This window comes from Consotaella salsifontis, from assembly GCF_900167365.1.
GTDB classification, from domain to species: domain Bacteria; phylum Pseudomonadota; class Alphaproteobacteria; order Rhizobiales; family Rhizobiaceae; genus Consotaella; species Consotaella salsifontis.
This window is the reverse complement of sequence record NZ_FUXL01000002.1, coordinates 111,278-168,351: the sequence shown is the minus strand read 5'-3', so window position 1 is coordinate 168,351 and position 57,074 is coordinate 111,278. Positions and strand designations below refer to the sequence as shown.

Here is a 57,074-nt window from a genome sequence, read left to right as displayed (position 1 = left end):
CCGCATCACTCCTTCGCTGCTCGCGCCAGGAACCACGATTTCGGCCTCCATCGCCAATGAGTTCACCGAGGCGACGGGCGATCTCTACACGTCCTCGCTGATCGCCCTCGGCCTGGTCCTGTTCGTCATCACATTCATCGTGCTCGCCATCGCCCGGCTCATGCTGGCGCAGATGAAGAAGAAGGCCGGAGGCTGATCATGGCGTCCTTTGCCGCTCGCAAGGCCAAGAACACCATCATGCTGTCGCTGTGTGTGCTGGCGGCTTTGATCGGTCTCGCCTGGCTGTTCGTGATCCTCATGGATCTCCTGATCGAAGGCATCGGCGGGCTCTCGTTCGCCGTCTTCACCGAGATGACGCCGCCTCCGGGAGAGGCGGGAGGGCTTCTCAACCCCATCATGGGCAGCCTTCTCATGACGTTCATCGCCGTCATGGTCGGAACGCCCATCGGCGTCCTCGCCGGGACGTACATGGCCGAGTATGGACGCCACGACAAACTGACCCACGTCATCCGCTTCATCAACGACATCCTGCTCTCGGCGCCGTCGATCATCGTCGGACTGTTCATCTATGAGCTGATGGTTCGCACCATGGGCCACTTCTCCGGCATCGCCGGGGCCATCGCGCTCGCCATCATCGTGCTGCCCGTCGTGGTGCGCACCACCGAGGACATGCTGCTGCTGGTCCCCGATTCCCTTCGCGAGGCGGGAACAGCCATCGGCGCGCCGCGCTGGGTCGTCATCCGTTCTGTCGCCTACAAGGCCGCGAGCGCGGGTATGATCACCGGCGTCCTTCTGGCCGTGGCGCGCATCTCTGGCGAAACCGCGCCGCTGCTCTTCACCGCGCTGAACAACCAGTTCTGGAGCCTCAACCTCAACGCCCCGATGGCCAGCCTTCCCGTGACCATCTTCCAGTTCGCGTTGAGCCCCTACGAGGATTGGCAGAGCCTGGCCTGGGCCGGAGCCCTGATCACCACTTTGGCCGTGCTGACGCTTTCCATCGTCGCCCGGCTTCTCACGGCCCGCAAGGAGGACCGATGACCGTCCAGTCCCTCGTCCCGCCCACGGCGGCGCGCGATGAAAATGCATCGCGTCTGGCGAACCAGCCGAAGATCGAACTCAAGGACGTCTCGTTCTTCTATGGCAAGTCCAAGGCTCTGAAGGACATTTCGCTCACCCTGCCCGAGCGCGCGGTGACGGCCTTCATCGGGCCGTCGGGATGCGGTAAGTCGACCTTGCTGCGCATGTTCAACCGCATCTACGAGATGTATCCGAACCAGCGCGCCGAGGGGCAGATTCTCCTTGATGGAGAGAATATCCTCGACCGCTCGCAGGACCTCAATCTCTTGCGCGCCCGCGTCGGCATGGTGTTCCAGAAGCCGACGCCCTTTCCCATGTCGATCTATGAGAACATAGCCTTCGGTATCCGGCTCTACGAGAAGCTCAGCCGCTCCGAGCTGGACGGGCGGGTCGAACAGGCGCTGCGCCGCGCGGCTCTATGGGAAGAGGTCAAGGACAAGCTCTCGTCCAGCGGTCTCGGCCTTTCGGGCGGTCAGCAGCAGCGCCTCTGCATCGCGCGCACGGTGGCGGTGCAGCCCGAAGTGATCCTGCTCGACGAGCCGGCCTCGGCTCTCGACCCGATCTCGACGGCGAAGATCGAGGAGCTGATCGACGAGCTGAAGTCCGACTACACGATCGCCATCGTCACGCATAACATGCAGCAGGCGGCGCGCGTCTCGGACCTCACGGCCTTCATGTATCTGGGTGAGCTGATCGAATTCGATCACACCGAGAAGGTCTTCACCTCGCCCTCGAACCCCAAGACCCACGAATACATCACCGGACGCTTCGGCTAGAATTGCGGACTTCCGGCCCGTCCGCAGCAATGGAAGGCGCGCCGGCTCGCCGCGAACATCTGGACCCCGCCATTCGGTCATGAGGAGACCTCCGATGGACGAACATATCGTCAAGTCCTACGACGAAGAGCTGAAGTTCATCGTCCGCCGCATCTGCGAGATGGGCGGTCAGGCCGAGCACCTGGTCGAGCGCGCCGTGAACGCCATGGTCAAGAGCGACCTTGCCATGGCCGAGGCGGTCATCACCGACGACGCATTGCTCGACGCCGCCCAGCGCGAATTGGACGAGCGCGCCATCATGACGATCGCCAAGCGTCAGCCCATGGCGCGGGATCTGCGCGAGATCGTTGGCGCTATCCGCATTTCCAACGACCTCGAGCGGATTGGCGACCTCGGCAAGAACATCGCCAAGCGTGTTATCGCCGTCCACGATCATCCGCAGCCGATGCAGCTCGTGCGCGGTATCGAGCACCTTTCCGAGCTGACGCTTCAGCAGCTCAAGGAAGTTCTCGACGCCTATGTGGAGCGCGATCACCAGCGCGCCGAGCGGATTCGCGACAAGGACGAGGCGATCGACGCGGTCTATACGTCGATCTTCCGCGAGCTTCTCACCTACATGATGGAAGACCCGCGCAATATCTCGGCCTGCACGCACCTGCTCTTCAGCGCCAAGAACATCGAGCGCATCGGCGATCACGCAACCAACATCGCCGAGACGATCTACTACATTCGCACGGGCGCGCAGATGGGGCCGGAGCGTCCCAAGAGCGACCGGACCACGTCCATCGTGGTGCCGCCGGAAGCCGCTGGCAGCGCGCCGGCCTCGGAGGCTTGAGAATGGCGCCTCGCATCGTGGTGGTGGAGGACGAGGAGGCGCTCGCCCTCATCCTGCGCTACAATCTGGAAGCGGAGGGCTATAGCGTCGAGACCATCGCGCGCGGGGACGAGGCGGAGCTGCGCCTCAAGGAGGAAGTGCCCGACGTGCTGATCCTCGACTGGATGCTGCCGGGCCTTTCCGGCGTCGAGCTTTGCCGGCGCCTGCGCCAGCGCTCCGAGACCGAGCGGCTGCCGATCATCATGGTGACGGCGCGCGGCGAGGAGGGCGAGCGGGTGAGGGGGCTTTCGGTTGGCGCGGACGACTATGTCGTCAAGCCGTTCTCGACCCCCGAGCTACTGGCGCGGGTGCGCGCCATGTTGCGGCGGGTGAAGCCCGAGAAGATCGCAAGCCATCTTACCGCGGGGGACATCGATCTCGACCGCGAAACGCACCGCGTCCGCCGCGCCGGCCGGGAGGTGAAGCTCGGTCCGACGGAATTCAAGCTTCTGGAGTTCTTCATGCAGGCGCCGGGTCGCGTGTTCTCGCGCGAGCAACTGCTCGACGGGGTCTGGGGACGCGACATCTATGTCGATGAGCGCACCGTGGACGTTCATGTCGGGCGGCTGCGCAAGGCGATCAATCGCGGCCGCCAGCGCGACCCGATCCGCACGGTTCGCGGCGCGGGCTACTCGCTCGACGAGCAGTTCGCAGCAAGGGCTCCTGTCCGAGACGTCGCCGAGAGCAGCTGACGTCTCAAGGGGCGAATGCGGTTGTTGGGTGGCCGATTGGCGCTGCCGGTTCTTACCGCCACGACTTCCCCGACGGCCGTGCCGCCTGCGCCATATGCTCCGGCTTTAACCCTCGAGGGCGATCGCCGCGGCGCGGTGGCCGGCATCATAGCGCGCCACGCTTTCCGCTGGCCATAGCGACCTCGGATCGTAATATTCCTCGACCGCCATCGCGCCTTCGGGCAGCCTCACCCAAGGCAGCTTTGAGCGTGTGTAAATGTGAATGTCGGGTGTGATGGCCGATGGTTCGTCCAGTGTGCCGACGCGCACGAAGCGCAACCAGCCGCGCGCCCCGTAGTCGCTCCAGACCGCTGTCTGGCAATCGGGACAGCGGTAGACATCATGCGGTGCGCCGCTTGTGCTCGGCACGCGCACGGCGACGGGGGCCCCGCAAAGCATCTCGATCCGGTCGGCCTCGATCAGAGCGTTGATTACGAACGCGCTGCCGGTCAGCGATTGGCACTCGCGGCAGTGGCAGCAATGGGTGAAGAGCGGTCGATCCGTCAGGCGGTATCGAACCTTGCCGCAGAAGCATCCCCCCAAAAGAAATTGTCGCCCGGATTGCACGGACCTTCTCCTCCGGCCCTCCTGGCTGACCGGCGATCGCGCCGGCCAGAAGCTTCCTGAGAAGCTCAGGCCGATGGCGAATAATGCGTCGGATCAGCGAACGCGGCGGCGCTCCGAGGGCGGCTGGAACGCCAGTCGTGCATGATAGGTGCAATAAGGCGAGCTGTCGCCGGAAGGATTGCCGCAGAAGCGGAAGTCTTCCGAAAGAGGATCGCCCAGCGGCCACTTGCATGTGCGCTCGGTCAGCTGGACAAGGGTCAGGTTGCGCGAGATCGGAACCACCTCGCCGCCGGGACCCTCGACGTGCTGAACCACGAGGTCCGTTTCAGTCTCGACCTTGAGCGCGGTCGCGCCCACCGAACGCACCACAGAACGGCCACCGCCCATCTGCGCGGCGGCGCGACCGGAAATCTCGACCTCGACGGCCCGGGTCTCGATCACCGCCTCGACCGCCTTCTGAACCGGGGCCTCGGCCTGACCAGGAAGGGCCGTCTTGGCACGACCCTCGAGCTTCAGCCGATGAACCTTGCCAATCACCGCATTGCGGCTGACGCCGCCGAGCTGACCTGCTATCTGACTGGCACTCAAGCCTTCGTTCCAAAGCTGCTTCAGAAGCTCCACCCGCTCGTCGGTCCAGCTCATCGAGACGCTCCTTCCTCGTATTCTTGCATCGCGTCAGACGAAACCGGCCCCCCAAGGAAGCCCTTGGGAAGACTGGCCACTACATATGCCTAACGACTAGGTCCGCCGCACGAAATCTAGTGTGTACCAAAATTTAACCCATGGTCTGACTCTCTGACAAGAGTCCTGCAACCTCGGTCGAATCGCTTTTTGCGCTTTTCCCCAGCTTGTCGTCCACGGTTGCGCCCCGCAGCATCTGTGGCACCCATGGGTAGAAGACCAGGGCAAAATCGCGCATCGCCGAGGTTTCACGCCACGGGCCGGAGCGGCTGATTGACAATAGCTCGCCCGCGCGTGGTATAGCCTTGCCTCTCAACATGCACGTATGGTCGGTGCCGCCAAAGCCTGCCTGTCCGGCAGGCTTCACTATTTGGAAAAACGGCGACCCGCCGCCCCACAACGAAGTGACGAGCCATGAGCGCAAATCCCGAGCATTCGCCTCTTTATGCGACTTACTCCCGCATCGGCCTGCGCTTCGAGCGAGGAAAGGGCGTCTGGCTGACCACCGAGGACGGCCGGCGGTTCATGGATCTGTCGGGCGGCATCGCCGTCAACGGTCTTGGCCATGCCCACCCGCATCTCGTCGAGGCGCTGAAGGCGCAGGCGGAGAAGCTGTGGCACACTTCCAATCTGTTCGAGATTCCCGGCCAGCAGCGTCTGGGTGAGCGCCTGACGGCCGTGACCTTCGCCGACCGCGTGTTCTTCACCAATTCGGGCGCGGAAGCGCTGGAGGCGGCGATCAAGACGGCGCGTCGCTATCACTACGTCTCGGGCCGGCCCGAGCGCTACCGCCTGATCACCTTCGAGGGTGCCTTCCACGGCCGCACCCTCGCGACCATCGCGGCCGGCGGCCAGGGGAAGTACCTGGAAGGCTTCGGCCCCAAGGTGGACGGATTCGACCAGGTGGCCTTCGGCGACATGGGTGCGGTCAAGGCCGCGCTGACCGACGAGACGGCGGGCATCCTCATCGAGCCGATCCAGGGCGAGGGCGGCATCCGCTCCGCATCGAACGAGTATCTGCGGGCGCTGCGCGCGTTCTGCGACGAGCATGGGCTTTTGATGGTGCTCGACGAGGTGCAGACCGGCATGGGGCGCACGGGGCGTCTGTTCGCCCATGAGGCCGCCGGGATTACTCCCGATATCATGGCGGTGGCCAAGGGCATTGGCGGCGGCTTCCCGCTCGGCGCGTGCCTCGCCACGGAAGAGGCGGCCAAGGGCATGACGGCCGGCACCCATGGCACGACCTATGGCGGCAACCCGCTGGCCATGGCGGTCGGCAACGCCGTGCTCGACGTGATGCTCGCACCGGGCTTCCTGGAGCATGTGCGCGACGTCGCGCTCGTGATGAAGCAGTCCTTGGCATCCCTGGCGGATCGTCACCCCGGCGTGGTCCAGGAAGTGCGCGGCGAGGGCCTGCTGCTGGGTATCAAGGCGGGCATTCCAAACTCGGTGCTCGCCGCCGAAATGCGCGAAGCCGGCGTCATCTCGGCGCTGGCGGGCGATAACGTGGTGCGTCTTCTGCCGCCCCTCGTCATCACCGCCGATGAGGTGCGCGAGGCGATGGAGCGCATTGAGACGGCCGTTGTCGCGGCCGAGACGAAGCTCGCGTGAGGGAGCCGGAGATGAACGAAGGCAAAACCCAGTCCCGGCACTTTCTCGACCTGTCGGTGGTGGACCGCTCGGATCTACGGGCGATCCTGAAGGATGCCGCGTGGCGCAAGAGCCTCAAGCGGGATGAACCGAAGCCACTCGCCGGCAAGGTCCTCGCGATGATCTTCGACAAGCCGTCGACGCGCACGCGCGTGTCCTTCGACGTCGGCATGCGCCAGCTCGGCGGCGAGACGCTCGTTCTGTCGGGCGCCGAGATGCAGCTTGGCCGCAGCGAGACGATCGCCGACACCGCGCGGGTGCTGTCGCGCTATGTCGATGCCATCATGATCCGCACGACGCGTCATGCGCGCCTGCTGGAAATGGCCGAATATGCGACGATCCCGGTGATCAACGGCCTGACGGACGACACGCATCCCTGCCAGATCATGGCGGACCTGCTGACCTTCGAAGAAAAGCGCGGGCCCGTCGCCGGCAAGACCTTCGCCTGGACGGGCGACGGCAACAACGTGCTCAACTCCTTCATCGAGGCGTCCGCGGCATTCGGCTTCAAGCTGAAGATCGCGACGCCCGAGGGCTCGGGACCGGCCTTGGATTTCGTCGAGAAAGCGCGCGCCAACGGCGCCTCGATCATGCTCACGGGCGATCCGGTGGAGGCCGTCAGCGAGGCCGACTGCGTCGTCACCGACACCTGGGTATCGATGGGCCGTGAGGCCGAGGCGCGCGGGCACAACGTCTTTATTCCCTATCAGGTGAACGAGCGGCTCATGGCCCATGCGAAACCCGACGCCCTGTTCATGCATTGCCTTCCTGCCCATCGCGGCGAGGAGGTAACGGACGAAGTGATCGACGGACCGCAATCAGTCGTGTTCGACGAAGCCGAAAATCGGCTTCATGCCCAGAAATCGGTTCTTGCCTGGTGTTTCGGCGAGGTGACGGCGCATGGCTGAACTCATGCCGGGCCTCGGCCAGTTCGGCCATGCCGGAGACGACTCGGTCGTGCCCTTTCAGGTGGAAGGGCTCGACTCGCGCGGGCGTGCCGTGCAGCTCGGGCCGATGCTGGACCGCCTTCTTGGCCGCCACGACTATCCGGAGCCAGTCTCCCGCCTGCTCGCGGAGATGATCGTGCTGACTGTGCTTCTCGGCACGTCCCTGAAGTTCTCCGGCAAGTTCATCGTCCAGGCGCAGACCGATGGCCCGGTCGATCTTCTGGTGGTGGACTTCTCGACGCCGTCCGACGTGCGCGCCTATGCCCGCTTCGATGCCGAGCGCATCGCCAGCGCGAGCACGGAGGCCATGGAGAACCCGGCGCTTCTGCTGGGCACAGGCACCCTGGCCCTGACGGTCGATCAGGGCGCGCACATGCAGCGCTATCAGGGCATCGTGGAGCTGAACGGAAGCTCGCTGGAATCGATTGCCGAAAGCTATTTCCGCCAGTCGGAGCAGATTCCGACCGCCGTTCGCCTGACCGTCGCGAAGATGTCGCGGCGCGAGTCGGGGGGCGACGCCTTCACCGAAAGCTGGCGGGCGGGCGGGCTCATCGCCCAGTTCCTGCCCTCGGCGCCGGAGCGCATGCGCCTGCCGGATCTTCCGGGCGGGGATGCGCCGGAGGGCGCCGACCTGCCGGAGCACGAGCCCGACGACGCCTGGGTGGAGGTGAGCACGCTGGTCGAGACCATCGAGCCATCGGAACTCATCGATCCCGATGTCGGTGTCGAGCGGTTGCTCTTCCGCCTTTTCCATGAGCGCGGCGTGCGCGTGTTCCCGGCCAGTCCGGTTCGCGATTTCTGCTCTTGCTCGAAGGACCGGATCAGGGAGGTTCTGTCCAATTTTTCCGCCGAGGAAATCAAGGACAGCATCGAGGACGGCCGTATCGAAGTGACCTGCGAATTCTGCGGTGAACACTACCAGTTCGATCCGGCGGAATTCGAGCAGTCCGGCGACGACAACTGACTGCGAATCCCGGCGCGGCATGAGGTCGCGGCGCCGGGACAGGGCATCCACGGCCCTCTTTGTGAAAACGCAAAAACCGCTTCCGCCAATCCCCTAGACCAGCCTGCATCGGATTTTCGATCTTTGGGGGTGCTGGAATGTTCTGTGTTCAGTGTGAGCAAAGTCAGCGGGACGGCTGCTCGGCCGCTGTCGGCAATTGCGGAAAGACGGCCGCTGTCTCCGATCTTCAGGACGTGCTGCTGCGCGTCATGCTCGGCGTGTCCGTCTTCGCCCACCGCGCAGCCGGGCGGGGCGTTTCCGACGAGGCGATCGATGCCTTCACGCCCTTTGCCTGGTTCACCACGCTGACCAACGTCAATTTCGACGAGGATCGGTTCGTCTCCTGGATCGCCGAAGCTGTCGCCATGCGCGACAGGGCGCGCGCCATCGCCGAGGCGAACGGCGCGGACCTTTCGGACCTGCCGGAGCCGGCCACCTGGACCCCAGGGGCGATGAAGGCGGAAATCCTGGCGTCGGCGCCCATGGCCGCCCTCAACCGCTACATGGATCGTGACGGCCCGACCATCGTGGGCCTGCGCAACCTTGTCCTCTACGGACTGAAGGGCTGCGCCGCCTATTACGAGCATGCCAGGGTGCTCAGCCGCTCCGACAGCGCCATCATGGCGGAACTCCACGCCATCGCGGCCTTCCTGGCCACGGACCCGACCGATGCCGAGGCTTTGCTCGGCCAGTCGCTGAAGGTCGGCGACCTCAACCTCAAATGCATGGAAATGCTCGACGCCGCCAACACCGAGCGCTACGGCCACCCCGAGATCACCCATGCGCGCATCTCGCCCAAGGCCGGCAAGGCGCTGGTGGTCTCCGGTCACGATCTCGGCGATCTGGAGGAGATCCTGAAGCAGACCGAGGGCAAGGGCATCAACGTCTACACCCATGGCGAGATGCTGCCGGCGCTCGCTTATCCGGGCCTCAAGAAGTATCCGCATCTCGCCGGCCATTTCGGCGGCGCCTGGTACGAACAGCAGCGCGAATTCGCAACCTTTCCCGGCGCCATCGTCATGACGTCCAACTGCCTGATCGACCCGACGCTGAAGGGCTATCAGGATCGCCTCTTCACACGCGGGCCGGTGGGTTGGACAGGCGTTTCCCATCTGCCGACCCGTGATTTCTCCGCCGCCATCGACTGCGCGCTGGCCTTGCCCGGCTATGGCGAGGATGCGCCGGAAGAGACGATCCCGATCGGCTTTGCCCGCAACACGGTGATGAGCGTCGCCGGCACGTTGCTCGACATGATCGGCAAGGGCGAGGTGAAGCACCTCTTCCTTATCGGCGGCTGCGACGGCGCGCGCCGTGGCAGGACCTATTTCCACGACCTCGCGGTGGCGACGCCCAAGGACAGCCTGATCCTGACGCTCGGCTGCGGCAAGTTCCGCTTCAACCGCGAAGACCTCGGCGATATCAACGGCATCCCGCGCGTTCTCGACGTCGGTCAGTGCAATGACGCGTACTCCGCCATCCAGATCGCGGTAGCGGTCGCCGGCGCGCTGAATGTCGGCGTCAACGATCTGCCGCTGACCCTCGCCGTCTCCTGGTTCGAGCAGAAGGCCGTGGCGGTCCTCCTCACGCTCCTCCACCTAGGAATCACCAACATCTATCTCGGGCCGACGCTGCCGCAGTTCCTGACGGCCGAGGCGCTCGCCGTGCTGGTCGAGAAATTCTCAATCCGCCCGGCTGGCCGGGTCGAGGACGATCTGAAGCTGATGCTTGGCAAGGCCGCCTGACAAGCGCCGCTGCCAAACCTCGGACGCTCAGCAAGGGCGGCGATGGTGCCATCGCCGCCCTTGCCGGATCGCGCTTCAAGCATCACTGAAGGTCCTTGAATCGGACTGTCAGCGCTGGGTGCCAACCGATTCTGCCGGCTGATCTTTCGCGCGAGGGAGCATCGGCCTGACGAAGGGAAACAGCCTCAGTGCATGATGCGTCGGGCGTTCGGCACGTCCAGGGAAAAGGCGGGAATTTCAACAGTGATCATTCCGCCGTCGCTCGTCTCCATCCGGTAGTGGCCCCGCATGATGCCCGAGGACGTCGAGAGCGGACAGCCCGACGTGTAGGTGAAGCTGTCGCCCGGCGACAAGATCGGTTCCTCGCCGACAACGCCCGCTCCGTTCACTTCTTCCACATGACCGCGGGCATCGGTAATGTGCCAATAGCGTGAACGCAGTTGAACGGTGTCTGGACTGCCATTGGTGATCTCGATCGTATACGCCCAGAACCAGTGATTATCCTCGGGAACGGATTCCTCTTCGAGGTAGCTGGGAGAGACGGTGACTGTGATCGAGCAGGTGGTTGCCTGGTACATGGGAAGCCCCGGGCATGGGACGCAAACTGAAGCGATTTATCGCGTCGGTCCGCTCCCGGGTCAACGGCGCAAACTTCTCGATCGCGACTCAAAAGGCGGAGAGGCGGCGTGCTCGACGGTGTCCTGAAGCCTAAGATCGAGCCGATGCTCGATCGCGCCGCATCAACGCTCGTGCTGCGCGGCGTCTCGGCCAATGCCGTCACGTTGGCGGCTTTCGCCCTTGGCGTTTTGGCGGCCGCCGCCATCGCATCCGGCCTCTTCGTTCTAGGCCTTCTGCTTCTGCTCGCCTCGAGGCTCTGCGACGGTCTCGACGGGGCACTGGCGCGCCGAACAACGCCGACGGACTTTGGCGGCTTTCTCGACATCGTGCTCGATTTCGCCGTCTATGGCGCGATCCCGCTCGCCTTTGCCGCGCTCGACCCGGCGCGCAACGGGCTGCCGGCGGCGGCGCTGATCTGTTCGTTTTATGCCAACGGCGCCAGCTTTCTGGCTCTCGCGGTGATGGCGGAGAAGCGCCAGCTCAAGACCAACCAGCGCGGCATCAAGTCGCTCTACTTCTCCACCGGCATCGCGGAGGCGACGGAGACGATCGCAATGTTCGCGCTCGCCTGTCTTTTCCCCGCCGCCTTCGCGGCTCTTGCCTACGGTTTTGCCGCGCTCTGCGTCTTCACCTTCGCCGCCAGGATTGCGCTGGCGGCGAAGCTTCTCAACTGACGCGCCGCATCAGGCCGCCGCGAGAGCCGCCTCGACATCTTCGAGAAGGTCCTGAACGTCCTCAAGGCCGACCGAGAGCCGCAGCAGGCCATCGCCGATGCCGAGGTCAGCCCGAACTTCCGGCTTGAGGTTCTTGTGGGTCGTCGTGGCCGGATGGGTGATGAGGCTCTTCGCATCGCCGAGGTTGTTGGAGATCTTGACGATTTCCAGGGCGTCGGAGAAGCGGAAGGCGGATGCCTTCCCGCCCTTGAGCTCGAAGGCGATGAGGGATGAGCCGCCGGTCATCTGCTTTTTGATGACCGCCGCGTCCGGATGGTCCTCGCGGCCCGGATAGTACACCCGGGATACCGCCGGCGATGCGGCCAGACACTCGGCGATCCTCGCCGCGCTCGCCGTCTGCTGGGCGACGCGCAGGGGCAGCGTTTCCAGCCCCTTCAGAAGAACCCAGGCATTGAAGGGCGAAAGCGAGGGGCCGGTGTGGCGGAAGAAGTCGTGGAGGTTTTCAGCGATCCACTCCTGCGAGGAGAGCACGATGCCGCCGAGGCACCGGCCCTGGCCGTCAATGTGCTTCGTGGCCGAATAGACGACGACGTCGGCGCCGAGCGCCAGCGGCTTCTGAAACATCGGCGTAGCGAAGACGTTGTCGACCACCAGCGTGGCGCCGACCGAATGGGCGATCTCGGCGACGGCGGCGATATCGATCACTTCCAGCGTCGGATTGGTCGGGCTCTCCAGGAAACAGGCGCGGGTGTTGGGGCGGATGTTGCTGCGCCACGCGTCGAGGTCGCGCCCGTCGATGAAGGTGGACGCGACGCCAGCGCGCCCCAGCACGGTCTCGATGACATAGCGACAGGAGCCGAAGAGCGCGCGCGAGGCGAGGATGTGGTCGCCCGCCTGCACCTGGCACTGAAGCGCGGTGGCGACCGCCGCCATGCCCGACGCGGTGGCGCGTGCATCGCCCGCGCCCTCCAGCGCCATCATGCGCTCCTCGAACATGCGCGTCGTCGGGTTGGCATAGCGAGAATAGATGAAGCCGGGCTCCTCGCCCTTGAAGCGCGCCTCGGCGGCCTCCGCGCTGTCGTAGACGAAGCCCTGGGTCAGAAACAGCGCCTCGGATGTCTCGCCAAATCCCGATCGCGTCGTTCCGCCATGGACCATGGCCGTCGCCGGGCGCAGCGGGCGTTTCGTCGTCGTCTCTTGGGGCATGGCTTTCATCCTCGGCATAATCGATCGGCGGGGCGGCTCGCCATAGCGCCGGTCCACGAGCTCAGCTCGTTCGAGGATCGGCCTGTTTAGCGAGTTGTTTTTCGTGGCTGCAAGCCGGCCGGCCAAATCACCACGTTCAACGGCTGATAACCCCAGGCTGGACAGCCGTCAATTCCGCGATTAAGGCACAAGCCCTAGGGGAAGTGAAGGGGCAAGGCCTTCGAATGGTGAGCGGAATCCTGCCGGATCGGGAGATAGAGACGCTGCTTGAGGGCGGCGCCATCGCCGCCGCGCGCCCACTCGACGCCGACCAGATCCAGCCGGCGAGCCTCGATCTGCGCCTCGGGGCGACCGCCTACCGGGTGCGGGCGAGCTTCCTGCCGGGCTCGGGATGCACGGTCGCCGAAAAGCTCGAACGCTTCTCTCTCCACGAGGTCGATCTCACCCAGGGCTCGGTGCTGGAGACCGGTTGTGTCTATATCGTGCCGCTGCTGGAAGCCCTCGCGCTGCCGCCGGAGATCATGGCGGCCGCCAATCCCAAATCCTCCACCGGCCGGCTCGACGTCTTTACCCGCATCATCGCCGACCACGGCCAGGAATTCGACAAGGTGCCGGCCGGCTACCATGGCCCGCTCTATATCGAGATCAGTCCGCGCACCTTTCCGATCGTCGTGCGCACCGGCTCGCGCCTCAACCAGATCCGTTTCCGGCGCGGCCATGTCGGCCTTACCGACGAGGAATTTCTCGCCCTCGATCGGAGCGAGCGGCTGGTGGGGCGCGACGATGCCAACATCAGCCACGGCGGCGTTGCGCTATCGATCGACCTGAAGGGCGGCGAAAGCGGTCTCATCGGTTATCGCGGCAAGCGCCACACCGGCGTCATCGACGTCGATCGCCGCGGCGCCTATTCGACTGCCGAGTTCTGGGAGCCGATCCATCGGCTTGGCTCGGGCGAGCTGGTTCTCGACCCGGACGAGTTCTACATCCTCGTCTCGGCCGAGGCGGTGCACGTTCCGCCCGCCTATGCCGCCGAGATGACGCCGTTCGACCCGCTGGTCGGCGAGTTCCGTGTCCACTACGCCGGCTTCTTCGATCCCGGCTTCGGCCATTCGGGGGCAGGGGGCGCCGGTAGCCGGGCCGTGCTTGAGGTGCGCTCGCGCGAGGTGCCCTTCATCCTCGAACACGGCCAGATGGTCGGGCGCCTTGTCTATGAGCGGATGGCAGGCCTGCCGCGTCGGCTCTACGGCAGCGACCTGTCGTCGAACTACCAGGCGCAGGGCCTGAAGCTCTCCAAGCATTTCATCTGAAGCCGGCCGTCTGCCGCCCGGCATCTGGTCCTAGAACTCGTGCCATCCGCCGTCGGCGCTCGCCGCCGAGCTTTGGTTGACCGCGATTGGCGCGTGGCGCGCCGGCGATGGTTTGGAGTAGGGCGCCGACGACCGGCCCGAAGCCAAAGACTTCTGAGGTGTCTTGGGAAGGCGGTCGCTCGTGAACTGGTCGATCAGATTGGCGAGGCGATCGGTGTCGCTGGTCATGGCCTCGGCGGCCGCCGTCGCCTGTTCCACCATCGCCGCGTTCTGCTGCGTTACCTGATCCATCTGATCGGCCGCCTGGGAGACTTCCTGAAGGCTGATCGCCTGCTCCTTGGCGTTGCTGGCAATCTCCGCCACCGCCTGGCTGACCGCCGCGACCTCGGCGACGATGTCCTCAAGGCTCTCGCCGGAGGCTGTGACCAGTTCGACGCCCCAACTGACCTGGGCGCCGGAGGTGGCGATCAGATCCTTGATCTCCATCGCCGCCGCCGAAGAGCGAGAGGCGAGGGCCCGCACCTCTTGCGCGACGACGGCGAAGCCCTTGCCGGCCTCACCGGCGCGGGCCGCCTCGACGCCGGCATTCAGCGCGAGAAGATTTGTCTGGAAGGCGATCTCGTCGATGGAGCCGAGGATCTTGTTGATCTTCTCCGAGCTTTCCTCGATGGCCGCCATCGCCTCGACGGCGCGACCGACGATCTCACCGCCTTTCTGCGCGTTTGTCCGGGCTGTCGCCGCCGACGTTTGCGCGCGCACGGCGCTTTCTGCCGTCTGGTTGATCGCCCGCGAAACCTCGGAGAGAGCCGCCGATGTCTCCTCGAGGCTCGCCGCCTGCTGCTCCGTGCGTTGAGCCAGATCCGCCGAGGCCTGATTGATCTCTGCCAGCTCCGCGCGAATCGAGTCGATCACGCGCACCACACAGAGATGGGCCTCCTCCAACTCGGCGACCGCCCCGTTATAGTCGACGGCCATCGCCCGGTAATCGTCGCCGATGTCGTCTGCGACGCGGGCGGAAAGATTGCCCTCCTTGAGCAGGCGACACGCCAGCGCGAGAGCGGCAAGCGCGCGCTCGCGATCCTCATCAGCCCGTGCCTTGGCTTCTTCCGCCTTACGTCTCTCCTCGGCCAACTCCGTGAGGTAGACGCCCATGGCATATTCCATGTCGAGGAAGGCTGCCTTGGTCACGGCGCCGATCTGGGCCGCCAATGTGCCGGCGCGGCTCCGCCCGAAGCGCGAGGGCCACAGACGTTGGATCAGTTCGCGATGAAGCGCCTCCAGCAGAACGGCATAGCCGCCGATATGCCACTGCGGCTCCAGACCCACGCGGGCGTGAACCTTGCCGATGGCGGTGGCGCTTTCGACATAGGCCGCGTCGAAGGCGCCGCTGGTGATCTCTTTCCAGTGCTTCTTTTGGGAGCCGCGCGCTCCGGCGCTGTGAGACTCATCGTGAAAGAAGGCGCGCGTCTGGGGATGTCCGTTGACGCGCTCGTAGAACGAATCGAGCGCACCTTCCATGCTGGCATCAATGTCCGTCGCGATGTCGCGCAGAATAGCTTGGGCAGCATTGTCCAAGCCTATGAAATTCAGCCGCTCTTTGAGGTCGTCAGTCGAAAGAGTGTTCACTGTCGCCGCGCCTTTGCATGCTGCCGAATTACTGAGGGCGAAATTGCACTTGCAATGGTTTCTTGTGTATGTCTTTGCACGGTGTTCTTGTGCATTGCTGGTTTAGATGAAATAGGTGAATGCATTATTTATTATGTCGGAAGCACCATTCGCTCTACTGACTGGTTGGTGCCCGCGAAGATGGCGATGTCGGGGGAGCCGGACGGGCTTTCATGCGCGCTCAAAGCACTCGAATCCGCTTGATGAACGGGTCGCCTTGATGCTAACCATGGCGCCGCGCGGGTATGATGTAATGGTAGCCTGTCAGCTTCCCAAGCTGAACGCGCGGGTTCGATTCCCGCTACCCGCTCCAAGCCGACAATTTCCCTGAGCCGTTCGCCCTAGAACTGTTGCTTGTCTCCGTCTCCCTGTCGCCGGAGGGCGGATTTGCGGCAACACCCTTGGAGCCACGATCCCGCGCGTTGTTGCATTGCGCGCCTCGTCTTTATGACGGGCGCGGTCGCTCACTCCGTTCAGACCGTCGCAGAAGGTGAGTGCCGTCCGGCCTCACCTCTTCTTCTCTGGATCAGGCCAGTTGCCCGATCAGCAACTCGGCGGTCGAGTGATTGAGCGCCATCGGGATATCATAGAGAACCGAAAGACGTGTCAGCGCCTTGACGTCGACGTCGTGCGGCATGGGCGACAGCGGGTCGATGAAGAAGATGAGGCCCCCGATCCTGCCCTCCGCGATCATCGCCCCGATCTGCTGGTCGCCGCCGAGCGGGCCGCTCTTCAGGCGGGTTATGTCCAAAGTCGGGCAGGCATCGAGGATGCGTCCGCCGGTAGTGCCGGTCGTGAAGATCGCGAACTGCGCAAGGCGGCGTTCATGGGTGACGGCGAACGTCACCATGCTGTCCTTCTTGGCATCGTGGGCAACCAGCGCGAGGGCGGGCTTCGTCATTGGATTCGACCTTGGTTGACGTGGGAGCCATGTATCTCTCTAGCCGCTGAATCTTAAAAAGACCACGCGGCACCTGGCCTCGCAGCGGGAATGGGTCAGCGAGGTGGCGCCGTGCATCCCTTCTTTCATCTCTTCACGCGGGGAACCTCAAGGCCAAACTTGCCGTTGAATGGGCCACAAAAGTCCAGGAGAACGAGATGCGATCCTCCAGTTCCGTCGCCATGTCCGCCGCTGTCGCGGCCTCGATCATGGCGGTCGTGGCGATGGGCGCGACAGGCGCCGCCGCGCAGACCACCACGACCACCATCATTACGCCAGCCCCGCCGCCTCCGCCGGCGCCAAGAGCAACGGTGGTGATCGCCGATCCGGCGCCGCCGCCTCCGCCCCCCGTGGTGACGGAATGCACCACCATGACGACAACGAAGTCGAACATTCTCGGCAGCACGACGGAGCGCAGCACGAGTTGCAATTGATGCTTCCCAACGCTTGAACGAAAAGGCTCCTGCGACATTCGCCGGGGCCTTTTCGCTGAAAAGGGAGGGAATGTTGAAGCTGCGCCTGCCGCCTTCGCCAAGAAACCTCACGCAAATATCCGTGCGCTTTTTCGCGGGCGGTGCGATCAGGCCTCTTGCAAAGACGCGACGTTGTGGCATAAGGGCGAACCGTAACGTACGGTACGGCTCACAACTAAGGTTGGAGCCATTGAGGTTCGCCGAGGATCATGAGCGTCACCGCCACCGAAGATCGCGAATTCAGCGAGCGCCAGCGCGAAGTGCTGGACGCGGCGCTTGCGCTGATCGTCGAGAACGGTTCGGCGCTCACCATGTCGGCGCTGGCTCGCCGCGCGTCCTGCTCCAAGGAAACGCTGTACAAGTGGTTCGGCGACCGCGACGGCCTTTTGACCGCGACCGTGCAGTGGCAGGCGGCGAAGGTGCGGGGCGTGCCACTCGACCGCGAGCGGCTCGACCGGGAAGCCCTCGGAAGCGCCCTTGAGCGCTTCGCCGCCGATTGGCTGCGTGTGATCTCCTCATCGACGTCGGTGGCGCTGAACCGGCTGGCTGTCGGCCATGCCGGAGGCGATACGCCGGACCTCGGCTCCATCGTTCTTCACAATGGCCCGTTTGCGATGAACCGGCGCGTGCGCCCCCTGCTGATGGCGGGGGAGGCGGCAGGGCTGCTGCGCTTCGAGGATGCCGACGCCGCGTTCCACACCTTCTTCGGGCTGGTCGTCCGTGATGTTCAAATTCGTCTGCTGCTCGGCGAGCCCATGTCGCTATCTGCGGACGAAATCGCCATCGACGCGCGCCGCGCCAGCCAACAGTTTCTTGCCCTTTTCGGGGCGCCCGAGGCCGAAATGGCCGGACAACCCACGCCAAGGAGGATCTGACCCATGCGTGTCTATTACGATCGCGATGCCGATCTCAATCTCATCAAGTCGAAGAAGGTGGCGATCGTCGGCTACGGCAGCCAGGGACGGGCGCACGCGCTGAACCTGCGCGACTCGGGCGCCAAGGATGTCGTCATCGCGCTTCGCGAGGGCTCCGGCACGGTCAAGAAGGCCGAGACCGACGGCTTCAAGGTGATGTCCGTGGCCGATGCGGCCGCCTGGGCCGATCTCCTGATGATGGCCACGCCCGATGAGCTCCAGGCGGACATCTACAAGCAGTCCATCGCGCCGAACCTGCGCGACGGCGCGGCGATCGCCTTCGCTCACGGCCTCAATGTCCATTTCGCGCTGATCGAGCCGAAATCGACAGTCGACGTCGTCATGATCGCGCCGAAGGGGCCAGGCCACACCGTGCGCGGCGAATACCAGAAGGGCGGCGGCGTGCCTTGCCTCGTCGCGGTTCATCAGGACGCCTCGGGCAGCGCTCTCGATCTTGCCCTGTCCTACGCCTGCGGCGTCGGCGGTGGCCGGTCCGGCGTCATCGAGACGACCTTCCGCGAGGAATGCGAGACGGATCTCTTCGGCGAGCAGGTGGTGCTCTGCGGCGGCCTCGTCGAGCTCATCCGAGCCGGCTTCGAAACTCTGGTCGAAGCGGGCTATGCGCCCGAGATGGCCTATTTCGAGTGCCTCCACGAGGTGAAGCTCATCGTCGATCTGATCTACGAGGGTGGCATCGCCAACATGAACTACTCGATCTCCAATACCGCCGAGTGGGGCGAGTATGTCAGCGGACCGCGCATCATCACGGCCGAGACGAAGGCGGAGATGAAGCGCGTGCTGACCGACATCCAGTCCGGAAAGTTCGTGTCAGACTGGATGCAGGAGTACCGCGCGGGCGCCGCCCGCTTCAAGGCAACGCGCCGGCTCAACGATTCGCACCAGATCGAGGAAGTGGGCGAGAAGCTGCGCGGCATGATGCCGTGGATCAAGTCCAACGCCCTCGTGGACAAGTCCCGCAACTGATTCTTCGGAGCAGCGGCGTCCCTTTGGCGTCGCTGCTCAAGGCCTGTGGCATATTCCACGTCATGCATTGACCATCACAGATTCTTAATTTCTTAACGCTTTGGCGCAAATCTGGATGAGCGAATTTCGCTCGGAGGCATCCATGACGGCGTTGCCACCATCGCAGCCCGACGACAGCGAGCGGCGCGCAGCGCCGAGGACTCGCACGCTGAAGCGCGCCAAAATCCTATTCAACAATCATTTCTCCACGTTCGATTGCGTCGTGCGCAACCTTTCCGCGACCGGCGCCCTGCTGACGATCGACGAGTCGGTTCATCTTCCCAAGAGCTTCGATCTCAGGATCGGCGACGACAAGGAACTCAGGCCGGCGCAGCTCGTCTACCGCCGGGGCATGTTTGCCGGCATCCGCTTTCTGGATGTCGAGGGGATGCATGGGGACGTCCCAGGCCTGGCGCCGAGTTCGGCGCTGACTCCAGCGCCGACGATGGCTGCTGCTCCGGAGGCCGCGGCAGCGCCGTCGCCGCGCGCCCGCATCCAGAAGATCGTTCCCGGGGAGCTTCCCTCGGCTATCACTCTCAATCTTCGCTGGCATCGATTCTGAAGAGGAGGGCAGGGCGATCATCTCGACCGAAACCGACGTTCTTCGCGGCGTCAGCGTGATCTTCGACCTGGACGGAACTCTTGTCGACAGCGCGCCGGATATCTTCCGCGCGACCAATCGCGCGCTGCATCGCTTCGGCCTTCAATCGATCGAGGCGGACCGACTGCGCCCGAAGGTCGGCTACGGTGCGCGGGCGATCCTCACACGTGCGCTCGAGGAGCAGGGGGGCGCGGCTGAAAAGGCCCGGCTGGACGAGCTTGAGGCGACCCTGCTGGACGATTACGTCGCCAACATCGCCGTCGAAAGTCTGCCGTTTCCGGGCGTGATGGACGCCCTGGAAGAGCTGGCCAGAAGGGGCGCGGTGCTCTCGGTCTGCACCAACAAGACGACAGTTATGGCGGAGACGCTTCTCAACGCGCTGGACATGGCTCGGCTCTTCAAGGCCATTTGCGGCCGTGACGCCTTTGCGTTCAGCAAGCCGCACCCCGGCCATATCACCTCGACCATCGCGCGAAGCGGCGGAGATGAGCGCCGCGCCGTCATGATCGGCGACAGCGAGGCCGATGTGGATGCTGCCCGGGCCGCCGGCATTCCGGCGGTCGTCATGAGCTATGGCTATAGCGCCAGGGACCCTCGCGAGCTTGGCGCGGATCTCGTTCTGGATACGATGGCCGTTCTGCCGGTCGCGCTGACGAGCCTGCTGTCGGCGGCGGATTGATGCCTCGTTAGCATCCGATCTTGATTGATCCGGGGAAATGCGCAGCCAATTGATTTAGTATCCACCGATGGTTGTAAATACTCAGTCAATCTTTCGTGCTGTAAGTTATGCTTCGCAACGGAATTTGCTCTCACGCCCGATCGGGCGGTTCCGGCGGGAGGCCCCAAGTTTATGTCCTTTGGACTGAAGCAGAGCTCGCCGCGCGCGTTGCCGCGTGCGTCGGCGGAGACGCTGCGCGAGGAAGCTCTGCGCTTTCAGCATGACTTCAACAGGCAATTCGCCGCTGTGGGTGAAGGGGAGCGAAACCACCTCAGCGCCCTCCTCGACCATGTTCCCGACCATCTCTTCATCAAGGACGCGAACAGCCGGTTTGTCCTCGCCAACGCCGCGCTGGCGAGGGATTATGGCGCTGCTCGACCTGAGGAACTCGTCGGCAAAAGCGACTTCGACTTTCACGATAGAAGCCGCGCCGAGACCTTCTTCGCCATCGAGCAGGAAATCATCAGGACAGGGCGAGCCAGGCTCGACATGGATGAATCGATCATCCGCCCCGACGGCAGCGTGCAATGGCTGCTGACCTCCAAGCTGCCGCTTCGTGATGACGAAGGAACAGTGGTCGGCATCGTCGGCGTCGCCCGCGACATCACTGAGCGGCGGCAGAACGATGCGGCGCGGGCAGGGCATGCCCGCTTGCTGGAACTCATCCTCGCCGGTGCCGGTCTCGACGAGATTCTCTACAACCTGGCGTTGGAGGTGGAAGGCCAGCTCGGCGACGTGCGCGTCGCGGTGATGAAGGTCGACCCGTCGGGCGATTGCCTGCGGCTCAGCGCTGCCCCGAGTATTTCGCTCTCCTATCGGCGCGCATTGGATGGCATCCCGGTCGCGATCGACGCTGGGGCGTGCGGCAGCGCCGCATTCAGGCGCGACAAGGTCATCATCGAGGACATTACCACCGATCCCCTGTCGAAGCCGTTGCGCGAGGCGGCGATTCGCTCCGGCCTCAGATCGTGCTGGGCGACGCCCATTCTCAGCGCGGAGGGCGCCGCACTCGGTACCCTAAACCTCTATTCCGACAAGGTGCGGCGGCCCTCGGGGCGCGAGGTTCAGCTCATCTCGATGGCCACCCACATCGCCGGCATCGCCATCGAGCGAAAATGCACCGAGGATCGCATTCAGTTCATGGCGCACCACGACGCGCTCACCGGACTGCCGAACCGTATTCTGCTGGACGATCGCATCTCTCAGGCCATTCAGCACGCCCACCGCCGCAACCGCAGCGCCACTGTCGCCTTCCTCGATCTCGACCATTTCAAGGAGATCAACGACAGCCTCGGGCATCGCGCCGGAGACCACCTGCTCAAGATCGTCGCCCGCCGCATCACGGCGTCGCTGCGCTCCACCGACACTGTGGTACGCTTCGGCGGCGACGAATTCGTGATTCTTCTCCCCGACCTGCCGCGCGGAGGACGCGCCTCAACCGCGACGATGCACCGAATCCGCGCCGCCCTGGCGCAGCCTTTCGATCTGGACGGGATGCTGTACGATGTGACCTGCAGCATCGGGACGGCGACCTATCCTGACGATGGTGACAACGCGGAAACCCTGCTCGCCAACGCCGACAAGGCCATGTACTCGGCCAAGCACGCCGGTAGAAACAATGTCCGCCGCTTCAGGATGAAGCGGCCCACGCCTTGCGAGCGATCGGCCGATGGGCAAGTCACGACGGCGGACGAGGCGGCGCGGTCCGCTGGCGGTCCCGCCAAACGCATCCGGACGCTCCGTTTACCCGGTGGCTTGCCCCTGTCGCAACGGCGCTGAAGCGTGGTTGCCGGCGAAGAGTGTTCAGGCCTCGGCATCTTCGAAAAAAGGAGCGAACTCGCTCTGGAGCTTCTTCAGGATACCGAAAATCGCGGCGAGATGATTGCGCATCGCCGCTTCCGCCGCTGCCTTGTCCCGGCCCTTCAAGGCCTCGACGATAACGAGATGCTCGTCATAGACAGCCATCTGCCCGAAGGAGAGGGACAGGAAACGAACCCTGTCCATCTGGGCCTTCTGCTCCTCGATCAGGTGCCACACGAAGCCACAGCCGGCGCCCTCGGCGATGGTCATGTGAAACTGGTCGTCGAGCTGGTGAAACAGCTCGCGATCGTCCCGCTGCCGCGCGTCATATTGCTGCGCGAGGTTCTCCGCCAAACGCTCGAAGAGATCTTGCGACGCCACGTCGCATGCGCGGCGGACGGTGGCCACCTCCAGCGCCTCGCGAATGAAGCGCGCGTTATAGACCTCCCGCATCGAGATTTTTGTAACCTCGGTGGCGCGCTGCGGCTGAATCCTGAGGTATCCGGCGCGAGCAAGGCGGCCGAATGCATCGCGCACCGGCTGGCGCGATACCCCCAGGCGACGGGCGACGTCCGCCTCTGAAACGCGGGCGCCCGGCTGTAGCTGACATTCCAGAATCGCGCGCCGCATTTCCTCAAACACCGCATCGCCCGCTGTTCCACGGGTGTCGGTGCCTGCGATCGGGGAAAGGACGTCGAGCGACATCGGGGAGCCTTGTTGACCACCTATGGATACTAGGATATTAGTTTATCATCGACTTTAAGAGACGACTAGAGCCAATCATGCCATTGCTGGACGAAGACAGGCTGTTTCCCGCTGACGAACGGACGCGGGGGCTTGCACGAGCGCTTTACAACACCATCCGGGATCTGCCGATCGTCAGTCCGCATGGGCATACGGACCCGCGCTGGTATGCCGAGAATAAGCCGTTCCCCGACCCCGCGCAGCTCTTCGTCACGCCGGATCACTATATTTTCCGCATGCTTTGCTCTCAGGGCCTTCGCCTTGAGGACTTTGGCGTGCCGGACGCAGACGGTGTTGCGGCAGAAACTGACGGTCGGACCATCTGGCGCCGCTTCGCCGAGAACTACTACCTCTTCCGCGGCGCTCCGACGCGCCTGTGGCTGGACTACTCCTTCGAGAAGCTCTTTGGCCTTGATGTTCGTCTGAGCGCCGACACGGCGGACCTTTACTACGACCGCATCGCCGAGTGCCTTGGGCGTGACGAGTATCGACCGCGTGCTCTGTTCGAGCGTTTCAATATCGAGGTGATCGCCACCACCGAAAGCCCTCTGGACGATCTCAAATGGCACAAGGCCATCCGAGAGTCCGGCTGGAACGGCCGCGTGATCACCGCCTACCGCCCCGATCCGGTGATCGATCCGGATTTCGCTGGCTTTGCCGCCAACCTCCGTCGGTTCGGCGAATTGACCGGTTGCGATACGGAAAGCTGGTCAGGATATATCGAGGCCCATCGCAGCCGGCGCGCGTTCTTCCGGGAATTTGGCGCGACCTCGACCGACCATGGCCATCCGACGGCGGCGACCGCCGACCTTTCGCAGGCGGAAGCCGAGAAGCTCTTCGCGCTGGTTTCGAAAGGGCAGGGCGGTGCCGAGGAGCGTGAGCTCTTCCGCGCGCAGATGCTGACCGAGATGGCGAAGATGAGCGTCGAGGACGGGATGGTGATGCAGATCCATCCGGGCTCGTTCCGCAACCACTCGGCGACGATGTTCGGCAAGTTCGGTCGCGACAAAGGCTTCGATATTCCGATGCGCACCGAATACGTCTCGGCGCTGAAGCCGATGCTCGACAAGGTCGGTTTGGAGCCGAACCTCTCGGTCATCCTCTTCACCCTCGACGAGACGGTCTATTCGCGCGAGCTCGCTCCCCTTGCCGGCGTCTATCCCTCGCTGAAACTCGGCCCGGCCTGGTGGTTCCACGACTCGGCCGAAGGCATGCGGCGCTTCCGCGAAATGGCGACGGAAACCGCCGGCTTCTACAACACCGTCGGCTTCAACGACGACACGCGCGCCTTCTGCTCGATTCCCGCCCGGCACGACGTCGCGCGGCGTGTCGACAGCGCATTTCTCGCTCATCTCGTGACGACGGGACGGCTCAAGGAGGACGAGGCGTACGACCTCGCCCAGGAGCTCACCTATCGCCTCGTGAAGAAGGCCTACAAACTCTAAACCGGCGGATGGTCCGCTATAAATTGGAGGAGCATATGGGAACCGTTAAAATGCTGGCGGCTGTTGCCGCGGCTGCGACCATTCTCGGAGGCGGCGTCACTCTCGCCCAGGCGGCGGACACTGTCCTTCGCGCGGCTGACACCCATCCCAACGGCTATCCGACCGTTGAAGCCATGAAGTACATGGGAGAGGTGCTGAAGGAGAAGACCGGCGGACGTATCGAGGTCCAGGTCTTCGATTCGCACCAGCTGGGCGAGGAAAAGGAGACGATCGAGCAGACCAAGTTCGGCGTCATCGACCTCGATCGCGTCTCCTTCGCGCCGATGAACAACATCGTGCCCGAGACCAGCGTCGTCTGCCTTCCCTATGTGTTCTCCTCGGTGGAGAGCTTCCGTAAGGTGATGGACGGGCCGGTCGGCGAGGAAGTTCTCAAGGCCTTCGAGCCCAAGGGCTATATCGGCCTCGCCGTCTATGATTCCGGCGCTCGCTCCTTCTACAACTCCAAGCGCCCGATCAAGACGCTGGAAGATATGAAGGGCCTGAAGATCCGCGTCCAGCAGTCGGACCTCTTCCTCGACATGGTCAAGGCGCTTGGCGCCAACCCGACGCCGATGGCTTATGGCGAGGTCTATTCGGGCCTTCAGACCGGCCTGATCGACGGCGCCGAAAACAACTGGCCGAGCTACGAGTCGTCCCACCACTACGAGGTGGCGAAGTACTTCTCGCTCGATCAGCACGCCCAGTGCCCCGAAGTCCTGATGATGTCGAAGATCAGCTACGACAAGCTGCCGGCCGAGGATCAGCAGGCGGTGCGCGACGCGGCCAAGGAATCGGTCAAGAAGATGCGCGAGCTTTGGGACGCTCAGGAAGAGAAGTCCCGCAAGATCGTCGAGGAATCCGGGGTTCAGATCAACGACGTCGACAAGGCTCCTTTCCAGGAGGCCATGGCTCCGATCTACGACAAATATGCCAGCACTCCCGAGCTGAAGGCTCTTCTCCAGAAGATTCGCGACGCTCAGAAATAACCACTCTTGATCAACCTCTGCGGCGGCCCCTTCTGGGGCCGCTGTTCTTGGAGGAGAGGAGAACGCGTTGCGCAAGATATCGGCTGCTTTGAGCGTCATCGCGACCGTATCCCTTTGGATATCGGGTATCGGCCTGGTGCTCATGACTGCAATTACGGCATGGCAGGTCTTCGGACGCTATGTTCTCAACGACTCGCCGAGCTGGAGCGAACCCACCTCGGTCATTTTGATGGGTTGGTTCATCTTCCTCGGCGCTGCGGTCGGTGTGCGCGAGGGATACCACCTCGGTTTCGACATCCTGCTGGTCAGCCTCTCTGAGACGCCGCGGAAGGTCTTCATGACCATCAGCGATCTCATGGTGATCTTCTTTGGGCTCGGCATGGGCTGGTACGGCTGGTCTCTCGCCGCCGGAACCTGGAATGACCCGCTGCCCGCGATCGGCCTGCCGACGGGCATCAGCTACACGCCGCTGATGCTGGGCGGCCTCATGATGGCGATCTTCTCCATGGAGCGAATCGCCCTTCGCTTCTCGGCCGCGGCGCCTCTCGTCGAGGACGAGGTTCAACAACTCGATACGGTGGCCTGACATGGCGCTCGCGATTCTCTTCGGCAGCTTTGTCGCGCTGCTCATCATCGGAACGCCGATCGCGTTCTGCCTCGGTATCGCATCCTTTTTGACGGTTCTCTATCTCGGCATTCCGGGGCTGATCGTCTTCCAGAGCATGAGCGCGGGCGTCTCCGTGTTCGCGCTGATGGCGATCCCGTTCTTCATCTATGCCGGCGACCTGATGGTGCGCGGCGAGATCGCCGGGCGTCTGGTCGGCCTCGCCGCCAGCCTCTTCGGCCACTTCAAGGGTGGTCTCGGGCAGGTTAACATCGCCGCCTCGACGCTGTTCGGCGGCATCTCGGGCTCGGCCGTCGCCGACGCCTCGGCTATCGGCGGATTGATGATCCCCCAGATGAAGGCGCGCGGCTACGACATCGAATACGCCGTCAACATCACCTCGATGGCGGCCATCATCGCCCTGATGATCCCGCCGTCCCACAACATGATCATCTATTCGATTTCCGGCGGCGGCCAGATTTCCATCGCGGACCTCTTCACCGCCGGCATCGTGCCGGGCCTCCTGCTCGCCATGGGGCTCGCCGCCGCGGCATGGTACGTCGCCCGCAAGCGCGACTATCCAACCATTCCCTTCGCCGGTTGGGCCACGGTTCGCCGCAGCGCCTTCTCCGCCATCCCCGGCATTCTTCTGATCGGCATCATTTTCGGCGGCGTCCGCTCCGGCATCTTCACCGCCACCGAAAGCTCGTGCATCGCTATCGTCTATGCCCTCTTGGTGACGCTGTTCGTCTACCGCTCCATGGGATGGCGCGACTTCGTCGATGCGACGTTGGGGGCGGTGCGCACCACCGCCATGGTGCTGCTGATCATCGGCTCCGCCGCTGCCTTCGGCTGGCTCCTCGCCTATCTTCGCGTTCCTGCCCAGATGATCGAGTTCATGCAGAACCTGACCGACTCTCCGCTGGTCATCTTCCTGCTCCTCAATGTCGTGCTGCTCTTCCTCGGCACGTTCATGGACATGTCGCCGCTGATCATCATCACCACCCCGATCTTCCTGCCGGTGGTGACGGCGTACGGTATGGACCCGGTGCATTTCGGCGTGATCCTGGTGCTCAATCTCGGCATCGGCCTGTGCACACCGCCGGTGGGCGCGGTGCTGTTCGTCGGCTGCGCCGTCGGCAAGATCCCGATCCTGCAGGCAGTCCGTTCGATCTGGCCGTTCTACGGCGCGGCCTTTGCGGTGCTCATGCTCGTGACCTACATTCCTGGCATCTCCCTGTGGCTGCCGCACTTCTTCCGCTCCATCACAGGGTGAGCTGAGTTCGATCCAAAGGTGAGTAGGTGCCCCGTCGGCCTTTGGCCGGCGGGCGCCGTCATGTCGAGCCTGTCGGTTCTTATCGCGTCAGGATGCGAATGCGCGCGGCACCCACTGCCGCTCTTGAACGCGGCCCCGGACCAAAGACAATGAAAGATCGCAGACCATGACCGAGAACAAGCTCCCGCGCGTCGTTCGCCTCAATGAGGCGGACAATGTCGTGATTGCCGTCGATGCGATCGCGGAAGGTACGCCTGTCGAGGGCGTCGTTGCGCGCCAGCGCATTCCAAGGGGCCACAAGGTCGCCGTTCGCTCAATCGCCAGAGGCGAGGTGATCTTGAAGTTTGGCCAAATCATTGGCTCGGCGACGGCGGACATCGCCGCCGGCGACCACGTGCATGTCCATAATTGCGGCATGGCGTCCTTCGATCACGGTACCCTCGGCGCGGCGGCAGACACCGCCTGGTCGGCTCCCGCCGCTCTCGGCCGCACGTTTCAGGGCTTTCACCGGCCCGGCGGCCGTGTCGGCACCCGCAACTATGTCGGCATTCTTACCAGCGTAAACTGCTCGGCCTCGGTCGCCCGGTTCATCGCCGAGGCCGCAAATCGCCCGGAGGTTCTCGCCGACTATCCCAACGTCGACGGCGTCGTCGCCTTCGTTCACGGAACGGGCTGCGGCATGTCGAACAAGGGGGAGGGACACGCCATCCTGGAGCGCACCGAATGGGGCTACGCGACCAATCCCAATCTCGCCGCCGTGCTTCTGGTCGGCCTCGGCTGCGAGGTCTTCCAGATTCCGCATCTGAAGGAGCGCTACGGCATCGAGGAAGGCGAGCGTTTCCGCACGATGACGATCCAGGAGACAGGCGGAACGCGTCGATCCATCGAGGCGGGATTGGCGGCCGTTCGTGAGCTGCTCGCGGTCGCGAACCGCTCGACGCGGCAACCGGCGTCTGTGTCCCACATCACGGTCGGGCTTCAGTGCGGTGGATCGGATGGATATTCGGGCATCACGGCCAATCCGGCCCTCGGCGTTGCCGCCGACATGCTGGTCGCGGAGGGGGGCACCGCCATCCTCTCCGAAACGCCCGAAATCTACGGCGCCGAGCATCTGCTTCTCAACCGCGCCGCAAGCGGCGCGGTGGCTGAGCGGCTGAAGGCGCGGATCGCCTGGTGGGAAGCCTATACGGCCAAGAACGACCAGGAGATGGACAACAACCCGTCGCCGGGCAACAAGGCCGGAGGCCTGACCACCATCCTCGAAAAGTCGCTTGGCGCCGTCGCCAAGTCCGGCTCCAGCCCGCTGGTCGGCGTCTACGACTATGCCGAGGCCATCGACGGCCATGGGCTCGTCTTCATGGATTCGCCGGGCTACGATCCTGTGTCGGCGACCGGGCAAGTGGCCAGCGGCGCCAATCTCATCGCCTTTACCACGGGACGCGGCTCGGCTTTCGGCTGCAAGCCCGCCCCCTCGCTGAAACTCGCCACCAGCTCCGATCTCTATCGGCGGATGGAGGACGACATGGACATCAATTGCGGCGACATCCTTGACGGCGTATCGCTGGAGGAGAAAGGGGCCGCGATCTTCGACAAGATGATCGCCACGGCGTCCGGCGAGCGGACCAAATCGGAGCTGCTGGGCTACGGCGACGCGGAATTCATCCCCTGGCAAATTGGAGCGGTGATGTGATGAATGAGACGGCGCAAGCAAGCGGCCCCGGCTCTTGGATCGAGGTCGACGGCAAGGCGAGACGCAGAATCCTCGCCTATACGTCTGACATGATGGTGGTCGAGGTGGAGTTCCGCGACGGCGGCTTCGGCGCGATGCACTCGCATCCCCATGTCCAGTCGACCTATGTCCGGAGCGGCCGCTTCGAGTTCGAAATCGACGGCACGAAATACGAGGTCGGCACCGGCGACTCGCTGATCATGCCGTCCAATGTCGTCCATGGCTGCCGGGTCATCGAGGCTGGAACGCTCATCGACGTCTTTACGCCTGCGAGGCAGGACTTCCTGAACGCCTGACCACTTCGAGGGAGTGGGGCGGCGATCTGTCCTCATGTGCTGCGCTCGCTACCCCGCCCGTCATCTGGGCGGCCGCGCCTTGATGTTCTGATGCCTCGGAAATGTGCGCCACGCCGGCGGACTTTTGTGTCTGCTCGGCAAGGACCTGCGACGCGAAAAGATCGATGCTGACCGGGCGGGAGATGTAGAACCCCTGAACGAGATCGATCGGCGGGGTGATCTGTCGCAGCTGCGCGAGCCTCTCCGCCGTTTCCACGCCCTCGACCACGACAATCCGTCCCGATGATTGAATCATCTCAACAGCGTGGGTCAGCATTCGTGCGGTTACGCTGCCGTCATGGGCCATGGCGAAGGCCCGATCCAGCTTGACGCCGTCCACGGAAAGAGCCGCGAGATTGTGAATGCTGGAATAGCCGGTGCCGAAATCGTCGATATAGGTCTTGATCCCGGCCCAGCGCAGTCTCTGGATCTCTCGTTGAGCCGCCGGCACGTCGACCGTTTCGCTTTCCACCAGCTCGATGATGATCTCGAACCTATCGGCGCTCTCGAGGAACTCCTTGAAGACCGCCAGCAACCAGTTGGCGTCGAGATCCCGCGGCGAGATGTTGAAGGTGATGGACAGGCGCCGGATCGTCGGCAGCGTCCGGTTCAACTCCGCATAGGCCTTCGCCACGACGAGCCTGGTGAAGGGCCGCGTGAGGTTTCGCGCCTCGATCAGAGGAAGAAACCGGCCGGGCATGACCAGCGAGCCATCGACGTCGCGCCAGCGAGCGAGCACCTCGCAACCCATGATCTCGTTGGTGCGAAGATCCATGAGCGGCTGATAGGCGCAGATCAGGGAGTCGAGGTTGAGGTGCCGCAGAAAGCGCGCTTCGAACGACAGCCGCCGGAGCAAGAAATCCCGTGCCGACGGGCCGGCGCCAAAGCCTGCAATGCCCGCGATCAGCAGAACCACCGCAACATAGCCTCTCGACGAGAGGGCGATGGGCAGAAGAGGGGCTTCCAGGGCGACGCAGATCTCCGCTTTGGAACAGATCGTCCTGTAGAGGACCAGATCGATGAACCGGAACGCGCTGCGCTCTGCCGCCTCGGCGCGCTCCAAAAGTCCACGATCGCCGCCGTAATGGCGCTTCTTCCCGAAGGAATCGGGAACGAAGAACTCGAACCCAAGCGGCTTCATCGCAGGTGCGCTCAGCCGCTTGGGAATGGCGACGGCGTAGAGATCGTCCGCGATAATGGAGGCCGCTGCTTCTTCCAATCCGATCGGTGACAGGTCGCGATCGAGCCATACGGCTCTCCGTTGCGCGGCATTGTCGACGACGTAGTCCGGCGGCCCGAGATCGATGGTTGGGGAGAAGCGGGCGCCGCTCGACGCACAGGTCAATCGACCGTCGGGCGCGTAGAAGAACTGGTTGAGCCCATCCGGCAGAAACGCGATCTTCTGCATCTGGTCGCGGAATTCGGCCGAGCATGGCTCCGCACTGGCCTCTTGCCTCAGCCTTGCAAACGCGGCGTCGACATGGTCCCGCGTCTCCTCGAAGGGGGCGAGCAGGCGCCGACTCTCGCTGGCGAGGGTCGCATCGAGCTCAAAGAGCCCGACGACCGCGGCGACAAGGACCAGCGCGACGAAAATGGCGCAGCCGAACGCAATCGCAACAGCGTTTTGCTGTCTAGCTGAAAGCAGATGACTGATTGTTTGTGCCATCGCCCTGTCCACCCTTCATGGCAGAGCAGAGCACAAAGCAGTGAACGACAATTTAAGCAGAGCTTAGCGCGATTTTCGCCAGCCGCTTCGGCTGAATGCCGTCACGCGAACGGCTCCGTCGGACTCTTGGCTGGGCTTGTGAACCAGCATGGTCCCTCCTCGGTCATGTGCATGGCGTCTTCCAAACGGACGCCAAAGCGGCCTGGAACGACGATCATCGGCTCGTTGGAGAAGCACATACCCTGTCGAAGGGGTTGGGCGTTGCCGCGCACGATGAACGGAGACTCGTGGATTTCGAGCCCGAGTCCGTGCCCCGCCCTGTGGGGTAGGCCGGGGAGCTGATAGTCGGGGCCGAGGCCATGCGCGGATAGAACGGCGCGCGCCGCGTCGTCCAGCGCGGAGGCGGGAGCGCCCAGGTGGGCGGCTTCGAAGACGGCCTGTTGCGCCTGCCGCTCGATCGTCCAGATGCGTTCGAAATCGGGCGTCGGGTCGTCGAGCACGTAGGTGCGCGTCAGATCGGACTGGTAGCCGTCGATCTCCGTTCCCGTGTCCACGAGGATGGGATCATCCGGCTCCAGTACCTGGTCGCCCTCAGCGCCATGGGGAAGCGCCGTGGCGGCGCCGAAGGAGACAATGCAGAACGTGCTCGGCGAGCCGGCGAGTTCACGGTGTTGCTCGTCTATGAAGTGCACCACCTCCGACGCGCGGATGCCCGGCGCCATCAGCCTGTGAGCGCGCCGCTGGACCTCCAGCGTCACGGCTATGCCGTACGCCAGGAGGGCGATCTCGGCCGGCGATTTCGTCAGTCGCAATCCCCGCAGCAGCGGCGAGGCGTCCACCAGTCGCTCCGAGCCGAAGGCTGCTGCGAGCGCATGATAGGCGGAGAGCGGAAGTGCATCATCCAGGGCGAGGCGGCCGGACGGCCTCGCGAGCTCACGAACGAGGGTGGCGGGGTTTTCGTCTTCCTGCCAGGCTCTGATCTCGCCGGAAAGATGGGGAAGGCTTTCGACGCGGCTCACCTCAAAGCCGGGCGCGATATAGGTCAACGTCTCTGCCGTGACCAGTGCGCCAAGAAGCCTTTCGCTGGGGTGCCAGCTGAGACCCGTGAAATAGCGAAGGCTGGCGGTGGAGCCGAGCAGAAGCGCCGACAGGCCCTCGCGCTCCATCGCCGATCGAAGCTGATCCAGCCTTTGTCGTCTTTCGCTGTCCGTGATGGCTGCGGGACGCGGCAAGGTGAGCATGGGAACCTCCAGAAAACTGCCAGCCTCGACAGCACGCGGCTTCGGGAGGCGGCGGCAGGATTTGCGCCTTCCGAGGACGACTTGTCGAGAGAAATGCATGTCCACGATCCGACCGATCAGTCGGGACAGCCTGATCGGCGTCAGTGAGAGAGGGGCGCAAGAAACAAGGCGCTGAACCTGCTCAGCGCAACGAGTCGAGCTCGGCCTTCAGCTTTCTGACGCTGGGGATCAGCATGGAGCTGGCGCCGATGCGTGAGACAAGTCCGCCGCGGATGAGTTCGGCAAGCGCCGTCGAGACTGATTGGCGCGCGGCGCCGATCTGCATCGCAAGGTCTTCGAGACTGGGCGCCGTTTCCAGAATGACACCCTGGCTGGTTCGCCGCCCTTCGCGATCGGCCGCGTCGCAAAGCGTTCGGACCAGCCGATACTTGACGCTGTGGAACGCCATGGCCTCGTTCATCTTGATCGACCGCCGCAGGATGCGCTCGATCGCCGGCATGACCGCAAGGGCGAATGGCGGATGCTCCTCGGCGAGTCGATGGAACGTCGATTGCCGCAGCGACACGACTTCGCAATCCTTCTTGACCTCCAGCATCGTATCCGAGTGGATCATCATGGCGTCGCCGCTGTTCAGCATGAACAGCGTGAGTTCGCGGCTTTCGAAGGAGCTGAAGCACCGAAGCTGGCCGCTGCGAATGATGAGAAGCGCCTCCTCGCCACTGTCCATTTCGTCGGAACCATAGATGAGATGGCCCGCCTTGAACCGGCGCAGGCGCAACGTTCCGGGCGGACAGGTGGATAGCAGCCGCTCAAGAACCTCCTGCACTCTCGGCTCGCCCTCCGCTCGCTCCCCCGATGCGGGACGCTCCTCCTTGCTGGGCGGGGCGTCCGGCGCCTTCGGCACGGCTTTGGGCGGCGAATGCATCCGGGCGAAGAGGGTCGAGCCACTGGTCGTCTGCACGATGCAGTCATCGGAGCTGGCGTTGCGCTGGATGCTGCCATGCTGCACGGAGAAGAGCTGGCCGAAGCGGATGATCCCGATGTCGGACCAGGAAAGATTGAGCAGATCGATGGCGTTCCTGTTCGCGCCGGTCAGGCGATCGCCATCGAAGGCGAGCAATCCCTCGTGCGGACCGCCCACCAGATAAGGATTAGAGTGAAGGCGCATCTGTTCCTGGCGGCCGCACTGCCGCTCGAACAGCCGGCGCTCGATCTGCTCGACGGAACGGCGGATGAGCGCGAGGGAATAGGCATGAGGGATTTGCGCGGTGGTTGATAGATCCAGTGCGCCGGCGATCCTGCCGCTGGGGTCGATGATGGGTGCTGCGGAACAGCTGAGGACGCTGTGGACGGTCAGGAAGTGCTCGGCGCCGATGATCGAGATGGCATAGCCTTCAGCCAATGCCGTACCGATGGCGTTGGTCCCGACCGATGGTTCGCCCCAGTCCATGCCGGGATGAAGTCCGACTCCATCGGCCTGCTCGCCGAACGACGTGCTGCCGACGCGCATCAGGACGACGCCTTGGGGATCGGTCAGAATGACCACGCCGCCTGAATCCTGCGTCTCGCGACACAGGGATTCGATCTCACCCCATGCCGCCTGAACCAGGTTCTCATTTCGCTCCAGCGCTCGAAGGAGTTCCTCGCGTTGCGGGAGGTCCGCGAGCGGCCGCTTGTCGAGTTCGATGCCCTTGGCCGCGCTGCGCTGCCACGATCGCAGGATCGGCAAGGGCACGCCGCTCGGGACGACGCCATCACTAAGAAACCGCTGCCGGGCAGCGATCAGCGCGTCTCGACTCGCCATAGGGTTCATTGCAGTCGTCAACTGACGGTGGCTCACCGCTGGATCGCCGCTGGCTTCGAAATTGGGGCACGTCAAGCAACGTTGCGTCGCCGGCACCAGGGCGCCGGGTTTGCTGAGACAACAATCGCCAGTGTATTTTTCGATCGACTGCATCGAACGAATTCCTCCCACTGCGCGTCGTCCGAACGCCCGAGCGGCTCGCTCACACAGAGCCCCTCGGCAGGCTTGATGACAAGGTTCGTTCGAACTGACGCCCAACATACTGATGTCTCTACGCTTTCATCTCCTCTTTCACCGCATCTGGCTTGATATCCGGACAAAGCCCAACGGTTAATTCCATTATATCTCGCTTTCGATCAGGCGCCCCGTGAGCAAAGGTCGCTTTTGGCGCGCCAACGGCGGACGCCGACATTTCCCGATGAATCGACTCCATCGCATTTTCCAGGTCGCGCAGCCGCCCGATGATCCGTGTTGCTCCCAGTGCCTCAAGAGGGCGAGCGCAGGAACCACCGCGAACCACCACCGAGGTCATTGAGGCCGCGCGCGCGGCAGCCACATCGACCTCGCTGTCTCCCACATAGATCGCGGTCGCAGCATCGACCCTCAAGACTTCGCACGCGAGAAGGAGAGGGGTCGGCCGAGGCTTCCCGACGGCGCAATCGTCACCGGCGATAATGACATCCATGAATTGGAGAAGGCGCAATCGGGCGAGGACGGAAAGCGCGTCATTGCGTCGCTTTCCTGTGACAATTCCAGTCAGGATTCCACGCGACCGGATCGCGCGGAGCACTGCGAGCGCATCGTCCATGAGCCTCGTGGAGCGCCCATCTCGCGCCCGATGCGCCTGAAGATAGTCCGCAACAAGACTTTCGCGCTCGGCCGCCTTCGGTTCGGCGCCCTTGATGGCCAAAACGCGATCGATCAGAGCGGCGGCGCCGCCACCGATCAGCGGCTGGACCGTCTCAAACGGCAGCGGTCCATGACCATGGTTCATCAGCGCCATGTTGAGCGCGGCGACGACATCCGGCGCGGAGTGAATGAGCGTGCCATCAAGGTCGAAGAGCACGGCGCTTGGCCAATGTCCGCCGGAAGCGGCATCCGTTCGCTCCAGTCGACGCTTCGCCGCGTGGGAGGCGAGAGAGCGGTCCAGGAGGGACACGTCGAGGTGGAGCGCGCCGGTTGCCACCGCTTCACCGACAACGGGATCGTTCCGAAGTGCCGTGCGAACCTCGTCGCATCGCTCAGGTGCTCGCAAGGAGGCGGGCGTGGCAACGCGGATGCGCAGGGTCGGAGGGCTGCCACCCTCGAGCTCCGCACCGAAATCGCTCACTCTCGGGTTGGCGAAAAGAAGTCCGTCGAGGCGCGACAGTGTGAGAGGACGGTCGCCACCGATCTTGACCTCGCCGCCGATGCGACCTCCTGTCAGGACCAGACGCTGAAGCGTCGAGCCGCATGGGCAGCGCCCATCGACGAGGCGCCCGAGATCGCCGGTGCGATAGCGTACGAGCGGCAGGGCGCGCGGGCGCAGCGTGGTGATGACGATCTCGCCCTCTCTGCCGGGAGGAAGGACGGCGCCGGAAACTGGATCGACCACCTCGGCGAGAAGATCGGTTTCGCGCAGATGCATTCCCTGATGAAAATGGCAATCGACGGCCCCGCCGAAGCCGATTTCCGTCATGCCCCAATGGGCATGAAGCTCGCAGCCCCAGCTTTGCGCGAGAATGTCGGCGAGCACCGGCGGAACGGCGTCGGCGCTGGCGAGCGCGGCGCGAACCCCGATTCGTGGTCCGCCATCGGCGACCGAGACGCGCGCGGCCGAGAGAAGCTGGATCGGCGAACCGACGACGACGTCGGGTCGTTCCAAACGTAGCCGCGCCGCCAGCGCCTCGGCGGCGAGCCCCGTTTCGCTGGTCAAAGGATGAGCGCCGAGCCGCGTCATCGCGCGGCCAAGGGCATCGCCGACACCGCCGGCGCGGTTCGCCGGAAACGCGATCAACACCCTGTCGCCGGGGCGCGTGAACAGGGCCATGCCATGGTGAAAGAAGTCGATCGTCGCTTCCAGATCTTCGGCGGTGAAGGGGACGCGCTTCGGCCTGCCGGTCGTTCCGGAAGTCGGCAATGTAACCAGCCGGGAGATGTCGCGGCTCGCCACGGCCGCGAGCGGCGGATCGTCCCGAAGAAGGTCTCCTGCGTTCGTGAATGGCCAGCGGGACAGGTCCGCGAGGCTCGTGAGACCATCCTCAGGCCAATCGCCGCGAATGCCGTAGAAGGGGCTCTTCGCCCGCGCGAAAGCGAGCGCCTCCCTGAGGGCGATGAGCCGGGAGGCATCAAATTCGGCACGGGAAAGAGGCACGACGCAGCTGCTCCGCACCGCTGCCCATCCGTCCAGGGTCAGGGACGACACCCGCGCGTCCAGCTCGTCCAGCATCTCAGCCTCCGCTCGGTCGATAGAGCGAACGTCCGTTGCGGTCCGTCAGGTTGAAGGCGCAGAACGGGATGACACGATTGTCAGGCGAGACGACATGGATGTGGCACTGACGCAGACGCTCGATATCCAAGGTCCAGGCATCCTGGAAAGCCATCCCCGAAAGGCCTAGCGCCCGCCGCTCGCGCCGCGCCAGGAAAGCGTCGAAGGCCTCCAGCCCATCGGATGGCCCGGCCGACGGCGATGGCCGGGTCCATTGCCCCGACACATAGCGCTGTGCGCGGGCGACATCCGCGCTCGCCTTGGCCGATCCGCAACAGGAGGCGTGGCGGGGCTCGTTCTCGTGTTCGACGCTCTCTTTGCAACACGTTTCGCCGCCGGACTTGCGCTGCTCCTCACCGCCACAGCATTCGCCCTTGCGCTCATGGGTGTTCGCGTCACAGCAACTGCCTTCGGTGGCGGTGTGACCGCCGCAGCATTTGCTCTCCTGGTGAGCAGGAGCAACCGCCGTATCTTCTCCTGCGCCCGCCGGAACGCCGCAACAGGAAGCCGGTGCCTCGCCGTCGGCGGAGAGCGTCCGGTCGGCGGCGACGAAGAAGCGGCCCGAGAATGAGCAGAACGGATTCTCCGCCGAGCCGGGATTGAAATCCGGGATGCCGATGGAGCCTTTCGAATAATCCACCAGGGCCTCCATCACCTCCGGCAGGGTGATGCGCATCTCGTCCGTCGGCTCATGTGGCACACGCCCGAAATAGCTGACCGGCTGAAAATGAACCGCTCGCACCGCCGGCATGTTATCGATGGCGAAGTCGACGATCGCCCCGATCTGGCGGCTGTTGACGCCGGGAACCAGGGTCGGAACCAGCACCACGCCGACGCCGGCCTCACGGCAGTTGGCGATGGCCCGCGCCTTCATCTTCATGAGCGGCACTCCGCGGAGCGCGCGGTAGACGCCGTCGTCGACACCATCGAATTGGAGAAAGATGCAATCCAGCCCGGCCTCGACGAGCCCCTGGAGATAGTTCGGATCACGCGCGATGCGCAGGCCGTTGGTATTGACCTGGACGAAGCCGAATCCCTTGGCGCGCACCAGGCGGACAATGTCGGCGAGATCGTCGCGGGTTGTCGGTTCGCCCCCCGAAAGCTGGATGTGGACGGGACCGCCGGCCGCCGCGAGGGTGTCGAGCCAACCGGAAATCTCTTCAAGGCTGGCATCGCGGCCATGGCGGCCGGCATTGGCGAAACAGACGGGGCAGGCGATATCGCAGCGCGAGGTGACTTCGAGAAGAACGCAACAGCTCTGCTGGCGGTGACCGGGGCAAAGACCGCAATCATGCGGGCAGCCGTCCTTGACCTCCGTCGCCGTCAACAGCGGTCGGGCCTCGGCGCGCCGCGCCTCGGCCCAGAGCAGGTAGCTCGACAATCCCCGCCAGACCGGCGCACTGAAGCGACCGTGGTCAGGGCAGACCTTCTCCAGGAACACCGTGTCGCCCTCCGCGAAGCGGCGCGCCGGGATGGTCTTCAGGCACTCCGGGCAGACGCTTTGGGTTTCGCCGAGGAACAGGCGGCTATCGGGCATGTCCATCTCTAGGCCTCCTCAAGGACCTTGGCGGCGGGGGCGCGGGGATCGTCGAGCGGACCGATGCGGACCTCGATCGCGGCAAGCGCCGCCTTTGCCGAAGCCATGCGGGCAAGCGCTCCGGCGAGCGCCCTTGGGTCGTCGCGGAAGCGCGACAGGGCGGGTGCGAAGCGATCCTCCAGGCGAGTGCGTGCGACGCCGCTCACCAGCTTGTCGGCGAGAAAGACGACGGCGGCTTCGTCCAACTGTCCGCCAAAGTCGAACGTCATATGACTGGCGACGATCGGCGCGATCCTGGGAAAGCCGAAGCCCGAAACCATGCGCGCGCCGGCCTCGGCATGGCGGGGTTGCCCCTTGGCGATGTCGTGGAGAAGAGCGCCCGCGCGAATGGCGGCTTCATCGAGCGGCAATCCGGACGAGATGAGCCGCTGCGCGATCGCGTCAGCCAACGCCGCGACGACTCTCGAGTGAGCGCGAACCGGTGCCGGCGTTCGCGCCGCCTCCAGCATCGCCTCGCATTCCTCCTCGGTCGGGGTCTCCACGAAACCAAGGTCCGCGCAGCGCTGCCGATAGGCATCCTTGGTGTCCATGTCGGCGAGGCAGAAGGCGTCGATAACCGGCACGGTTTCTGCTTCCCGCTCATGGCGCGCCAGAACCGAAGCGAGGCCGCCTTCGCCCGAATAGGCCAGTATCTCGCCGAAGGTTGCGCGCCGAATGTACGGCGGATGCCCTTTTTCGCCCCGAAAGGTCGGGTGGAGGAGGGGCGCGCCCGAGGACTCGGCGGCGTCGAGCATCTGGCGGACGGTCGCCGGCCGCACCAGCGCGACATCGACGGGCAGCAGGAGGCAACCCGGCGCGTCTTCGGGAAGCGAGGCAAGGCCGGCCTGGATGCTCGACAGCATGCCCTCGGCATAACGTGGATTGTCGACCACCGTGGCACCGAGGGTTGTGAGCGTCGGTCGCATCTCTTCGGCTCGATGTCCAACCACGATATGAATTCGGTCGAGCCCCCCCGACCGCAGGGTGGCCACGACATGGGAGACGACGGTGCCTTTGCCGAAGGGGAGAAGCGGCTTGAATGCGCCCATGCGTGAAGAAAAGCCCGCCGCAAGAACCACGGCCGCCGAAAGCGCTCCGCCCGGGCTTCTCTCGCCGCTCATCGCCCGCTCTCCGCGCTTCCGTCAGCTTCCGGCGCCTGGGCGATGTCGAGACCGTGATCCGCCAGTGTCTGCGAGAGCTTTTCCCAGACATCGGCGATGAGAGCGGGGCAGCGCTGCATCTTCAGCCGCTCATCGAAGGCCATGATATCGGCGCAGTCGATCCCGCCGAACTTGTCGCTGGCGTAGGCGTTGAACCAGCCGCTGAAGTCGTCGAGCATGGCGTCGAAATGGGGGGCGTCGGCATCCTCCCTCTCGCTCCGGCCACCATAAAGGCCGAGCACGCAGCAGCCGCCGGTGAGCGCGCCGCAGTTGAAGCCTTGCCCCATCCCCAGAGCCAGCCCCGACATGGCGCGAACCAGATCGGGATTGCTCCGGCCCTGGGCCTCCAACGCGAGGATCATCAGCACGTGGCTGCACTTGAACCCCTGAAGCAGGAGTTCGGCCGTTCGGAAGGATGAATCCTGCATTTTTGCTGCCTCCCTGGCGTGCGGATGATCGAGTGGGCTTTCGGGCGACGATGGTGCAGTAGCCGATCTTGGCCCGTTGAGCGGCCTCGCCGCTCAGACCGCACCCATTGCCCCAAAGCGCTTCGAGTGAGCCGAACTGAAAGATGAAGCGGGCGACCCAGGCCTTGAGGACGGCGGATCGATCCTCGAAACTGACGACCTCGAACCCCGCCTCCTCGATAGTCAGGATGAGCCGTTTCCGTGAGAGCAATGCGGTTTGGCCCTCGGTGTCGAATTCGGCGCGGGCGTAGAGGTCGGAAACGATGAGTCGGCCGCCTTTACTAAGCACTTTGCGCCACTCAGCGAGGGCGCGGGCGCGATCCTCCATTAGGCCGAGGCTGCATTCGGAGAGAACGGCGGAAAAGCTGCCCTCGGCGAAGGGAAGCGCATCGCCGCGTGCGTTCAGGAAGATGGCTCCCGGCGCGCGCCGCCGCGCCGCATCGAGCGCATTCGGATCGATATCGATCCCGACGACCTTACAGCCACGCTCAGTCGCCAAAGCCGCCGCCAGCCCCTGACCGCATCCGACGTCCAGAAGCCTGTCTCCGGCCCGCAGGGCGGCAGCATCGAGAAGCAGATGCGTCAATGCCGGCCCGCCCGGTCGCAGGGGCATTCCGGCGCCGTCATTCACGCGGCCGCTGCCAAAAAGTCCGTCGAGCGCGCAGGGAGCTGTCATCATTTGTCCTCCAGCGCCTGCTCGACATTCAGCATTCGTCCGTAGGCCAGTTCCTCCGACACGTAGACGAAGCCGCAGGACGGGCAGCGGGGGAGGTCCACCGGGAAGACCTGCCCGAGATAAGAGGCGTTCACCTTGCCCATTTCGAGCGGAACATCGCAGCGGGCGCAGACGAGATCGGAAACCGTGGGGTCGTTCGGCGTCGTCATGGCTTGGCCTCGACCTCCATTCGGTGGCAGTAGGCCCGCCGGACGATCGGAACGCCGTCCGCGAGTTCGTATTCCACCCAGGTCGTGACGTTGCCGGCCCGCCCCGTGGCGATGAAGTGGTCGCTCGCCCTGTCCTTGAGCTTCTGCCCGCTGCTCTCCGCGTTGGTGATCACGGCGATGACATCCTCGGCGAGGATCAGTTTGCGCTCCATTTGGGCCCGCACCTCGTCCGGAATCACGACGTTCGACTGCGGCAGTGGATCGGTCATGTCTTCGTCCCAGAGATCCTTGAGGAGCGCCATCTTCAGCCGCGTGCGGTTCTCGCGCCGGCGCGAGAATCCGGGGTCCGGCCGGGCGGCCGGATCGGAACCGTCGATGGGCGGCAGGAGAAGGTCGAGCAGGTGGACCGCGCGCTTGCCACGACGGGCGAAATTGTCCCGGCACATGGCGCAATAGGTCAGGTAATCGTCCTCACTCTCGCCGATGCGCTGATCGACGATCTTGTCGGCCACTACCGGATTGGCGAACTGGGCAAGCCCGCCATAGCCGCAGCAGGTGGTGAGCTCGGCGCCGGAAAGTTCGCGAACCTCCGCGCCGACCGCCGCCGCCAGCTCCCGCACCGCCCGCTGAACGCCCTTGGCGTGGCGGCCCGAACAGGGATCGTGGATGGCGAGCGGAAGCGATGCCGCTGGCGATGCCTCGATCTGCCAGCCAAGCTCGGAAAGAAGAGGCCAGACAGAATGAACGGGGATGTCGGGGAGCGATTGCCCGAGCGTCTTCAGGCAGGAGGAGCAGGCGGTGACGATCGTCGGTTGGCCCATTGCCTTCCAGGTCGAGCGCAACTCCGCTGCGATCTCCTCATGGAACTGCTGGCGACCCGCCCAGTGTGCCGGCGCGCCGCAGCAATCGAGCATCAAGCCAACGCCGCCTTCGATGCTCGCGCAGAGGTGGCGATAGAGCCGCACCACCTGATCGGGCGACGAGGCCGGCAGCTGGCAACCGGGGAAGAATAGGACGGAGCTGGCGGCAAAACCCGGCTGATGGCGCGCAAGCGCGAAGCGCGCCGATCGCGCATGCGCCATGTCGTTCAGCGCGAACTCGTGGTGCGATATCGGCATGTGGCCGCGCTCGACCATCGAGCGGCGCGCTTCGAGGCAGACGTCTCCCATCGCAAGATCGGTCGGGCAGACCGCGTCGCAGAGCCCGCACAGCGCGCAACTGTCGATCATCCGATTGGATTTTCGGTTGCCCATTACGATCGAGTCGTTGTTGTAGATCTCGCGGACGGCGCGCCTGGGATAGGTCTTGTAGTGCGCGAGGAACGGGCAGGCCTTGACGCATTCGAGGCAGTGGCACGGGAAACAACGGCGAGCCTCCTCGACCGCCTCGGCTTCGGAATAACCGGCGCGGCGGTCGAGGGGCTCGACCGGCGGCACGGGAGGATGAGCCGCCGTGTTGACGAAAAGACAGGTGCCGCCCGCGCCGTCGTCCTGGCGTTGGGCAGTGAGGGACGCGCCCTGAAGAAAGCGATCGATGGAAGCGGCGGCGCGCCGTCCGTCGTGGACCGAGCCGATCGGCGAATAGCGCTCGCCCTGTTCGCTATGAAAGCCGCCGCCAAAGACCTTGGGATGGCTCGTCGCGCGGCTGAACGGATCGATATCGATACGGCCATTGTCGGTGAGCCTGACCGTGGGCGAAAAGGCGAGCGCCGGACCGGGTCCGAGCGCCAGAAGCACCGCGTCATGATCGCCGATCAGCGTGTCGAGCCCGAGGGGGCCTGCGCCGGCGACGACACGCGAACGGCAGCGGATATCGACGCCGAGACGCTGGAGCATCCCGAGATCGGCGGCGATCGCCGAAGGAGGCAGATCGTCGGCATAGTCGTGATGAAGGCGCTCCAGCGGGTGCGCGTCGGCCTCGAAGACCGTGACCTGATGGCCCTTCATCAGGAGATCGTATGCCGCCGTCAGGCCGGAGAGACCGGCGCCGACGATGGCGACCCGCTTGGCGCGGCGCGCCTGCTGGGCCGTGCGCTTCAGCGTCGGATAGCTGGCCTCCACCAGGGCGCGCTCGATCAATCCGATACGCACCGCGCCGCCCGCCTCCTCGCGGCGGCAGACGCCCTCGCAGGGATGATCGCAGATGTGGCCGATGATGGCGGGAAACGGAACGATGCGGGCATAGATGGCGAAGGCGGCGGAAAAATCGCCAGCGGCGATCTTCTCCACCATGGCGCGGGCATCGACATGAAGCGGGCACGCGGCCGTGCATGCGGGCGGCTGCTCCTCAATGCAGAGCGCTTCCCACTGCTTGACCTTTTTGCTGTCCATGGCCGTTACCTCCCGTTCTTGGGCCCGCGGACGATTTTGTCCGCGGGCCAAGGGGACCCCGTTGCTTGGCCGGCTCGACGGGGCCCCGGTCGGCCCGATTGGGATCGGGCCGACTATCGGTGCGTTCATTGATGCTCGAGCTGGCGCGCCCCCTCGGCTGTCCGGCCGGCATTGGCTTCGAGACCCATCTTGATGACCTCGGGCAGCGCTGGAACGCGGAAGACGCGCACGCCGCAGGCGTTGTAGACGGCATTGAGGATGGCCGGATGCGGCGCGGTGAGAGGCGCCTCTCCGACGCCCGCCGCGCCGTACGGTCCGAGTGGGCGGGGCGTTTCGAGATAGAGGATCTCGATGTCGTCCGGCACGTCCTTCGGGTAGGGGATGCCGCAGTCGCGCAGCGTGTTGTGGACCTCGAGATCCTCGAAATCCTCGGTCAGCGCGAGGCCGATGCCCTGGGCCAGCCCGCCATAGATCTGTCCATCCACCGTGGCCTTGTTGATGATCGTGCCGACGTCTACGGACGTCGTGAACTTGACCACCTTGGTATTGCCGGTTTCCAGATCGACCTCGACCTCGGGCACGAAGACCTCGTACATGTAGATCGGGAACGGATTGCCCTGGGCCGTCTCGGCGGAGCAATCGGTGCAGGCGGCCGCGACCCACTTGCCGTCGTAGGCGAGCGGAATGTTCTCCGCCTTCATCTCTTCATAGGTGCGGTAGGTGCCATCCTCCTTCCTCATGGCGTTGACCATCATTTCCGCCGAGACGCGGATGGCATTGCCGCAGAAGACGTTGGAGCGGCTGCCGCCGGCCGGCCCGCCGTTCGGCCCCTTGGTATCCGCCAGGACGACCTTGACCTGCTCCGGTTTCACGCCGGTCTTGCGCAGGATCTCGTGCGCCATCGTCAGGGCGGAGAGATCGGCACCCTGCCCATGGTCCTCCCAGCCGCTGTAGACGGTGAAGCCGGTCGGAGTGATCTCGATGCGCGCTTCCGAGGAATCCGGGCCGTCGAGGCCGCAGCCATAGATGCCGAGCGCGACGCCCACGCCCCGCTTCTTCTCGCTGTTGGCGGCGTTGAACTCTTCGCACCGCTTCTTGGCTTCCTCGTACTTCGGACGAATCATGTCGAAGAGCTGGGGCAGCACCAGCACCTCGGGCTTCTGCCCGGTCGGCGTGGTCGAACTCTCGTTATAGAGGTTCTTGTAGCGGAACTCGAAGGGGTCCTCGCCCATCTTCTCGGCCAGCATGTCGATGGCGATTTCGGAGGCCAGGAACGACTGGGGCGAGCCATAGGCGCGGAAGGCCGATCCCCAGGCATGGTTGGTCGCGACCGTGCGTCCCCGTCCGCGAATGTTCTCCAGATGATAGCCCGCGCCAGTGAACTGGGCCTGGCGGAGCGTAACGAGATCGCCGAACTCCGAATAGGGGCCGTGGTCGAGCCACCAGTCGGTTTCCATCGCCGTCAGCTTGCCGGCTTCGTCGCAGGCAAGCTTGATGTTGATGTTGGCGGGGCTGCGCTTACCCGTATAGGTGATGTTCTGGTACTGGTCGTAGACCAGCGACACGGGCTTGCCGGTGGAGAGAGCCGCAACGCCGAGCAGCGCCTCCATGGTGGGCGAGAACTTGTAGCCGAAGGTGCCGCCCGTTGGATTCTGGATCAGCCGCAGCTTCTCCGGCGGGATGCCGAGACCGGGGCAGATCATGGCGTGATGGAGATGCACGCCGATCGACTTGGACAGGATCGTCAACACGCCGTCCTCGTCGACGAACGCCTCGCCGCAATCGGGTTCGAGATGGAGATGCGGCTGGCGTGAGCAGTAGGTCGTGATGTCGACGCTCGCCGCAGCCTTCTCGAACAGGGGCTTGGTTTCCTCGCCCTTGACGACGCCCTGCTCGTAATAGGCGTTGGGCACGCCCGGGTGAATCTCCATGGCGTCGGGTGCGAGCGCCGCGAAGCCGGACATGTAGGCGGGCAGCACCTCGAGCTCCACCTTGACCTTATCCGCAGCGGCGCGCGCATGCTCCTCGGTGTCGGCCGCGACGATGGCGATGGCATCGCCGTACTGGAAGATCTTGTCCTTGCACAGGATCGGCCGATCCCAGCCATCGCCCTTGTTGGTCGGGAAGGTGATGAGGCCGGTGATGGCGTTCTTGCCCTTCACGTCGTTCCACGTGATCACCTTTTCGACGCCGGGCATAGCCTCGGCTTCGCTGGTGTCGATGCCCTTGATCAAGGCATGGGAGACCTTGGCCTGAACGAGCGCGAGACGCAGCGTGTCCTTGGGCATGCGCAGCGCGAGATCGGCGCCGAAGTCCCAGGTGCCCGTGACCTTGGCGACCGCCGAAGGACGAATGTACTTGGTGCCGAGGATGGAGCCATCGTCCTTGGCGCGGGGGACCAGGTCCTCGATCCGCTTCTCGCCGCGCATGACGGCGGCTGCGTCCATGACGGAGTCGATCAGCGGCTTGTAGCCGGTGCAGCGGCACAGGTTGCGGTTGCGGTTGAACCAGGCGCGAACCTCCTCGCGGGTCGGGCTCTGGTTGCGGTCGAGCAGCGTCTTCGCCGACATGATGAAGCCGGGCGTGCAGATGCCGCATTGGGCGCTGCCATGGGCCATCCACGCGACTTGCAGGGGGTGGAGGCTGTCGGGCGTGCCGATGCCCTCGATCGTGGTGATCCGTGCGGTCGGAGCAAGCTTCTCCATCGAGGTCACGCAGGCCCGGATCGGCTTACCATCCACAATGACCGTGCAGGCGCCGCACTGGCCATCCTCGCAGCAGACCTTGCAGCCGGTGAGCAGCATCTGCTCGCGCAGCACATGCGCGAGGTTGTCCTTGGGGTCCGCGACGACCCAGCGTTCGACTCCGTTGACGTTCAGGCTTATTCTTTTCATGTCTTCTCTCCCATAAGGCGGCGAAACCGTTGCGACCGGCTCGCTCTGTCGGGTGGATGAGGGATTGCGAACTACGCTACGGCCCGTTCCTCGTCGGGCTCCGAGGGGGAACGGGCTTTGCTTTTTTGCCTTTCTTCGCGGCGCTGCTCCGCCAGTGCGCAGTCGGTCATGATCCGGCTGAGCGAGCGGGCTGCTTCGGCGCCCCTGAGATGAGCGATCATCTCGGCGACGACCGAAACGGCGATCTCCTCGGGAGTGGCGGCGCCGATTTCCAGCCCCACGGGAGCATGAACACGGGCGAAGTCCTCGACGGAGAAGCCCTCCAGTCGCAGCTGGTTGAAGACCGTCTGAACCTTCCGCTTGGAGCCGATCATGCCGATGTAGCCGCCGGGCTTCGTCAGGGCCCAGGCGAGGATCTGCCGGTCCAATTCGTGGCTTCGCGTGGCGATGAAGACGAGGGCTCTGGCGTTGGGTTCGAGAGACGCCGTCACCGCATCCAGATCGCCGACATGGATGGCCTCAGCGTCGGGGAAGCGCTCCGCGTTGGCGAATTCAGGTCGGTCGTCGACGACCTCGACCTTGAGGCCGACGAGGCTCGCCGCGCGCGCCGTCATCAAGCCGACATGGCCCGCGCCGAACAAGTAGAGCACCGTGGCAGGCACGATCGGCTCGATGAAGATGTCGAGATTGCCGCCGCACACCATGCCCGGCTCCAGGGCCGGGTTGGCCTTGAGGCTGAGGGATAGCATCTGCGAGCGGCCGCTCTCCATCGTCTCCTTGGCCATCGCAATGGCCTGCCATTCGGCGGCTCCTCCGCCCACGGTGCCAACGATGGAGCCATCCTCGCGCACGAGCATCCGCGCGCTCGAATGTGAGGGAACGGAACCCTCCACCTTGACGATCGTCGCCAGGGCGCAGCGGCGGCCGGCGCCGCGTTCCCTGATCAGTTCCTCGAAAACGTCCATCGCGATCCTCCCTGGATAAACAGCGGCCGATTTGCCCGAACCTCCCCGTCGGAGGCGGGATCAGGCCGCCATGGCGGCGCCGCCGGGGCAGACGTCCTCGCACTGCGGTCCGCCGTCGACGCCCTCGCAGTCGGTGCATTTTTTCGGGTCGACCTTGTAGACCTTGCCCTTGTGGCTGATGGCGCCGTTGGGGCAGGCGTCCTCGCAGGAGCCGCACGCCGTGCAGAGTTCGTTGTCTATCGTGTGAGCCATTTGGGTTCTCCTTTTGTATGGGCGCGGTTCGCCCCGGACCTCAGCGTTCCGTGCAGGACACGCAGGGGTCGATCGAGTTGACGATGATGGCGATGTCCGCGACCTTGGCGTCGCGCATCATGAAGGTGAGGGCGTCCCAGTTCATGAAGCTCGGAACGCGCCACTTCAGCCGCTCGGGCTGCTCGCTGTCGCCGGTCTTGAGGAAGTAGATCAGCTCGCCGCGTGGCGCCTCGCTGCGCGCGACGGCGCGGCCGGCCGGTACGTCGGGCTTTTCGCCAACGTTGACCGGCCCGGTGGGAAGCGTGTCGAGGCAGCGGCGAATGATGGAGATTGCGTTGCGCGCCTCGTGGAGGCGGATCATCGCGCGTGACCAGACATCGCCGTCCTGGCGCGTTTTTACCTCCACCGGCATTCTGTCGTAGACGTGGTAGGGTGCCTCGCGCCGCACGTCGTAATCCACGCCGCTGGCGCGGGCCACCGGGCCGACGACGCCGCAGGCGATGGCGTCGCTGTTGGCCAAGACGCCGACGTCCCGCGTGCGCCGGAGGATCGAGCCGTTGGTCCGATAGGTCTTTTCGATCTCGGCGATCTCGGGCTCGAGCTTGTCGAGGCTCGAGCGCAGCAGCGCTGTCGTCTCCTCGTCCAGATCGTAGCGCGCTCCGCCGATGCAGATGGCGCCGAGGTCCATGCGGTTGCCGAAGACGCCCTCCTTCAGATCCTGCGCGATCTCGCGGACCTGCATGACGTGCATGAACAGCGCGTCGTAGCCGACGAGATGCGCGAGAATGGCGACGTTGAACAGGTGCGAGGCGACGCGCTTCACCTCGGCCGCGATCACGCGCAGATACTTGCCGCGCTCGGGCACCTCGATCCCACCGATTTCCTCGGCCGCCATGGCGAACGCCTCGGGATGGCTGTTGGAGCAGAGCGAGCAGATGCGCTCGGTCAGAACGACGTTCTGGATGAGGGTGCGCTTGGTCGCGAGATATTCGATGCCGCGGTGGACGTGGCCGGCGTTGATGCCGACGTGAGCCACGCGCTCGCCGGAGATGTCGATGCGAAAATACATCGGCTCTTCCAGGGCGACATGGAGCGGGCCGACCGGGATGGTGGTGGTTGCCGGGGACATCGGATCAGCAATGCTGGTGGTCGTCATTGCGAGGCTTCCTTTCCGGCTTCCATGACCTTCGACCACAGGTCGCTGGTGGATGTGGCGTTGGTCAGGGTCGAGAAGGGGATCAGCCTTTCGAGCACGGCCGGCTCAATCGACTTGTCGAGAAAGAGGCGGCGCGGGTCGGGATGGCCCACGATGCGCAGCCCGTAGAGCTCCATGATCTCCCGCTCGGGCCAGTCGGCCGTGCGATAGACGGGCGTCAGCGATGCGATCGAGCTTCCCTGGGCGACGAGCGCGACAACAGTGAGCGCATCGCCGGCGAGATCGAAATGATAGTCGAGCTCGTAGGCGGTGCCGTCGAGCGGCGTTCCGCCGAAGCTCAGCGTCGGTTCGGGCGAGGCGGCCTCCGCCACGCCATCGCCGGCATCGGTTTCGCTCTCCTCCGCCTCGACTTCTGGCGGTGCGGGGGGCTGGGAGCCGGTGATCATCGACAGACGCGCGCCGCAGCGGGCGAGACATTCGGCGATGGCGAGGAGCTCGTCCTTGTTTGCCAATTCGCACCAAGCGACGGTGACGCCGAGCGGATCGGTCTTCTGTTCGTAGGAGATCCCGCTCGGCGCGGCGGCGCGAAGACGTGTCTCGATATCGTCGGGGATGCGGCTCATGCTGCGGCCTTTCTGGCGCGGATGAACTTCGCGCGGCATTTCGGGCAAAGGGCCTTGAGGTGCTGGGTCTCGGTCGGGGAAAGGGGAGGAGTGACGGTCCGGGTCGCCGGGGCCGTTGCGAGAGCTTCCTTTCCGCATTCGGCGCAGATCTGGTTCGGTATGAGAGCGTGCTCGACCATGAGGAACTTCTGGTCCTGCGTATGGGCGAGGTGCCAATCGGCGGTTTGGTGGATCGACTTCGTCGGGCAGTGGAATTCGCAGTTGCCGCAGAACACGCAGCTATCGTGCCAGCAGTCGAAGGTCATGCCCTCGGCGGTCCTGGTCATGCGGATGGCGCCGGCGGGGCAGACGCGCTCGCACAGGCGGCAGCCCTCACAGGTTTCCGCATCGAACTCGATCTTGCCGCGAAAGCGTTTGGCCGTCGGCGCGGGCGCGAACGGGAAGGGCTCTGTGTAGGGACCTTTCGTGAGATTTCGGGCGAAGAGGGCGAGGAAGTTCATGAGGTCTGTCCTTGTCAGAGCCTTTGGCGCCAGACCTCGATGGCCTCGGCGACGCCCTCGATGATGGCCTGGGGGCGAGGCGGGCAGCCGGGCACGTTGACGTCGACGGGGAAGTACTGGTCGATGGGGGCAAGGACGGCGTAGCTCTCGCGGAAGATGCCGCCCGAGATCGGGCAGACGCCGACCGCCACCGTCACTTTCGGATCGGGAATCTCGTCGAAGACGCGGCGCGCGGCATCGAGCACGCGCCGGGTGAGAGGCCCCGAGATGAGGACGATGTCGGCGTGACGCGGGCTGCCGCAATACTGGCAGCCCAGGCGCTCGATGTCGTAGCGCGGGATGAGCGCGCAGGTCGCCATCTCCACGTCGCAGCCGTTGCAGGAGCCGGCGTTGATCCGATAGATCCAGGGCGATTTGACCGCCAGTTCCCGGAACGAGGCGAGCATGATCACCAGCTCGCGCAGGAAGCGGAAGGCGCCGGTCTCGCCGGAAGTGCCGCTCCAAGCCAGGCGAGCTGACCGCTCGCAGATGCCCTCAGCAATTCCATTGCGCCCTCCCGGCAGCGACAAACTGCTTCGTCGATGCTGGGAGGATATGCGGTGCGCCGGGAAGCGCTGTCAGAAGGGAGACATCGAATGCTCGTTCGGCGTCAGATACCTGAAACGAGACCAAGAATATGTTTAAGAAACATAGGGATATGCGGCTTTGTCCGGCGGGAAAAAAGTCAGTCGAACCAGGATGGAGAAGAGCGGCGCGGCATGGCAGGGGGCACAGAGCGATGGGCGCATCATTGCGCTTCGCTCGTGCCCACTCTGATTTCGCTCTTTCGTTGAAGGCGAAACCGGAGGGAAGCACACCAGGGAGAGAACTGCCCTCGCGCCGACGCTTAAGGACGCGGCGTTACCGCTTCAGCGCCTCGTAAAGGACTTCCGCCGTGTGCCGGGCGCGCCGTCCCGTGCCATCCTTGATCTGGTGGCGGCAACTGGTGCCGGAGGCGGCGATGATCGTCGTCTCGTCCTCGGCGCGCACGGCGGGCAGCAACACCTGCTCGCCGATCCGCATCGACAGCGCGTAGTGCTCCTTTTCGTAGCCGAAGGCGCCGGCCATGCCGCAGCAGCCGCTGGGGATTTCCGCAACGTCGTAGTTTCGCGGCAGCGAGAGGACGCGCCTCACGATCTGTGGCGACGACAGCGATTTCTGATGGCAATGGACATGAACACGCACCCGCCGAGCCTCGTCGGTGAAGGCGTCGGCGGAGATGGCGCCGCGATCCATCTCGCGGGCAATGAATTCCTCGAACATCAAGCTGTGCGCGGCCAGCGAGCGGGCATCCTGCCGCAGTTCGGCGTCGACGAGATCGGCATATTCGTCCTTGAAGCACGCGATGGCCGAGGGTTCGATGGCAATCAGCGGCGCCTCCTTGCTCACCTCGTCCCTCAGCGCCATGACATTGCGCTCGGCGCAAGCCTTCGCGCGCCTGAGGAAACCCTGCGAGATCATCGCGCGGCCGCTCTGTCCAGGGCGCACGAGTCGGACGTCGTAGCCGAGATGCCTCAACAGCTGCATCGCGGCGATTCCCACGTGGGCGTCGTTGAGATCGGTGAATTCATCGCAGAAGAGATGAACGCGGCGGACGCCAAGCGATGCGCTGTCAGGATGCCGCCGCGCCCAACGGGTCAGCGTTGGACGCGAAATCTCAGGCATCGAACGGTCGCGCGCGAAGCCGGCGATGGACTTGAACAGACCGGAAAACGGCTCCTGCGTGGCGAGATAGTTGAAGATCGGCGCGACATGGGACGCGGCGCGCATCATCGGCGCGAAGGATGAAATCAACTGCGCGCGAAGCGGTGGACGGTGCGCGTCGTGGTAGTGTTGAAGGAATTCGGCCTTGAGCTTCGCCATGTCGACGGTGGCCGGGCACTCGCTCTTGCAGCCCTTGCAGGAAAGGCAAAGATCCAGGATCTCCTTGATCTCGGCGTGATCGAACCGGTTTTCCTTGGGCGAGTTGGTGAGAAATTCGCGCAGAACATTGGCGCGCGCCCGCGTGGAATCTTTCTCCTCGCGCGTTGCCATATAGCTCGGGCACATCAGCCCGCTCGTGACCTTCTTGCATTCGCCGATGCCGCTGCATCGCTCCACCGCACGGATGATGCCGAGGTCACGGCTCCAGTCGAAGACGGTGGCGATGTCCGGCGTCGGTGCGTCCGGCTTGTAGCGCAGCGACACATCCATGCGCGGCGCATGAACGATCTTGCCGGGATTGAGGATGCCCGCCGGGTCGAAGGCGGCTTTGATCCGGCAACACAGGTCGTAATTGTCCTGCCCGATGAGACGGGGGAGAAATTCCGCCCGCAGACGGCCATCGCCATGTTCGCCGCAGAGCGAGCCTCTGAAGCTCTTGATCAGCTCGACCACCTGTTCGAGCACGCGGCGCACGAGCGCCACGCCTTGCGAGGTCTTGTAGTTGACGAAGAGAATGGTGTGGAGCTCGCCGTCGCCGGCGTGAGCGGAATGGGTGAACTGGACGCCCTCGCGGTGGAGTATCTCCTCGAGACGGCGCACATATTCCGGCTGATCCTCGATATCGACGGCGCAATCCTCGATGACCTCGAAGGGCTTCACATCGCCGGGCCTGGAGCTGTTGATACCGCCGAGAGAACGGCGCAAGGTCCAGATGCGATCGACATCCTCGCCAAAGAACAGCGGCCAAGCATAGCCCATCCGCCTTTCCCTGAGCTCGGCGACCATGGCGCCCGCACGCGTCTCGATCTCCTCTCGGCTGTCGCCGACGAGTTCCACGACGATGATCGATTTCGGGGCTCCCTCGATCCAGCGGCTCGACTGCCCAATGACGTTGTGCGGGTTCTCCCTGTTGTTGGCGATCGCCTGCTGGACGTGAAACTCGCCGATCAGCTCGCAGCTCGTCGGATCGTATTTCCGGGCAATCAGCGTGGCCTTCAAAGACTCGATCGTATCGTCGAAGTGCATCGCGACACAGCCCGTCACCGGCGGGGGCAGGGGCACCAGCGCGAGCCTGGCCTCCGTGACGAGGCACAGCGTTCCTTCCGATCCGGCGACAACGGTCGCCATGTTGAAGTCCGGACCGCCCGGCGTGAAGACGTTGGAGCGCAGAAGGAGGTCGATCGCATAGCCGTTGTTGCGGCGCTTGATCGAGGGCTTCGGGTATTCCTCGATGATGCGCTGGCGCCGGACGGGATCCGATAATTCCTTGAAAATCGTCTGATAGATATCGCCCTCACGAGTGGGCAGGGCCCGCTTGCGGTGGAACTCCTCGGGGGAGAGGGCCTTGAACACGGCCTCGCTGCCATCGGAGAGAATGGCATTCACCGAAAGCAGGTTGTCGCGGGTGGAGCCCCAGACGATCGAATGAGCGCCGCAGGAATTGTTGCCGATCATGCCGCCGATCACGGCACGGTTGGCCGTGCTCGTTTCCGGGCCGAAGAGCAGCCCGTGGGGCAGCAGAGCCTCGTTGAGGCTGTTGCGGATCACGCTCGGCTCGACGCGCACCCAGTGCTCGGCCGCGTTGACTTCCAGGATGCGATCGAACCTGCGCATGTCGACGACGAGGCCGGAGCCGACGACCTGGCCCGCCAGCGACGTGCCGGCGCCGCGCGGGATCAGCGCCAGCCCGTGCTCGGCGGCAAAGCGCACGATCGTGACGAGATCGACCTTATCCTCCGGCACGACGACGCCAATGGGCGGCTCGCGATAGGCCGAGGCATCGGTGGCAAAGACCGTGCGGCTGATACTGTCGGTCGACACCCTGCCCCGGATCAAGCGGGCGAGTTCTTCGAGATCGCGTGATGCAGGGGCCGGCTGAGCAACGCCGCCGAGAAGGTGGGAGCCCATGATGTCTTTCTTCCATGGTTTCAACGCGGTCTTGCCCGAGATCGGCAAGGCCATGTTTGTGAGGAAAAGCGCTAATCGCGCCAGCCTTGGGCCCTCCGCGAGACGACTCCACGGAGGACTGAACCCGTTCACGGGTAGAGCAGATTGGGGACGAAGGTGACGATCTGTGGCAGGAACACCATCAGTATCTGGATGATGAGCATGCTGGCGACGAACGGGATGATCGACAAGGCGAGGTCGACGAGCCGAGTGCCACTGATCGTCTTGGCGATGAAGACGTTGACGCCCACCGGCGGCGTGATGAGGCCGAGCTCCGTGCCGACGATCAGGATGATGCCGAAATGATAGGGATCGACGCCGAGCTTCACGAGCACCGGCAGCAAGAGCGGCGTGTAGATCAGGATTTGCGCCGTCGTGTCCATGAACATGCCGGTGATGAAGATCATCACCACGAACATGAGCATGATCACCGTCGGGTTGTCCGTGATCTGCAGGATGAACTCGGCCACCTCGTTGGGCACTTGCATGATCGTCAGATAACGGGCGAAGGCCATGGCGAAGCCGAGGATGATCATCACCGTGCCGGTCGTCATCGCCGAGCGCGAGGTGATGACGTAAAGGTCCCGCAGCCGCATGTCCTTGTAGATGAACAGGGATACGATGAGGGTGTAGACCACCGTCACACAGGCGGCCTCGGTCGGCGTGAACACGCCGGAGTAGATGCCGCCCAGGACGACGATCGGCGTCAGCAGCGCCCATTTGCCGTCCCAGCCCGTCCGCGCGACCCTCCTCCAGGAGAAGGGCTGGTCGGACCCCTTGTATCCCCGCCGGAGCGCCAGAAAAAAGGCGACGGCAATGAGACCGGCGCCGATGAGCGCGCCGGGCACGACGCCGGCGACGAACATCTTGCCGATCGAAAGATCGGCGCTGATGGCATAGACGATCATCGGAATGGACGGCGGGATCATGATGCCGAGAGAGCCCGCGCAGGCGGTGAGGCCGCCGGCGAAGTTCGCATCGTAGCCGCGTCGCACCATGGACGGGATCATCATCGTTCCGATGGCCGCCACGGTTGCCGGGGACGAGCCGGAGATCGCGGCGAAGAACATGCAGGCGAGCACCGTGACGATACCGAGCCCGCCCGTGACCCTGCCGATCAGGCTCGACGCGAAATCGACGATGCGCCGTGAAAGCCCGCCCACCTCCATGACGTATCCCGCCATGATGAAGAGCGGGATCGCCAGGAAGACGAAGCTGTCGAGGGAGGAGAAGGCAAGCTGGGAAATGAAGGCGATGGGCATGCCGCTGACCATCAGGGCCAGCGCGGTCGAGATCCCGATGGTGATCGCGATGGGCATGCCGAGAAAGAGGAGGACGAAGAACGTCCCCAACATGATGGTGGTGCCACTCATGGGAAAGCCTCCGCGCCTAAATGTTCTCGTGGTTCGTGACCCAGGCGCGATGGCGCTGCACCATGCGCTGGAGCAGTCTCACGGTCATGAGGAAGAAGGTCGCGGGCACGATCGCGTAGACGGCACCGTAGGGCCAATCCAGGGCCGGAGTGGTCTTCTCGACCAGGAACGCATCCCGCATGATGCCGATGCCGTAATAACCGACGGCGAAGATGAAGATGGTCCAGATGAGATCGAGGATTTGGTCGAGCACGTACTTTGCGACGCCCGTCACAAGCGCGTCGATAATCTCGACGCGGACATGCGCACCTCGCAGAATGGCCAGGCTGCACGAAACGTAGATGAGCAGGATGAAATCATAATTCGCCAGCTCCTCTGTCCATGACAGGGAGAAGTTCAGGAAAAACCTGAAAAGCACCTGCATGAAGCAAAGCACGACGAGCGCGAGGAAGAGGAGAACGCTCAGCGTCTCCTCAATCTTATCGGTATGGGAAAGAAACTTGCGGACCATTCTTCGCACCTCCCCGCGCGAAGTCGTTGTTCTTTTCCGCCGCCATGGGGCGACGCCGGCATTGGCCGCGTTGGCCTTTCAGTTGGACACGGGGGCGGGCGCACCGTCTTCCTCTGCCCGCGCGCATCGGCAAACGCTTCGCCGGTGCGCCTTGATTGGTCCAATGGGATCGGACGAAACGCGGCTCAGTTGGTCGACGCTGCGTCGATCGCCTTCATCAAGCCGTCGTACATCTCGGGCGAGATTTCCTTGCCGTGCTTCTCCACCACAGGCAGGGCGGTGTTGCGCATCTCCGCGAGATTTTCCGGTGAGATTTCGGTGTAGGTGATGCCGGTCGCAATCAACTTCTGCAGCGCTTCGGTCTCGCTTTCCTTCGAGGCCTTGCGCTCATAGGCGGCGAAGATCTTCGCGCCCTCGGAAACAACCTTCTGCTCCTCCGGCGTCAGGCCGTCATAGAACGCCTTGCCGATGATCAAAACGTCCCAGGAGTGCATGTGCCCGCTGTTGGAAAGGTACGGCTGCACCTCGTAGAAGCGCGACAGAAGGATCGTGGCATAAGGGTTTTCCTGCCCGTCGATCGCTCCCGTTTGCAGGGCGGAGAAGACCTCGCCGAAGCCCATCGGCGTCGGATTGGCGCCGAGAGCGCGGAAGACGTCGAGAATGACCGGGTTCTGCATGACCCTCAGCTTGAGGCCCTTGAGGTCCGCGAGCGAGGTGATCGGATGCACCCGGTTGGTAATGTGGCGCGTGCCGAAATCGCCGATCGCCAGTCCGCGAAAACCGACGGGCTCCAGCTTCTTGAGAAGCTCCTCGGCCCAGGGACTATCGGCGACGCGGTTTGCCACTGCCTCGTTCGGGAAGACGTAGGGCAGATCAGGAAGGCGGAATTCCTTGACGAAGTTTCCGAGCACGGAGGGCGTCGGCACGTTCATCTGCACCGTGCCGAGCTTGATCGCCTCGAGCACATCGAGGTCGCCGCCAAGCATCGCGTTGGGATAGATTTCAACGCCGAGATGGCCGCCGGATTTGTCCTCGACGTATTTCTTGAACTCCTGAATGGCGTGATACTGGTAGTGCTGCTCGGAAATGCCCGTGCCGATCTTGATGACCTTGTCCGCGGCGGCCCCCGCGAGAGTGGATAAGGCGAGAGCGGCGCCAGCGACGACCGCCGCCAACCCGAAACGTCCCGTATTCTTCATGCTTTCCTCCTGAAGCTTCGTCGCGCCGGCCGGCAACGCCGCGCCTCTCCCCGCGTCGACGACGTGTGATGAGATTCATGGGAATTCATGGAGGCCGGGCCGACGACGGATGCATCGGCCGCGACGAATTCACGAGAATGCCCGATCCGCCAATTCAAGGGTCGGTCGGCCCCGAAAGCATGAGCCAATCGGCCGAAGGGGCATCTGACGGCAAGCCTTGACAGGTGCCGGCGTCCATGAGCGGCCGGCACCCATGCTCGGCCGTCCTAAAGAAGATCGGCCAGCAGCTTTTCGATCTTCTTCTTGTTCGCGTCGTCCAGGTCGCCCAGCGGCCGGCGCGGCAGGCCGACATCCAGACCCTGGGCGGTCAAGGTGTACTTGCAGACCTCTTGCCAGTGCGGCACGCCTGCCTCCTTGTCATAGAAGAAGTAGTCGATGAACGGCTGCATCTTGGCCTGCTGGGCGCGTGCCTTATCGACGTTCTTCTCGACGATGCAGATGTCTTGCAGGTCACGACAGGCGCGCGGCAGAATGGCGGGAAAACCGCTCAGCCAGCCATCGGCGCCGGCGAGAAGACCCTCCATTGCCGCATAGTCATGCCCGTAGAAGACATCGAGCTTGTCGCCGCAATGGAATTTCAGCTCATGGACGCGGTTGGCATCGCCGTGGGCCGCCTTGATGGCGCTGACCACGCCTTCGTCGACCAGCGTCTTGACCTCCAGCGGCGTCAACTCGTAGCCCGTGAACCAGGGGTTGTTGTAGACCATGATCGGGATGGAGATGTTCTGCCGCAGCTCGCGGAAGTGATTCATCACCGCCTTCTTGTGGGGGGTCAGGTAGTAGGGCAGGATGACCATGACGCCGTCGGCGCCGTGCTCCTCGGCGAACTTGCTGAGCATCACCGTGTGCATCGTGGGATAGACGCCGGTGCCGCAGAAGACCGGAACCTCG

51 protein-coding genes, 1 tRNA gene, 1 pseudogene and 1 riboswitch (2 of these 54 running past the window's edge) are annotated in these 57,074 nt (G+C 64.2%); of the genes and pseudogenes, 23 read left to right on the top strand and 30 right to left on the bottom strand.

The window, feature by feature from the left end; all coding sequences use genetic code 11:
• The 5 genes from pstC to phoB form a co-directional block, all read left to right on the top strand.
• Positions 1–196: the final stretch of a phosphate ABC transporter permease subunit PstC gene (gene pstC, locus B5D38_RS02900; RefSeq protein WP_078706869.1), read on the top strand. 794 nt of this gene lie to the left of the window's left edge; only the last 196 of its 990 coding nucleotides appear in the window; its start codon lies off the left edge, out of view; the stop codon is at positions 194–196.
• Positions 197–198: 2 nt separating this feature from the next.
• Positions 199–1,038, top strand: coding sequence for a phosphate ABC transporter permease PstA (pstA, locus tag B5D38_RS02895; RefSeq protein ID WP_078706868.1), 840 nt, complete (start codon positions 199–201; stop codon positions 1,036–1,038).
• Positions 1,035–1,853 (top strand): phosphate ABC transporter ATP-binding protein PstB, encoded by an 819-nt coding sequence (gene pstB / locus B5D38_RS02890; protein ID WP_078706867.1) that lies wholly within the window; start codon positions 1,035–1,037, stop codon positions 1,851–1,853. Before pstA ends, pstB begins: the two co-directional genes overlap by 4 nt.
• A 94-nt stretch (positions 1,854–1,947) precedes the next feature.
• Entirely contained in the window at positions 1,948–2,688 is a 741-nt protein-coding gene (gene phoU / locus B5D38_RS02885) for a phosphate signaling complex protein PhoU (RefSeq protein ID WP_078706866.1), read from the top strand.
• A 2-nt stretch (positions 2,689–2,690) separates the two neighbouring features.
• Complete coding sequence (gene phoB / locus B5D38_RS02880; RefSeq protein WP_078706865.1) at positions 2,691–3,419, top strand: phosphate regulon transcriptional regulator PhoB; 729 nt, start codon at positions 2,691–2,693, stop codon at positions 3,417–3,419.
• A 105-nt stretch (positions 3,420–3,524) separates the two neighbouring features.
• On the opposite strand, the gene B5D38_RS02875 is transcribed toward phoB, so the two are convergent.
• A complete protein-coding gene (locus tag B5D38_RS02875; protein ID WP_078706864.1) occupies positions 3,525–4,025 on the bottom strand; it encodes a GFA family protein in 501 nt (166 codons plus the stop codon).
• 93 nt (positions 4,026–4,118) lie between these two features.
• Positions 4,119–4,667 (bottom strand): GcrA family cell cycle regulator, encoded by a 549-nt coding sequence (locus B5D38_RS02870; RefSeq protein ID WP_078706863.1) that lies wholly within the window; start codon positions 4,665–4,667, stop codon positions 4,119–4,121.
• Between the two features lie 453 nt (positions 4,668–5,120).
• Here B5D38_RS02870 and B5D38_RS02865 point away from each other — a divergent pair, with 453 nt between their 5' ends.
• The 4 genes from B5D38_RS02865 (at position 5,121) to hcp (ending at position 10,048) form a co-directional block, all read left to right on the top strand.
• Complete coding sequence (locus B5D38_RS02865) at positions 5,121–6,317, top strand: aspartate aminotransferase family protein (protein ID WP_078706862.1); 1,197 nt, start codon at positions 5,121–5,123, stop codon at positions 6,315–6,317.
• A gap of 11 nt (positions 6,318–6,328) precedes the next feature.
• Positions 6,329–7,264, top strand: a complete 936-nt coding sequence (gene argF, locus B5D38_RS02860; RefSeq protein WP_078706860.1) for an ornithine carbamoyltransferase — start codon at positions 6,329–6,331, stop codon at positions 7,262–7,264.
• Positions 7,257–8,267 (top strand): Hsp33 family molecular chaperone, encoded by a 1,011-nt coding sequence (locus B5D38_RS02855; protein WP_078706859.1) that lies wholly within the window; start codon positions 7,257–7,259, stop codon positions 8,265–8,267. Before argF ends, B5D38_RS02855 begins: the two co-directional genes overlap by 8 nt.
• Positions 8,268–8,404: 137 nt before the next feature.
• Positions 8,405–10,048, top strand: coding sequence for a hydroxylamine reductase (gene hcp, locus B5D38_RS02850; RefSeq protein ID WP_078706858.1), 1,644 nt, complete (start codon positions 8,405–8,407; stop codon positions 10,046–10,048).
• Between the two features lie 185 nt (positions 10,049–10,233).
• Here the strand turns inward: hcp and apaG are convergent, their stop codons facing one another.
• The gene (gene apaG / locus B5D38_RS02845) at positions 10,234–10,626 is read right to left on the bottom strand and encodes a Co2+/Mg2+ efflux protein ApaG (RefSeq protein ID WP_078706857.1); all 393 of its coding nucleotides are present in this window, start codon (positions 10,624–10,626) and stop codon (positions 10,234–10,236) included.
• Positions 10,627–10,734: 108 nt separating this feature from the next.
• Between apaG and B5D38_RS02840 the strand changes: the two genes are divergently transcribed.
• The gene (locus B5D38_RS02840; protein WP_078706856.1) at positions 10,735–11,340 is read left to right on the top strand and encodes a CDP-alcohol phosphatidyltransferase family protein; all 606 of its coding nucleotides are present in this window, start codon (positions 10,735–10,737) and stop codon (positions 11,338–11,340) included.
• A gap of 9 nt (positions 11,341–11,349) precedes the next feature.
• On the opposite strand, the gene B5D38_RS02835 is transcribed toward B5D38_RS02840, so the two are convergent.
• Positions 11,350–12,546, bottom strand: coding sequence for an O-succinylhomoserine sulfhydrylase (locus B5D38_RS02835; RefSeq protein WP_078707088.1), 1,197 nt, complete (start codon positions 12,544–12,546; stop codon positions 11,350–11,352).
• Between the two features lie 65 nt (positions 12,547–12,611).
• Positions 12,612–12,690, bottom strand: a riboswitch (SAM riboswitch).
• Between the two features lie 80 nt (positions 12,691–12,770).
• Between B5D38_RS02835 and B5D38_RS02830 the strand changes: the two genes are divergently transcribed.
• Entirely contained in the window at positions 12,771–13,853 is a 1,083-nt protein-coding gene (locus tag B5D38_RS02830; RefSeq protein ID WP_078706855.1) for a 2'-deoxycytidine 5'-triphosphate deaminase, read from the top strand.
• A 30-nt stretch (positions 13,854–13,883) separates the two neighbouring features.
• On the opposite strand, the gene B5D38_RS02825 is transcribed toward B5D38_RS02830, so the two are convergent.
• Entirely contained in the window at positions 13,884–15,479 is a 1,596-nt protein-coding gene (locus B5D38_RS02825) for a globin-coupled sensor protein (RefSeq protein WP_078706854.1), read from the bottom strand.
• Positions 15,480–15,757: 278 nt separating this feature from the next.
• On the opposite strand from B5D38_RS02825, the gene B5D38_RS02820 reads away from it, so the two are divergent.
• Positions 15,758–15,831 (top strand) — tRNA-Gly (locus tag B5D38_RS02820).
• Between the two features lie 213 nt (positions 15,832–16,044).
• On the opposite strand, the gene B5D38_RS02815 is transcribed toward B5D38_RS02820, so the two are convergent.
• Both B5D38_RS02815 and B5D38_RS02810 read right to left on the bottom strand, forming a co-directional pair.
• A complete protein-coding gene (locus tag B5D38_RS02815; RefSeq protein WP_078706853.1) occupies positions 16,045–16,419 on the bottom strand; it encodes a methylglyoxal synthase in 375 nt (124 codons plus the stop codon).
• A 133-nt stretch (positions 16,420–16,552) separates the two neighbouring features.
• Positions 16,553–16,888, bottom strand: coding sequence for a hypothetical protein (locus B5D38_RS02810; RefSeq protein ID WP_131829854.1), 336 nt, complete (start codon positions 16,886–16,888; stop codon positions 16,553–16,555).
• A 252-nt stretch (positions 16,889–17,140) separates the two neighbouring features.
• On the opposite strand from B5D38_RS02810, the gene B5D38_RS02805 reads away from it, so the two are divergent.
• From B5D38_RS02805 to B5D38_RS02785, 5 genes are all read left to right on the top strand, one after another.
• The gene (locus B5D38_RS02805; RefSeq protein WP_078706850.1) at positions 17,141–17,806 is read left to right on the top strand and encodes a TetR/AcrR family transcriptional regulator; all 666 of its coding nucleotides are present in this window, start codon (positions 17,141–17,143) and stop codon (positions 17,804–17,806) included.
• Positions 17,807–17,809: 3 nt separating this feature from the next.
• Positions 17,810–18,829, top strand: a complete 1,020-nt coding sequence (gene ilvC / locus B5D38_RS02800) for a ketol-acid reductoisomerase (RefSeq protein ID WP_078706849.1) — start codon at positions 17,810–17,812, stop codon at positions 18,827–18,829.
• A 115-nt stretch (positions 18,830–18,944) separates the two neighbouring features.
• Positions 18,945–19,430 carry a PilZ domain-containing protein gene (locus B5D38_RS02795; protein ID WP_245318751.1) on the top strand — a complete coding sequence of 162 codons (486 nt, stop codon included), beginning with the start codon at positions 18,945–18,947 and terminating at the stop codon, positions 19,428–19,430.
• 55 nt (positions 19,431–19,485) lie between these two features.
• Complete coding sequence (locus B5D38_RS02790) at positions 19,486–20,148, top strand: HAD-IA family hydrolase (protein WP_165690772.1); 663 nt, start codon at positions 19,486–19,488, stop codon at positions 20,146–20,148.
• 171 nt (positions 20,149–20,319) lie between these two features.
• Positions 20,320–21,966 (top strand): diguanylate cyclase domain-containing protein, encoded by a 1,647-nt coding sequence (locus B5D38_RS02785; RefSeq protein WP_078706846.1) that lies wholly within the window; start codon positions 20,320–20,322, stop codon positions 21,964–21,966.
• 24 nt (positions 21,967–21,990) lie between these two features.
• Here B5D38_RS02785 and B5D38_RS02780 read toward each other — a convergent pair whose 3' ends face one another.
• The gene (locus tag B5D38_RS02780) at positions 21,991–22,692 is read right to left on the bottom strand and encodes a GntR family transcriptional regulator (RefSeq protein ID WP_078706845.1); all 702 of its coding nucleotides are present in this window, start codon (positions 22,690–22,692) and stop codon (positions 21,991–21,993) included.
• A gap of 77 nt (positions 22,693–22,769) precedes the next feature.
• Between B5D38_RS02780 and uxaC the strand changes: the two genes are divergently transcribed.
• The 6 genes from uxaC (at position 22,770) to B5D38_RS02750 (ending at position 29,106) form a co-directional block, all read left to right on the top strand.
• Positions 22,770–24,176, top strand: coding sequence for a glucuronate isomerase (gene uxaC, locus B5D38_RS02775; RefSeq protein WP_078706844.1), 1,407 nt, complete (start codon positions 22,770–22,772; stop codon positions 24,174–24,176).
• A 35-nt stretch (positions 24,177–24,211) separates the two neighbouring features.
• Positions 24,212–25,201, top strand: a complete 990-nt coding sequence (locus B5D38_RS02770) for a TRAP transporter substrate-binding protein (protein ID WP_078707086.1) — start codon at positions 24,212–24,214, stop codon at positions 25,199–25,201.
• A 67-nt stretch (positions 25,202–25,268) separates the two neighbouring features.
• Positions 25,269–25,787, top strand: a complete 519-nt coding sequence (locus B5D38_RS02765; protein WP_245318750.1) for a TRAP transporter small permease — start codon at positions 25,269–25,271, stop codon at positions 25,785–25,787.
• 1 nt (position 25,788) lies between these two features.
• Positions 25,789–27,081, top strand: coding sequence for a TRAP transporter large permease (locus tag B5D38_RS02760; protein ID WP_078706843.1), 1,293 nt, complete (start codon positions 25,789–25,791; stop codon positions 27,079–27,081).
• Between the two features lie 166 nt (positions 27,082–27,247).
• Complete coding sequence (locus B5D38_RS02755; RefSeq protein ID WP_078706842.1) at positions 27,248–28,771, top strand: UxaA family hydrolase; 1,524 nt, start codon at positions 27,248–27,250, stop codon at positions 28,769–28,771.
• The gene (locus B5D38_RS02750) at positions 28,771–29,106 is read left to right on the top strand and encodes a cupin domain-containing protein (protein WP_078706841.1); all 336 of its coding nucleotides are present in this window, start codon (positions 28,771–28,773) and stop codon (positions 29,104–29,106) included. The genes B5D38_RS02755 and B5D38_RS02750 overlap by 1 nt, the downstream gene beginning before the upstream one ends.
• Here B5D38_RS02750 and B5D38_RS02745 read toward each other — a convergent pair.
• From B5D38_RS02745 to B5D38_RS02640, 22 genes and pseudogenes are all read right to left on the bottom strand, one after another.
• Entirely contained in the window at positions 29,072–30,811 is a 1,740-nt protein-coding gene (locus B5D38_RS02745; RefSeq protein ID WP_078706840.1) for an EAL domain-containing protein, read from the bottom strand. The genes B5D38_RS02750 and B5D38_RS02745 overlap by 35 nt on opposite strands.
• 101 nt (positions 30,812–30,912) lie before the next feature.
• Positions 30,913–32,052 (bottom strand): M24 family metallopeptidase, encoded by a 1,140-nt coding sequence (locus B5D38_RS02740; protein ID WP_078707085.1) that lies wholly within the window; start codon positions 32,050–32,052, stop codon positions 30,913–30,915.
• A gap of 181 nt (positions 32,053–32,233) precedes the next feature.
• Entirely contained in the window at positions 32,234–33,856 is a 1,623-nt protein-coding gene (locus B5D38_RS02735) for a GAF domain-containing protein (RefSeq protein ID WP_165690771.1), read from the bottom strand.
• A 271-nt stretch (positions 33,857–34,127) separates the two neighbouring features.
• Positions 34,128–36,284 carry a DVU_1553 family AMP-dependent CoA ligase gene (locus B5D38_RS02730; protein WP_078706838.1) on the bottom strand — a complete coding sequence of 719 codons (2,157 nt, stop codon included), beginning with the start codon at positions 36,282–36,284 and terminating at the stop codon, positions 34,128–34,130.
• 1 nt (position 36,285) lies between these two features.
• Positions 36,286–37,866, bottom strand: a complete 1,581-nt coding sequence (gene trsS / locus B5D38_RS02725) for a radical SAM (seleno)protein TrsS (protein WP_078706836.1) — start codon at positions 37,864–37,866, stop codon at positions 36,286–36,288.
• Positions 37,867–37,868: 2 nt separating this feature from the next.
• Positions 37,869–39,020, bottom strand: a complete 1,152-nt coding sequence (locus tag B5D38_RS02720; protein WP_078706835.1) for a DVU_1551 family NTP transferase — start codon at positions 39,018–39,020, stop codon at positions 37,869–37,871.
• Entirely contained in the window at positions 39,017–39,487 is a 471-nt protein-coding gene (locus B5D38_RS02715; protein WP_078706834.1) for a DVU_1555 family C-GCAxxG-C-C protein, read from the bottom strand. The genes B5D38_RS02720 and B5D38_RS02715 overlap by 4 nt, the downstream gene beginning before the upstream one ends.
• A gap of 52 nt (positions 39,488–39,539) precedes the next feature.
• Positions 39,540–40,139: pseudogene (trsM, locus tag B5D38_RS22815) on the bottom strand (DVU_1556 family methyltransferase); the annotation flags it as partial.
• A gap of 62 nt (positions 40,140–40,201) precedes the next feature.
• Positions 40,202–40,411 carry a DVU_1557 family redox protein gene (locus tag B5D38_RS02705; RefSeq protein ID WP_078706833.1) on the bottom strand — a complete coding sequence of 70 codons (210 nt, stop codon included), beginning with the start codon at positions 40,409–40,411 and terminating at the stop codon, positions 40,202–40,204.
• Entirely contained in the window at positions 40,408–42,741 is a 2,334-nt protein-coding gene (locus B5D38_RS02700) for a pyridine nucleotide-disulfide oxidoreductase/dicluster-binding protein (protein ID WP_165690770.1), read from the bottom strand. The genes B5D38_RS02705 and B5D38_RS02700 overlap by 4 nt, the downstream gene beginning before the upstream one ends.
• A gap of 125 nt (positions 42,742–42,866) precedes the next feature.
• Complete coding sequence (locus B5D38_RS02695; RefSeq protein WP_078706830.1) at positions 42,867–45,635, bottom strand: molybdopterin-dependent aldehyde oxidoreductase; 2,769 nt, start codon at positions 45,633–45,635, stop codon at positions 42,867–42,869.
• A gap of 71 nt (positions 45,636–45,706) precedes the next feature.
• Positions 45,707–46,600 carry an XdhC family protein gene (locus B5D38_RS02690; RefSeq protein WP_078706829.1) on the bottom strand — a complete coding sequence of 298 codons (894 nt, stop codon included), beginning with the start codon at positions 46,598–46,600 and terminating at the stop codon, positions 45,707–45,709.
• Positions 46,601–46,660: 60 nt separating this feature from the next.
• The gene (locus B5D38_RS02685; protein WP_078706828.1) at positions 46,661–46,852 is read right to left on the bottom strand and encodes a 4Fe-4S binding protein; all 192 of its coding nucleotides are present in this window, start codon (positions 46,850–46,852) and stop codon (positions 46,661–46,663) included.
• Between the two features lie 40 nt (positions 46,853–46,892).
• On the bottom strand, positions 46,893–48,008 hold the full coding sequence (locus B5D38_RS02680; RefSeq protein WP_078706827.1) for a hydrogenase large subunit: 1,116 nt from the start codon (positions 48,006–48,008) through the stop codon (positions 46,893–46,895).
• Positions 48,005–48,631 (bottom strand): NADH-quinone oxidoreductase subunit C, encoded by a 627-nt coding sequence (locus tag B5D38_RS02675; RefSeq protein WP_165690769.1) that lies wholly within the window; start codon positions 48,629–48,631, stop codon positions 48,005–48,007. Before B5D38_RS02675 ends, B5D38_RS02680 begins: the two co-directional genes overlap by 4 nt.
• Positions 48,628–49,131, bottom strand: a complete 504-nt coding sequence (locus B5D38_RS02670; RefSeq protein WP_078706824.1) for a 4Fe-4S dicluster domain-containing protein — start codon at positions 49,129–49,131, stop codon at positions 48,628–48,630. Before B5D38_RS02670 ends, B5D38_RS02675 begins: the two co-directional genes overlap by 4 nt.
• Before the next feature lie 14 nt (positions 49,132–49,145).
• Positions 49,146–49,700: an NADH-quinone oxidoreductase subunit B family protein gene (locus tag B5D38_RS02665; RefSeq protein ID WP_245318747.1), complete on the bottom strand. Its 555-nt coding sequence runs from the start codon at positions 49,698–49,700 to the stop codon at positions 49,146–49,148.
• A 331-nt stretch (positions 49,701–50,031) separates the two neighbouring features.
• Complete coding sequence (locus B5D38_RS02660) at positions 50,032–53,001, bottom strand: FAD-binding and (Fe-S)-binding domain-containing protein (RefSeq protein ID WP_078707083.1); 2,970 nt, start codon at positions 52,999–53,001, stop codon at positions 50,032–50,034.
• 128 nt (positions 53,002–53,129) lie between these two features.
• Positions 53,130–54,413, bottom strand: a complete 1,284-nt coding sequence (locus tag B5D38_RS02655; protein WP_078706823.1) for a TRAP transporter large permease — start codon at positions 54,411–54,413, stop codon at positions 53,130–53,132.
• A 16-nt stretch (positions 54,414–54,429) separates the two neighbouring features.
• A complete protein-coding gene (locus tag B5D38_RS02650) occupies positions 54,430–54,924 on the bottom strand; it encodes a TRAP transporter small permease (RefSeq protein WP_078706822.1) in 495 nt (164 codons plus the stop codon).
• Positions 54,925–55,109: 185 nt separating this feature from the next.
• A complete protein-coding gene (locus B5D38_RS02645; RefSeq protein ID WP_078707082.1) occupies positions 55,110–56,123 on the bottom strand; it encodes a TRAP transporter substrate-binding protein in 1,014 nt (337 codons plus the stop codon).
• 266 nt (positions 56,124–56,389) lie between these two features.
• Positions 56,390–57,074, bottom strand: partial view of a dihydrodipicolinate synthase family protein gene (locus B5D38_RS02640; RefSeq protein ID WP_207552875.1) — the 3' portion only. It continues 212 nt past the right edge of the window; the window shows 685 of its 897 coding nt (coding positions 213–897); its start codon lies off the right edge, out of view; its stop codon occupies positions 56,390–56,392.

Bases quoted from the DNA above. Each gene is read 5' to 3' on its own strand.
- B5D38_RS02750 (WP_078706841.1), top strand. From the start codon at position 28,771: ATGAATGAGACGGCGCAAGCAAGCGGCCCCGGCTCTTGGATCGAGGTC.
- trsS (WP_078706836.1), bottom strand. From the start codon at position 37,866: ATGGACATGCCCGATAGCCGCCTGTTCCTCGGCGAAACCCAAAGCGTC.
- B5D38_RS02735 (WP_165690771.1), bottom strand. From the start codon at position 33,856: ATGGCGAGTCGAGACGCGCTGATCGCTGCCCGGCAGCGGTTTCTTAGT.
- B5D38_RS02695 (WP_078706830.1), bottom strand. From the start codon at position 45,635: ATGAAAAGAATAAGCCTGAACGTCAACGGAGTCGAACGCTGGGTCGTC.
- B5D38_RS02785 (WP_078706846.1), top strand. From the start codon at position 20,320: ATGTCCTTTGGACTGAAGCAGAGCTCGCCGCGCGCGTTGCCGCGTGCG.
- B5D38_RS02745 (WP_078706840.1), bottom strand. From the start codon at position 30,811: ATGGCACAAACAATCAGTCATCTGCTTTCAGCTAGACAGCAAAACGCT.
- uxaC (WP_078706844.1), top strand. From the start codon at position 22,770: ATGCCATTGCTGGACGAAGACAGGCTGTTTCCCGCTGACGAACGGACG.
- B5D38_RS02755 (WP_078706842.1), top strand. From the start codon at position 27,248: ATGACCGAGAACAAGCTCCCGCGCGTCGTTCGCCTCAATGAGGCGGAC.
- B5D38_RS02740 (WP_078707085.1), bottom strand. From the start codon at position 32,052: ATGCTCACCTTGCCGCGTCCCGCAGCCATCACGGACAGCGAAAGACGA.
- phoB (WP_078706865.1), top strand. From the start codon at position 2,691: ATGGCGCCTCGCATCGTGGTGGTGGAGGACGAGGAGGCGCTCGCCCTC.
- B5D38_RS02830 (WP_078706855.1), top strand. From the start codon at position 12,771: ATGGTGAGCGGAATCCTGCCGGATCGGGAGATAGAGACGCTGCTTGAG.
- B5D38_RS02660 (WP_078707083.1), bottom strand. From the start codon at position 53,001: ATGGGCTCCCACCTTCTCGGCGGCGTTGCTCAGCCGGCCCCTGCATCA.
- B5D38_RS02730 (WP_078706838.1), bottom strand. From the start codon at position 36,284: ATGCTGGACGAGCTGGACGCGCGGGTGTCGTCCCTGACCCTGGACGGA.
- B5D38_RS02865 (WP_078706862.1), top strand. From the start codon at position 5,121: ATGAGCGCAAATCCCGAGCATTCGCCTCTTTATGCGACTTACTCCCGC.
- apaG (WP_078706857.1), bottom strand. From the start codon at position 10,626: ATGTACCAGGCAACCACCTGCTCGATCACAGTCACCGTCTCTCCCAGC.
- hcp (WP_078706858.1), top strand. From the start codon at position 8,405: ATGTTCTGTGTTCAGTGTGAGCAAAGTCAGCGGGACGGCTGCTCGGCC.
- B5D38_RS02805 (WP_078706850.1), top strand. From the start codon at position 17,141: ATGAGCGTCACCGCCACCGAAGATCGCGAATTCAGCGAGCGCCAGCGC.
- pstA (WP_078706868.1), top strand. From the start codon at position 199: ATGGCGTCCTTTGCCGCTCGCAAGGCCAAGAACACCATCATGCTGTCG.
- B5D38_RS02715 (WP_078706834.1), bottom strand. From the start codon at position 39,487: ATGCAGGATTCATCCTTCCGAACGGCCGAACTCCTGCTTCAGGGGTTC.
- ilvC (WP_078706849.1), top strand. From the start codon at position 17,810: ATGCGTGTCTATTACGATCGCGATGCCGATCTCAATCTCATCAAGTCG.
- argF (WP_078706860.1), top strand. From the start codon at position 6,329: ATGAACGAAGGCAAAACCCAGTCCCGGCACTTTCTCGACCTGTCGGTG.
- B5D38_RS02855 (WP_078706859.1), top strand. From the start codon at position 7,257: ATGGCTGAACTCATGCCGGGCCTCGGCCAGTTCGGCCATGCCGGAGAC.
- B5D38_RS02705 (WP_078706833.1), bottom strand. From the start codon at position 40,411: ATGACGACGCCGAACGACCCCACGGTTTCCGATCTCGTCTGCGCCCGC.
- B5D38_RS02835 (WP_078707088.1), bottom strand. From the start codon at position 12,546: ATGCCCCAAGAGACGACGACGAAACGCCCGCTGCGCCCGGCGACGGCC.
- phoU (WP_078706866.1), top strand. From the start codon at position 1,948: ATGGACGAACATATCGTCAAGTCCTACGACGAAGAGCTGAAGTTCATC.
- B5D38_RS02650 (WP_078706822.1), bottom strand. From the start codon at position 54,924: ATGGTCCGCAAGTTTCTTTCCCATACCGATAAGATTGAGGAGACGCTG.
- B5D38_RS02680 (WP_078706827.1), bottom strand. From the start codon at position 48,008: ATGACGACCACCAGCATTGCTGATCCGATGTCCCCGGCAACCACCACC.
- B5D38_RS02780 (WP_078706845.1), bottom strand. From the start codon at position 22,692: ATGTCGCTCGACGTCCTTTCCCCGATCGCAGGCACCGACACCCGTGGA.
- B5D38_RS02815 (WP_078706853.1), bottom strand. From the start codon at position 16,419: ATGACGAAGCCCGCCCTCGCGCTGGTTGCCCACGATGCCAAGAAGGAC.
- B5D38_RS02685 (WP_078706828.1), bottom strand. From the start codon at position 46,852: ATGGCTCACACGATAGACAACGAACTCTGCACGGCGTGCGGCTCCTGC.
- B5D38_RS02690 (WP_078706829.1), bottom strand. From the start codon at position 46,600: ATGGACGTTTTCGAGGAACTGATCAGGGAACGCGGCGCCGGCCGCCGC.
- pstB (WP_078706867.1), top strand. From the start codon at position 1,035: ATGACCGTCCAGTCCCTCGTCCCGCCCACGGCGGCGCGCGATGAAAAT.
- B5D38_RS02795 (WP_245318751.1), top strand. From the start codon at position 18,945: ATGAGCGAATTTCGCTCGGAGGCATCCATGACGGCGTTGCCACCATCG.
- B5D38_RS02670 (WP_078706824.1), bottom strand. From the start codon at position 49,131: ATGAACTTCCTCGCCCTCTTCGCCCGAAATCTCACGAAAGGTCCCTAC.
- B5D38_RS02645 (WP_078707082.1), bottom strand. From the start codon at position 56,123: ATGAAGAATACGGGACGTTTCGGGTTGGCGGCGGTCGTCGCTGGCGCC.
- B5D38_RS02870 (WP_078706863.1), bottom strand. From the start codon at position 4,667: ATGAGCTGGACCGACGAGCGGGTGGAGCTTCTGAAGCAGCTTTGGAAC.
- B5D38_RS02720 (WP_078706835.1), bottom strand. From the start codon at position 39,020: ATGAGCGGCGAGAGAAGCCCGGGCGGAGCGCTTTCGGCGGCCGTGGTT.
- B5D38_RS02675 (WP_165690769.1), bottom strand. From the start codon at position 48,631: ATGAGCCGCATCCCCGACGATATCGAGACACGTCTTCGCGCCGCCGCG.
- B5D38_RS02655 (WP_078706823.1), bottom strand. From the start codon at position 54,413: ATGAGTGGCACCACCATCATGTTGGGGACGTTCTTCGTCCTCCTCTTT.
- B5D38_RS02700 (WP_165690770.1), bottom strand. From the start codon at position 42,741: ATGGACAGCAAAAAGGTCAAGCAGTGGGAAGCGCTCTGCATTGAGGAG.
- B5D38_RS02760 (WP_078706843.1), top strand. From the start codon at position 25,789: ATGGCGCTCGCGATTCTCTTCGGCAGCTTTGTCGCGCTGCTCATCATC.
- B5D38_RS02770 (WP_078707086.1), top strand. From the start codon at position 24,212: ATGGGAACCGTTAAAATGCTGGCGGCTGTTGCCGCGGCTGCGACCATT.